Origin of the sequence: Amycolatopsis orientalis DSM 43388 (assembly GCF_000411975.1) — a bacterium.
In the GTDB taxonomy this organism is placed as follows: domain Bacteria; phylum Actinomycetota; class Actinomycetes; order Mycobacteriales; family Pseudonocardiaceae; genus Amycolatopsis; species Amycolatopsis orientalis_D.
In genome coordinates, this window is record NZ_ASXG01000030.1 from 56,745 (window position 1) to 98,336 (window position 41,592).

At 69.6% G+C, this 41,592-nt stretch carries 39 protein-coding genes (1 of these 39 cut by a window edge); 15 read left to right on the forward strand and 24 right to left on the reverse strand.

All coding sequences use genetic code 11. The annotated features are described in order from the left end of the window. On the forward strand, positions 1-536 hold the 3' portion of the coding sequence (locus L942_RS05380) for a TetR family transcriptional regulator (RefSeq protein ID WP_037355606.1). The gene continues 37 nt to the left of window position 1, outside the view; only the last 536 of its 573 coding nucleotides appear in the window; its start codon lies off the left edge, out of view; its stop codon occupies positions 534-536. Here L942_RS05380 and L942_RS05385 read toward each other — a convergent pair. Both L942_RS05385 and L942_RS05390 read right to left on the reverse strand, forming a co-directional pair. Further along, the gene (locus L942_RS05385; protein WP_037355608.1) at positions 533-1,174 is read right to left on the reverse strand and encodes a dTMP kinase; all 642 of its coding nucleotides are present in this window, start codon (positions 1,172-1,174) and stop codon (positions 533-535) included. The genes L942_RS05380 and L942_RS05385 overlap by 4 nt on opposite strands. A gap of 26 nt (positions 1,175-1,200) precedes the next feature. Further along, a complete protein-coding gene (locus tag L942_RS05390; RefSeq protein ID WP_235078905.1) occupies positions 1,201-1,458 on the reverse strand; it encodes a hypothetical protein in 258 nt (85 codons plus the stop codon). 353 nt (positions 1,459-1,811) lie between these two features. Between L942_RS05390 and L942_RS05395 the strand changes: the two genes are divergently transcribed. Further along, positions 1,812-2,774: a hypothetical protein gene (locus L942_RS05395; protein ID WP_440201295.1), complete on the forward strand. Its 963-nt coding sequence runs from the start codon at positions 1,812-1,814 to the stop codon at positions 2,772-2,774. A gap of 1 nt (position 2,775) precedes the next feature. Here L942_RS05395 and L942_RS05400 read toward each other — a convergent pair whose 3' ends face one another. Further along, positions 2,776-3,420 carry a TetR/AcrR family transcriptional regulator gene (locus L942_RS05400; protein ID WP_037355614.1) on the reverse strand — a complete coding sequence of 215 codons (645 nt, stop codon included), beginning with the start codon at positions 3,418-3,420 and terminating at the stop codon, positions 2,776-2,778. Between the two features lie 128 nt (positions 3,421-3,548). Between L942_RS05400 and L942_RS05405 the strand changes: the two genes are divergently transcribed. Together L942_RS05405 and L942_RS05410 are read left to right on the forward strand one after the other, a co-directional pair. Further along, the gene (locus tag L942_RS05405; protein ID WP_235078908.1) at positions 3,549-4,304 is read left to right on the forward strand and encodes an SDR family oxidoreductase; all 756 of its coding nucleotides are present in this window, start codon (positions 3,549-3,551) and stop codon (positions 4,302-4,304) included. After that, positions 4,301-4,750: a nitroreductase/quinone reductase family protein gene (locus L942_RS05410; protein WP_037355617.1), complete on the forward strand. Its 450-nt coding sequence runs from the start codon at positions 4,301-4,303 to the stop codon at positions 4,748-4,750. The genes L942_RS05405 and L942_RS05410 overlap by 4 nt, the downstream gene beginning before the upstream one ends. Positions 4,751-4,789: 39 nt before the next feature. On the opposite strand, the gene L942_RS05415 is transcribed toward L942_RS05410, so the two are convergent. Further along, the gene (locus L942_RS05415) at positions 4,790-5,254 is read right to left on the reverse strand and encodes a YbaK/EbsC family protein (RefSeq protein WP_037355618.1); all 465 of its coding nucleotides are present in this window, start codon (positions 5,252-5,254) and stop codon (positions 4,790-4,792) included. A gap of 47 nt (positions 5,255-5,301) precedes the next feature. Here L942_RS05415 and L942_RS05420 point away from each other — a divergent pair, with 47 nt between their 5' ends. After that, the gene (locus tag L942_RS05420) at positions 5,302-5,844 is read left to right on the forward strand and encodes a helix-turn-helix domain-containing protein (RefSeq protein WP_051165731.1); all 543 of its coding nucleotides are present in this window, start codon (positions 5,302-5,304) and stop codon (positions 5,842-5,844) included. Positions 5,845-6,021: 177 nt separating this feature from the next. Here the strand turns inward: L942_RS05420 and ahcY are convergent, their stop codons facing one another. Then, positions 6,022-7,494: an adenosylhomocysteinase gene (gene ahcY / locus L942_RS05425; RefSeq protein WP_037355619.1), complete on the reverse strand. Its 1,473-nt coding sequence runs from the start codon at positions 7,492-7,494 to the stop codon at positions 6,022-6,024. A 128-nt stretch (positions 7,495-7,622) separates the two neighbouring features. On the opposite strand from ahcY, the gene L942_RS05430 reads away from it, so the two are divergent. After that, entirely contained in the window at positions 7,623-9,860 is a 2,238-nt protein-coding gene (locus tag L942_RS05430) for a hypothetical protein (RefSeq protein WP_051165732.1), read from the forward strand. A 320-nt stretch (positions 9,861-10,180) separates the two neighbouring features. Here the strand turns inward: L942_RS05430 and L942_RS05435 are convergent, their stop codons facing one another. The 8 genes from L942_RS05435 to L942_RS05470 all read right to left on the reverse strand — a co-directional run bounded on the left by L942_RS05435 (position 10,181) and on the right by L942_RS05470 (position 18,329). After that, the gene (locus L942_RS05435) at positions 10,181-10,921 is read right to left on the reverse strand and encodes a hypothetical protein (protein ID WP_037355620.1); all 741 of its coding nucleotides are present in this window, start codon (positions 10,919-10,921) and stop codon (positions 10,181-10,183) included. Positions 10,922-11,213: 292 nt separating this feature from the next. Next, positions 11,214-12,758 (reverse strand): amino acid permease, encoded by a 1,545-nt coding sequence (locus L942_RS05440; protein ID WP_037355622.1) that lies wholly within the window; start codon positions 12,756-12,758, stop codon positions 11,214-11,216. Between the two features lie 78 nt (positions 12,759-12,836). After that, the gene (locus L942_RS05445) at positions 12,837-13,751 is read right to left on the reverse strand and encodes a cation diffusion facilitator family transporter (RefSeq protein ID WP_037355625.1); all 915 of its coding nucleotides are present in this window, start codon (positions 13,749-13,751) and stop codon (positions 12,837-12,839) included. 95 nt (positions 13,752-13,846) lie between these two features. After that, entirely contained in the window at positions 13,847-15,079 is a 1,233-nt protein-coding gene (gene manA, locus L942_RS05450; protein ID WP_037355627.1) for a mannose-6-phosphate isomerase, class I, read from the reverse strand. A gap of 81 nt (positions 15,080-15,160) precedes the next feature. Then, positions 15,161-16,246 (reverse strand): hypothetical protein, encoded by a 1,086-nt coding sequence (locus L942_RS05455; RefSeq protein WP_037355629.1) that lies wholly within the window; start codon positions 16,244-16,246, stop codon positions 15,161-15,163. A gap of 2 nt (positions 16,247-16,248) precedes the next feature. Beyond that, positions 16,249-16,476 carry a Trm112 family protein gene (locus L942_RS05460; RefSeq protein ID WP_037355631.1) on the reverse strand — a complete coding sequence of 76 codons (228 nt, stop codon included), beginning with the start codon at positions 16,474-16,476 and terminating at the stop codon, positions 16,249-16,251. A 68-nt stretch (positions 16,477-16,544) separates the two neighbouring features. Next, on the reverse strand, positions 16,545-17,900 hold the full coding sequence (locus tag L942_RS05465) for a phosphomannomutase/phosphoglucomutase (protein ID WP_037355634.1): 1,356 nt from the start codon (positions 17,898-17,900) through the stop codon (positions 16,545-16,547). Between the two features lie 75 nt (positions 17,901-17,975). Next, on the reverse strand, positions 17,976-18,329 hold the full coding sequence (locus L942_RS05470; RefSeq protein ID WP_037355688.1) for a DUF3499 domain-containing protein: 354 nt from the start codon (positions 18,327-18,329) through the stop codon (positions 17,976-17,978). A gap of 79 nt (positions 18,330-18,408) precedes the next feature. On the opposite strand from L942_RS05470, the gene L942_RS05475 reads away from it, so the two are divergent. Beyond that, on the forward strand, positions 18,409-18,873 hold the full coding sequence (locus L942_RS05475; protein ID WP_009083045.1) for a metallopeptidase family protein: 465 nt from the start codon (positions 18,409-18,411) through the stop codon (positions 18,871-18,873). 268 nt (positions 18,874-19,141) lie between these two features. On the opposite strand, the gene L942_RS05480 is transcribed toward L942_RS05475, so the two are convergent. Both L942_RS05480 and L942_RS05485 read right to left on the reverse strand, forming a co-directional pair. After that, on the reverse strand, positions 19,142-22,447 hold the full coding sequence (locus L942_RS05480) for a glycosyltransferase family 2 protein (RefSeq protein WP_037355689.1): 3,306 nt from the start codon (positions 22,445-22,447) through the stop codon (positions 19,142-19,144). Positions 22,448-22,941: 494 nt separating this feature from the next. After that, a complete protein-coding gene (locus L942_RS05485) occupies positions 22,942-23,265 on the reverse strand; it encodes a WhiB family transcriptional regulator (protein ID WP_037355639.1) in 324 nt (107 codons plus the stop codon). Between the two features lie 223 nt (positions 23,266-23,488). On the opposite strand from L942_RS05485, the gene L942_RS05490 reads away from it, so the two are divergent. Continuing rightward, entirely contained in the window at positions 23,489-24,238 is a 750-nt protein-coding gene (locus tag L942_RS05490; RefSeq protein WP_081654945.1) for a site-2 protease family protein, read from the forward strand. A 4-nt stretch (positions 24,239-24,242) separates the two neighbouring features. Here the strand turns inward: L942_RS05490 and L942_RS05495 are convergent, their stop codons facing one another. The 3 genes from L942_RS05495 to mshB are packed head-to-tail and all read right to left on the reverse strand — an operon-like array spanning position 24,243 to position 26,252. Beyond that, on the reverse strand, positions 24,243-25,034 hold the full coding sequence (locus L942_RS05495; RefSeq protein ID WP_037355643.1) for a hypothetical protein: 792 nt from the start codon (positions 25,032-25,034) through the stop codon (positions 24,243-24,245). Further along, positions 25,027-25,428, reverse strand: coding sequence for a hypothetical protein (locus L942_RS05500; RefSeq protein ID WP_037355690.1), 402 nt, complete (start codon positions 25,426-25,428; stop codon positions 25,027-25,029). The genes L942_RS05495 and L942_RS05500 overlap by 8 nt, the downstream gene beginning before the upstream one ends. Next, positions 25,425-26,252 (reverse strand): N-acetyl-1-D-myo-inositol-2-amino-2-deoxy-alpha-D-glucopyranoside deacetylase, encoded by an 828-nt coding sequence (mshB, locus tag L942_RS05505; RefSeq protein ID WP_037355645.1) that lies wholly within the window; start codon positions 26,250-26,252, stop codon positions 25,425-25,427. Before mshB ends, L942_RS05500 begins: the two co-directional genes overlap by 4 nt. Before the next feature lie 658 nt (positions 26,253-26,910). Here mshB and L942_RS05510 point away from each other — a divergent pair. From L942_RS05510 to L942_RS05530, 5 genes are all read left to right on the forward strand, one after another. Further along, positions 26,911-28,659, forward strand: a complete 1,749-nt coding sequence (locus L942_RS05510; RefSeq protein ID WP_037355647.1) for an ABC transporter family substrate-binding protein — start codon at positions 26,911-26,913, stop codon at positions 28,657-28,659. 189 nt (positions 28,660-28,848) lie between these two features. Further along, positions 28,849-29,829 (forward strand): ABC transporter permease, encoded by a 981-nt coding sequence (locus L942_RS05515; RefSeq protein ID WP_037355649.1) that lies wholly within the window; start codon positions 28,849-28,851, stop codon positions 29,827-29,829. Further along, a complete protein-coding gene (locus tag L942_RS05520; RefSeq protein WP_037355651.1) occupies positions 29,822-30,781 on the forward strand; it encodes an ABC transporter permease in 960 nt (319 codons plus the stop codon). Before L942_RS05515 ends, L942_RS05520 begins: the two co-directional genes overlap by 8 nt. Beyond that, entirely contained in the window at positions 30,778-31,875 is a 1,098-nt protein-coding gene (locus tag L942_RS05525) for an ABC transporter ATP-binding protein (RefSeq protein ID WP_037355653.1), read from the forward strand. The genes L942_RS05520 and L942_RS05525 overlap by 4 nt, the downstream gene beginning before the upstream one ends. Continuing rightward, on the forward strand, positions 31,872-32,903 hold the full coding sequence (locus L942_RS05530) for an ABC transporter ATP-binding protein (protein ID WP_037355655.1): 1,032 nt from the start codon (positions 31,872-31,874) through the stop codon (positions 32,901-32,903). The genes L942_RS05525 and L942_RS05530 overlap by 4 nt, the downstream gene beginning before the upstream one ends. A 61-nt stretch (positions 32,904-32,964) precedes the next feature. Here L942_RS05530 and L942_RS05535 read toward each other — a convergent pair whose 3' ends face one another. Both L942_RS05535 and typA read right to left on the reverse strand, forming a co-directional pair. Then, on the reverse strand, positions 32,965-34,668 hold the full coding sequence (locus L942_RS05535) for an ABC transporter family substrate-binding protein (protein ID WP_440201296.1): 1,704 nt from the start codon (positions 34,666-34,668) through the stop codon (positions 32,965-32,967). Positions 34,669-34,912: 244 nt separating this feature from the next. Further along, positions 34,913-36,841 carry a translational GTPase TypA gene (gene typA / locus L942_RS05540; protein WP_037355658.1) on the reverse strand — a complete coding sequence of 643 codons (1,929 nt, stop codon included), beginning with the start codon at positions 36,839-36,841 and terminating at the stop codon, positions 34,913-34,915. Between the two features lie 221 nt (positions 36,842-37,062). Here typA and L942_RS44845 point away from each other — a divergent pair, with 221 nt between their 5' ends. Continuing rightward, positions 37,063-37,221, forward strand: coding sequence for a hypothetical protein (locus L942_RS44845; protein ID WP_200862699.1), 159 nt, complete (start codon positions 37,063-37,065; stop codon positions 37,219-37,221). A 422-nt stretch (positions 37,222-37,643) separates the two neighbouring features. On the opposite strand, the gene L942_RS05545 is transcribed toward L942_RS44845, so the two are convergent. Then, a complete protein-coding gene (locus tag L942_RS05545) occupies positions 37,644-37,943 on the reverse strand; it encodes a YciI family protein (RefSeq protein ID WP_037355660.1) in 300 nt (99 codons plus the stop codon). 177 nt (positions 37,944-38,120) lie between these two features. Here L942_RS05545 and trpS point away from each other — a divergent pair, with 177 nt between their 5' ends. Beyond that, positions 38,121-39,086 carry a tryptophan--tRNA ligase gene (gene trpS, locus L942_RS05550; protein WP_037355662.1) on the forward strand — a complete coding sequence of 322 codons (966 nt, stop codon included), beginning with the start codon at positions 38,121-38,123 and terminating at the stop codon, positions 39,084-39,086. 22 nt (positions 39,087-39,108) lie between these two features. Here trpS and L942_RS05555 read toward each other — a convergent pair whose 3' ends face one another. Genes L942_RS05555 through L942_RS05565 form a run of 3 tightly spaced genes read right to left on the reverse strand, consistent with a single transcriptional unit; the run spans position 39,109 to position 41,544 of the window. Beyond that, positions 39,109-39,510 (reverse strand): (deoxy)nucleoside triphosphate pyrophosphohydrolase, encoded by a 402-nt coding sequence (locus tag L942_RS05555; protein WP_037355664.1) that lies wholly within the window; start codon positions 39,508-39,510, stop codon positions 39,109-39,111. 4 nt (positions 39,511-39,514) lie between these two features. After that, complete coding sequence (locus L942_RS05560; RefSeq protein ID WP_037355666.1) at positions 39,515-40,855, reverse strand: sensor histidine kinase; 1,341 nt, start codon at positions 40,853-40,855, stop codon at positions 39,515-39,517. After that, positions 40,852-41,544 carry a response regulator transcription factor gene (locus tag L942_RS05565; RefSeq protein ID WP_037355668.1) on the reverse strand — a complete coding sequence of 231 codons (693 nt, stop codon included), beginning with the start codon at positions 41,542-41,544 and terminating at the stop codon, positions 40,852-40,854. Before L942_RS05565 ends, L942_RS05560 begins: the two co-directional genes overlap by 4 nt. Positions 41,545-41,592: the final 48 nt, after the last annotated feature.

Here is a 41,592-nt window from a genome sequence, read left to right on the forward strand (position 1 = left end):
CGCAGGCGGCGCTCGACCTGTTCGCCGAACGCGGCTACGACCAGACGACGGTCGCCGAAATCGCCGAACGCGCCAGGCTCACGAAGCGCACTTTCTTCCGCTATTTCGCCGACAAGCGGGAGGTGCTGTTCGGCGGGCAGGACGAACTGGCCCAGCTCTTCTCCGAGGGCATCTCCGGGACGCCAGCGGACGCGACGCCGTTCGAAGCGGTCGGTGGGGCACTGGCAGCCCTGGGAGCGATTTTCACCAGCGAGCGGCTGGCTCAGGCCCGTGCCCGGCAGGCGGTCGTGGCGGCGAACAGCGAACTGCTCGAACGCGAATTGCTCAAGCGCGCCAAGCTGGTCCAGGCCATGCACGACGCGCTCGCCGAGCACGGGATCAAAGAGCCAGCCGCACGCGTCGCGGCGGAATTGGGCTGCCTCGCCTTCACAACGGCCTTCCACCGCTGGGTCGAAGCAGACAACCGGCGGGAGTTCACCGCGCTGGCCGCCGAAGTGCTAGCCGAGCTGCGCACCGCCACCGCAGCCCTGGGCTAAGCGAGCAGAGACTTCGCCAACATCGGCAAATCGACACCCGCCACGCCGTCCAGCACATGCCACGGCGCGAGCCACGAAAGCGCAGCCAATTCGTCGTACACCGCGGCACAACGCTGCTGCAGCGAATCATCCGACTCGAAAGCGTCCCGAGTGCGAGCCGCGTCCGACTCCGCCCGGCGCACTGCCCGCTCGGCAGCGACCTCCGAGCTTACCCGCAGCAGCAGGTGCGCGTCCGGCCGGGGCAGGCCGAACCGCGTCACCTCGAGGTCCCAAACCCACTGCACCACAGCGCCATCCGCGTGTTCGCGCAGCCGCGCAGCGGCGTACGCGGCGTTCGAAGCCACGTAGCGATCCAGCAGGACCACGTCGTTGGCCGCGAGCAACTCGCGGATCTCGTCGGCCGCACCCGCGCGGTCGAGGGCGTACAGCATCGCCATTCCGTACACCGAATCGGCGAGGTCGCCGTGCCCGCGATGCAGTGCTTCGCGCACCAGATCGGCGTGCACGCTGCGGCCGTAACGCGGGAAGGCGAGACTGCCGACGCTCGCGCCGGCGTCTTCCAGCGCGGCAGTCAGCCCCTCGGACAGCGTGCGCTTGCCCGCGCCGTCCAGACCTTCGATTACGACCAGTCGCCCCACGCCGTCGAAGATACTTGGTGGCGTGCTCAGGCTGCCTCGCGGCGCGCTCGGACGTAGCCGAAGTAACCCACCGGCACCGCGACCAGCAGCCCGGCGAGGCAGAGCAGCGGAATCCAGTCGTCGCCGTGCGGCTCCGCGGGCGTGCTCTGCCCGTCCCTCGGCACCACCTCGCCGCGCGGCAGGGCCGTGAGGTGGGCGTTGCCGGTGTCGGCGGGCTGCGCCGCGCCCGCGCCCGGAGCCGACACCGGCAACGCCAGGCCCGTGAACGCCGCGAGCAGCAGCAAGCGTCCGACGTGCCTTCGGCAAGGGGTCGAGGACCGCCGGACCCGCCCGGCAGTGCTCTCCCCGTGATTCGGTTTCCCCAGACCCACGACGCACCTCCCGCCTAGACGTGCCAGTGGTGGTCACAACGGTGAACTGGTCGATCACTCCGAGCAAGACGCCCGTCCGGCAACGAGGGTGTTCCGGGTCCGCGGTGGAACACGGAACGGTTACCCTTCCGTGGCCAAGCACACCAAACGGGGGCCGGACCCGTGACCGCGCGCTGCTAACGTGAACGTTCCGCGGCATTCACGCCCAGCGCACGGGCGGCGTTGAAGGGACAGCGGTGGCACGAGACGGGGATGGCCCACTGATCATGGAACCTGGCCGGCGCGGCGCGGGTGAACTGCCGCCCGAGCTCGGCGACGCACTGCGATCCGGAGAATTCCACCAGGCGCTGCGGCTCGCGATCGCGCATCGCGGCCTGTCGCTCGCCCGGCTGCGGGCGCACCTCGCGCTCCGCGGGGTCCACATCGGACAGTCGACGCTGAGCTACTGGCAGCGCGGGCTCCGCCAGCCGGAGGTGCCGAAGGCGCTGCCCGCGGTCCGCGCGCTCGAGTCGGTGCTGCAGCTGCCCGCGGACTCGCTCGTGGTGCTGATCGGCCCGCGCACCGCCCGGGCGCGCGGGCACCAGGCCGCGGCGTCGTTCCACGACCTGCGCTCGGGTGAGATGGGCGCGATCGTCGAGCAGCTGATGAGCGACCTCGGCGCACCGCCGACGTCCCGGCAGTCGAACTCCGATCTGGAAATGCTGTCGGTGCACGACCAGATCACCATCGACGAGCACAAGCACCAGGTGAAATTCCGCACCCGGCTGGTGACCCGCGCGCGGCGGCACGGACCGGACCGGTACGTGGCCGTCTACAACGGCGATCCCGGCTGCCGGATCGACGACGTCGAGCTGATCACCGCGGAAGGCTGCCGCGTCGGCCGGATCCGCAGGCATCCGGCGCGCGAGACGATGGCGACCGAGCTGCTTTTCGACCGGAAGCTCGCCGAGGGCGAAATCCACGTTTTCTGCTTCGAAATCCACGACAATTCCGCCGTCACGTTCCCCGGGTACTACCGGATGCTGCGCGACCAGTGCGCGAGTTATCTGCTGCAATTGCAGTTCGCGCCCACCGCGATGCCCGCCCGGATCACCCGGGAAGTCCGCGCCCGCGACGACGCGCTGCCGGTCGAGGCGGAGGAATTGCCGTGCGACACCGGCGGCGTGACGAGCGGGTATTTCCGCGACACCGGCCCGGGACTGGCCGGCATCGCGGTGGAATGGAACTGAGTCAACCGTCGGCGGACGCCCCCGGCCCGGCCACGGCGTACCGGGCGGCGATGGTACGGACGGCCTCGTCCACCACCTGAGCGACGCGTTCGGCGCTCACCTCCCAGCCCGGCACGAGGAGCGTCGGCCAGAAGACGTAGTTGGAGATCATGCCCAGGAACTGGGTGGCCGCCAGGTCCGCGTCCTCGATCCGCACCGTTCCCGCCTCGTGCTCGGCCAGAAGGTAGCTGCGCACGGACTCGAAGTAGGGCATCTTTCCGCGCGAGAACTGCGCATGGGCCAGCTCGGGAAACCGCGGCAGCTCGGCGATGACGATCCGGAACAAGTCGGTCATCTGGGCCCGGCCCAGCAGCTGGGCGTAACGACGGCCGAGGACGGCGAGCCCGGCCACGACGTCGCCCGCCGGCGGCGGGTCTTCCTCGTCGGCGGTCGCCCATGACTCGGTCACGATGGCGTCGAACAAGTCGGCCTTGCTCGGGAACTGCTTGAACAAGGTGGCTCGCGAAACGCCCGAGCACTCCGCGATCCGCGCCAGCGACGTCCGGTCGTAGCCCAGCTCGAGAAACAGCGCGGTCGCGGCCTTCACGATCAGCGCACGCTTCTCCTGGGCGACGCGCTGGTGATAGGTCGGCACAGCCTTGCTCATGGGCCGAGCATACGAGGTGAGTGGCTTGACTCACCACTGTCGCCGATCTAGCGTCAGAGATGGCGAGTCGACCGGCTCACCATCGCGGACCGAAGGACCGTTCGATGCCCCGCTTCGAAAATCAGACCGTGCTCGTGACCGGCGGAGCCGGCGGCCAAGGCGCAAGCCACGTGCGTGCGTTTCACGCGGAAGGAGCGAACGTGGTGATCGGCGGCATCGACGCGCGACGCGGCGCCGCTCTGGCCGACGAACTTGGGCCCCGCGCTCGCTTCGTCCGGCTTGACGTCACTGACGAGAGTTCGTGGTCCGCCGCGGTGCGCGCCACCGAAAGCGTCTTCGGCGCCTTGAACGTGCTCGTCAACAACGCGGGCGTCCAGAATCCGCCAGCCACCATCGAAAACACGGACCAGGCCACGTGGGCGCGCATCCTCGAGACCAACCTCACCGGGACTTTCCTCGACATCAAGGCCGCCGCCCCCGCTCTGCGCCGGGCCCAAGGCGGAGCCATCGTCAACATCGCCTCGACCATGGGGCTGGGCGGCACGGCGCACTACGCGCCGTACGTCGCCAGCAAGTGGGCCGTGCGCGGCCTCACCCAGACGGCGGCGCTCGAACTCGGTCGCGACCGCATCCGCGTGAACACCATCCACCCGGGCGTGATCGCGACCCCTTTCATCCACGAACCCGCAGCCGGCGCTGCCGCGCCCATCGCCGACTTCTACTCACCCGAGCCGTTCGCGATCCCCCGGCTCGGAGAGCCAGCCGACGTCACCCGCCTTCTCCTGTTCCTCACGTCAGCAGAGGCGTCGTTCGTCACGGGGGCGGAGTACGTCATCGACGGCGGGCTTCTCCTCGGCCCCGCCCTTCAGGCCGACGCCGCATGAGCGCTCCAGACCCGACCTCGTCTTTGGCGCACCTGCCCAGCCACGTCCGACGGGCGATAGAGATCACCCCCGCCGCACGCACCAGCGAACGGATCATCGACATCACGACGCTGGGGCGCCGCACCGGCCGGGCACGCCGCATCGAGATTTTCTTCTACCGGGCCGCTGGCGCCACTTACCTGTGCAGCGGCGCCGGTGGTGCCGCGACCGACTGGCATGCGAACCTGCTCGCCAATCCCGCGTTCACCTTCCACCTCAAGAACGGGGTCCGGGCGGATCTGCCCGCGCAGGCCACGCCGGTCACCGACCCAGCCGAACGGCAGGCCGTGCTGGCGGAGATCGTCGCCGATCTCAATCAGCCCCATGACCCGGGCACCATCCGGCCGACTCGGCTCGAAGACTGGGCGGACAGCCGGCTGATGCGCATCAGCTTCCGCCATCGGTGAGGCACCGGTGCGCTCGCCCCCTCAACCGCGCAGAGCCGCTTACCCGTGCACCCGCATCGGCGTTCCCTTGGTGATCCGCACGAGTTCGTCGAACGTCGTCGGGAAGACGGCGTTCGGCGTCCCGGCCGCGGCCCACACCTGCGAATACTGCCGCAATGCCTCGTCGACCACCGTCTCCAGCGGAGCCGGATGCCCGACCGGCGACACCCCGCCGATCACCTGCCCGGTAGCCGCGCGCACCTCGTCCGGCTTGGCCCGGCGGATCCGGTCGCGCCCGAGCCGCGCGGCGAGCGCCTCGACGTCTACGCGGTGCGCGCCACTGGTCAAGACCAGCAACGGGGCGTCGTCGGCCTGGAAGACCAGGCTGTTCGCGATCGCGCCGACCGGACAGCCGAGCGCGTCCGCCGCCTCGGCCGCCGTCCGGGTGGACTGCGGGAGAGTCCGCGCCTGGCCTTCGACGCCCGCCGCGTAGAGCGCGTCCTGCACGTTTTGCACTGCCGACATCTGCACACCTCCAGCTGTTCTGTAAACAGAACACTAGACTAGGCCGCGTGTCGACGTCATCCGCCCCGGACGGCCGCGCGCTCGCCGCGGCGGTCGGTACCCGCATCCGGACGCTGCGCACCCGCGCGGGCGTCGGCCTGACCACGCTCGCCGCCGACAGCGGTCTCGGCAAGGGAACGCTGTCCGAACTGGAAAACGGCCGCCGCAACCCGACGCTGGACACGCTGTTCGCCATCGCCACCGCGTTGTCGATCCCGTTGAGCGACTTGCTTTTCGGCGACGACGGCGTGGCCGAAGCCCACGGCGACAGCGTGGCGGCGACCTTGCTCGGCCGATGGGAGGACCCGGAGGGCGTGACGGAGGTGTACCGGCTGACGATCCACGAGCGAGTTCAGGTGTCGCAGCCGCACAGCCCCGGGGTGCGGGAGGTGCTGACCGTCGTGACCGGAACGGCGGAGGTAGGACCGGCGGATGCGCCGGTGACGGTTTCCGCGGCCGGGACGCATACGTTTATCGCGGAAACGGAGCATGTTTACCGCGGAGTTGGCGGATCGGCTACTGCGGTGCTGACGATGCGGTATCCGCGTTAGCGGACGAGAAGGCCATTGGCTTTTGCGGGTCAACTCGCTGGCGAGCACTCGCGTCCGACCGCTCGCAAGCAAGTCGCGCAACTCGGTGTGATCAGGCTCGTCAGCAAAGAAGACCCGCACGACCGCAGACAAAAGCCGCCCCGAAATGAAATTCCGGGGCGGCTTTTCTGTCCGCGATCAGTAACGGTAATGCTCCGACTTGAACGGGCCCTCGACGTCCACGTCGATGTATTCCGCCTGTTCCTTCGTCAGCTTGGTCAGCTCGCCGCCCAGGGCCTCCAGGTGGATGCGGGCGACCTTTTCGTCCAGCTTCTTCGGAAGCCGGTAGACCTCCTTGTCGTACTCCTCGGTCTTGGTGAAGAGTTCGACCTGCGCGATGACCTGGTTGGCGAAGCTGTTCGACATCACGAAGCTCGGGTGCCCGGTCGCGTTGCCGAGGTTCAGCAGCCGGCCCTCGGACAGCACCAGGATGCTCTTGCCGTCCGGGAAGACCCATTCGTCGACCTGCGGCTTGATGTTCACGCGCCGCACTCCGGGGTAGCGGGCGAGGCCCGCCATGTCCAGCTCGTTGTCGAAGTGGCCGATGTTGCCGACGATGGCCTGGTGCTTCATCCGCGCCATGTGCTCGACCATCACCACGTTCTTGTTGCCGGTGGTGGTCACGTAGATGTCGCCCTCGTCCAGCACCGACTCGAGGCGCTTGACCTCGTAGCCGTCCATCATCGCCTGCAGCGCGCAGATCGGGTCGATCTCGGTGATGATCACCCGGGCGCCCTGGCCGCGCAGCGATTCCGCCGCGCCCTTGCCGACGTCGCCGTAGCCGCAGACCACCGCGACCTTGCCGCCGATCAGCACGTCGGTGCCGCGGTTGATGCCGTCGATCAGCGAGTGCCGGATGCCGTAGCGGTTGTCGAACTTCGACTTCGTCACCGAGTCGTTGACGTTGATCGCCGGGAACAGCAGCTCGCCCGCGGCCGCCAGCTGGTACAGCCGCAGCACGCCGGTGGTGGTTTCCTCGGTGACCCCCTTCACGCCCTGGCCGATGGCGGTCCACTTGCCCGGGTGCTCCGCGACCGACGCGCGCAGCAGTTCCAGGAAGACCTTCCACTCCTCGGGGTCCTCGTCGTCGGCCGGCGGAACCACGCCCGCCTTCTCGTACTCGGTGCCCTTGTGCACCAGCATGGTGGCGTCGCCGCCGTCGTCGAGGATCATGTTCGGGCCTTCGCCCTCCCACGTGAGCATCCTCTCAGTGCACCACCAGTACTCCTCGAGCGTTTCGCCCTTCCACGCGAACACCGGGACGCCCTTGGGCTCCTCGGGCGTGCCGTGCGGTCCGACGACGACCGCGGCCGCGGCGTGGTCCTGGGTGGAGAAAATGTTGCACGAGGCCCAGCGCACCTCCGCGCCGAGCGCCACCAGCGTCTCGATCAGCACCGCGGTCTGCACGGTCATGTGCAGGGAACCGGCGATCCGCGCCCCGCGCAGCGGGTAGACCTCAGCGTATTCGCGACGCAGCGCCATCAGCCCGGGCATCTCGTGCTCGGCGAGCCGGATCTCCTTCCGGCCGAACTCGGCGGCGTCGAGATCGGCGACAGCGAATTCGATGCCGCCCCGGGTGTCGTGCCGCTTGACAACGCTTTCGGGGGTCATAGTGCGGTTCCTCCAAGGTTTGATGGCACCTGAACAGTACCGTTGTCGGCTCGACCCTGACTCGGACGGATGAGGAGAGAATCGCCGTGCCCGCCCCGCTCCCCGGCCCTGACACCCGCATCGTCGAAATGAGGGTGTCCGGACTCGTGGGCACGAGCGGCGAGACGCTCCTCGACACGGTCCAGACCGTCGACGTCGCCGGCGACGGACTCGGCCGCGTGGTGCGCCCGGCCGACCGGCTGCGGCGCCCGGCTCCCGGGCCGGTGGTGCCCGCGCTCGGCCGGTCGATCCCGCGCACTGTCGAAGGCTACCTGTGGAGCGGCATGACGTCCGGCGGCGTCGCGAAGGCCGCTTGGGCGCTGCTGTTCCCGTTCTCGCTGGCGAACGTCGCGTTCTGGATGCTGCCGCCGGTGCACCGCGGCCGCTGGCTCGGCGGCCTGTGCCGCGGCCTGCTCCGGATCGCCGCGGTGCTGCTCACCATGCTGCTGGTCAGCCAGGTCGCGGTGGCCGTGCTGGACCTGGTCGCGACGCAATGCCTTGCCCCCGGACGCGCCTGCCTCACCTGGGTGGCCCCGGATCTGCGCAAGGGCCCGCTGCGGATCGGGGTCGGCGTGGCGGTGCTGCTGGCGCTGGTCTACGCCCTGCACCGGATCTCGTCGACGAACTGGCGAGTCCGCCCGCCCGAGCGCCCCGGACGCAAAGGCGTCCCGATGCGGTTGCGCGCCGACCCGGAAGCGCCCGGAATGTCCGCGACGCACGCCGTTGCCGCGCTCGCCTGCGTCTCGTTGCTTTTGCTGGGCGGCCCCTTCCACGTGCCCACGAAAATCCCGCAACTGATCGCGTGGATCTGCACCCTCGCGCTGGTCCTCGCGGTGCTGGTCGCCGGCGCGATCGGCAGCGACACCGGCACCGTCGCGCGCCGCACTTTGCTCACCTTCGCGACGCTGCTGGTCGTCTTCGCCACTGTGCTGGCCGCCCCAGTCGACAACCGGTTGCCCGGCGTCGACAACACCGTCGAGGGCCTCGGCGGCGCTCTGCTGGTGGTGACCCTGTTGTTCGCGCTCGCGCTGATCCCGTCGGCGCTGCTGGCCCGCCGAGACTGGCGCGACCGCCCACGCCGGCTCCGCCCGTGGCTGGGCGGGTGGGCAGCGGCCCCGGTGCTCGCCCTCGCCGGACTCCTCGGCGGCGGTTTCGGCGCCGGACTGGCCATCGCCATCCGAAAACTGCTCCGCGCCGACAAGCTCGCCCTGCCCACGACGTACGACCTGGTCACCGTGCTGTGGGGCGGCGGATTGGGCCTGATGGCCCTGTGCGCCATCGCGGGCTACGCCATCGCCGTCCCCCTGCGCCGCCGCCGACGCGGCATTCCGCCCATCGTCGAACTGATGGAACACGACGAACACCAGGAACAAGACGCCGCGCGAGCTTGGGCGCGCTCCGCCTGGGAACGCCGTCACCTGCACCACTTGGCCGTGATCGTCACCCTCGGCCTCTGCGTCGGTGCCATCGCACTGCTGGTCGTGCGATTCGGTTTCCACCTGCAGCCAGGCTGGTTCACGACGGTGTCGGCGATCGGCGTGTTCGCGCTGGGCGCGTTGGCTGCCGGTTTGCTGCGGGTGGTCTACTCCGCCGCCCGCTCCCCGCAGCGAAGCCGCCATCTGGGCGCGCTGTCCGACCTCGTCTCGTTCTGGCCACGCGCCGCGCACCCCGGCGTACCGCCTTGCTACGCACTGAAAGTCGTCCCCGAACTGGCCGCGCGGGTCAAGGAACACCTCGCCGAACCCGGTACCCGAGTCGTGCTGTCCGGCCTGAACCTGGGCAGCATCCTCACCGTCCTCACGGCAGCTCAGCTGTGCGCCGAACTCCCGCCGGACGAACGAGACCGAGTCGGTCTCCTCACCGCCGGATCGCCCCTGCAGTGGGGCTATCAACGGGCTTTCCCCGCGGTTCTGCCCCAAGACTCGCTGGCGGAGTTGTTCTCCTCGCTGGACGGCCGCTGGCGGGCCCTGTGCCGAGGCACGGACATCTTCGGCGGCGGCGTAACCACCTGGCGCCACCAGACGAGCAACGGCCACCTGCTGGGCGAGGGCTACCTCCCGGAGGGCAAGTGGGGAGCCCTGGAAACGACCCCAGACGACGCGGGAGTCTTAGTCCTGGGCGGCGACCACTGGGTGCCCGACCCCCTGCGCGCCCCCGACGGCCGCCACCGGTGGGCCCCCGGGGTCCTCAAACACACCGAGTATCTCGCCGACCCCGAGTGGGACAACGCGGTCGCGATGGCCGCAGGCCTAGGCCGCCCCAACGGCCGCGCGAAACCCCTTGGCGAACAAGGCTCCCTCTTCGGCGATCTCCCCCGCCCCCGCTAAGCCCCAGGCCCGTTCCCGTCGGGGACCCTCGCACCCTCTGCCGTCCGCCCACCGCCGCCGATGCCCCCGCGCGCCGCAAACCCCCACGCACCCCGCTCCCGAAACCGCAGCCCCCGGCACCCAATCACCCAGGCACCCACACCACCCCCGCACCCCGATACGAAGCCAAAACTGCGGTCCGGGGGTGCTTGTCAAGGCATCTTTCCCGCCTTGACAAGCACCCCCGGACCGTCAGCACAATCAGCTTCGGGGTGCCCCGCCACGCAGCCAGGGCGCAATGTCGCCGCCAGGCGACGAGCCGCCCAAACCTACGGCAACAATCAGTTAGCCCCACGACGACGCAGCTTCAACAACCCAAGCAACGCGCCACCGCCAACAATCAACGCCCCAGCAACCCAGAACAGCCAAGCGTTGTCGAACCCGGTGTTGGCCAGCCCGCCACCCCCGGTCCCGTTCTGATTCCCCGCGGGAACCGCGGCCGGGGCACTCGTCGTAGCGGGCGCGGAGGTCGCGCCAACCGGGGCCGAGGAGGTCGCGGCGGAAGTCACCGGGGCACCAGGCGTAGTGGTCGGCGCTCCCGAAGCCGGCTGCGACGGAGTCGTGGTCGGCGTCTCCGAAACCGGCGGCTTGGTCGGCGCGGTCTTGGTTCCGCAGGCGAACCACCGGTCAATCGCGGGCTGCGACCCGTCGTAGTTGTGCGGCGGGACCAAATCCTTCCAAGGTGCCACCTTGGGCAGTTTCTTCTTGCCCGGCACATAAACCGAGTGCCCGTCATCGCCGCCCACGACGACGATCGCCTCGACCGTCACGCCCTCGGCGGTCTCGGTGATCGTCAGCGTCTTCTCGCCGACCCCACCGGTGAACTTGACATCAGCCTCGTCCAGCTTGCCGCCGGTGACGCCTTCGACCTTGCTGCAGTCAGTGATCTTCGTGCCCGGAATCGGGTGCCCTCGGTCGTCGCCGGTGGTGCAAGCGGACGCCGACGTCGCCGTGCCTAGAAGGGCCAGCCCGGCGACCGCGGCGATCGCGAATCCGGCACGAAGTCTGGTGGGGATAGGCATGGAGTTACTCCTCGAAGGGAAATCCGAACGGGGGACAGCACATGCGAGAAACTACGACCCTCCGTAGGAACCCCGACCACTGTTCGTGTGAATTACCCGAGAGTGATTAACCCGTCAGAGGGAATACGACGCGGAGGGTATCGCACCGAGCCGAGTCCGTTCCCGGGTGGACCGGGTAGCCGCCCGAACCGAGATCCGCGAGTTGCGCATCCGTGACCACCGGCTCGCCGACCGCGCGAAACGGCCCGCCGTCCAAGGTGGACGGCGGGCCGTGGGCACGACGGCGAACAGGTCAGTCGGCGGGCGGCGGCGCGGATTCGGAAACCGCTCCGCCCTGCGCGACGCCCGACTGCCGCTTCCCGAGCAGCGAATGCCGGCGGCTGTAGGCGAAGTAGATGACCACGCCGACCACCATCCAGACGACGAACCGCAGCCAGGTCAGCACGGTCAGGTTCAGCATCAGCCACAGGCAGGCCAGGATCGCCAGCGGCGCGATGATCCAGACCGCCGGGACGCGGAACGCGCGCGTCAGGTCCGGGCGGGTCTTGCGCAGCACCAGCACGCCCGCGGACACGAGGATGAACGCGAACAGCGTGCCGACGTTGACCATTTCCTCGAGCTTGTCGGCCGGGAAGAACGTCGCACCGGCCGCGACCAGTGCGCCGACCACGAGCGTCGCGCGCTTCGGCGTCCCGCGCTCGCTCGTCTTGGCCAGCGAACGCGGCATGAGGCCGTCGCGGGACATCGCGAAGATGATCCGCACCTGTCCGAGCATCAGCACCATGACGACGGTGGTCAGACCGGCCAGCGCGCCGACGGAAATGACGTTCGCGGCCCAGTCGACGCCGTTCGCGGAGAACGCGGTGGCAAGCGTCTTGTGGCTGCCGTCGCCCGCCGAGGTCGACAGGTCGGTGTAGGGCACCATGCCGACGACCACCAGCGACACCGCGACGTACAGCACGGTCACGATCGCCAGCGAGCCGAAAATGCCGCGCGGCACGGACTTCTGCGGATTGCGGGTCTCCTCCGCGGTGGTCGCGACGATGTCGAACCCGATGAAGGCGAAGAACACGATCGACGCGCCGGCCAGCAGGCCGAAGATGCCGAACGAGCTGCTGCCGCCGCCCGCGATGAGCGAGAACAGCGACTGGTCGACGCCGCTTTCGCCGGCTCCGGCCGGCTTGCCCTCCGGAACGAACGGCGTGTAGTTGCTGGCCTTGATGTAGAAGAAGCCGAGGATGACCACGAACAGCACGACCGCGACCTTGATGCCGGTGATCACCATCGAGAACCGCGACGACAGCTTCGTGCCGAGCACCAGCAGCGTCACGAGCACGACCACGACGATGAACGCGCCCCAGTCGACGCCGAAGCCGCCGCCGAGGTCGATCGACGTCTTGGTGCCCTTGCCGAAGATGTACTCCAGCACCGTCTGCAGATAGGACGACCAGCCCTTGGCCACCGCGGCGGCGCCGACGGCCAGCTCCAGGATCAGGTCCCAGCCGATGATCCACGCCATGAACTCGCCGAAAGTGGCGTAGGAGAACGTGTACGCGCTGCCCGCGACCGGGACGGTGGAAGCGAATTCGGCGTAGCACAACGCGGCGAGCGCACAGGCGATCGCCGCGATCACGAACGCGACGGACACCGACGGCCCGGCGAAATCGCCCGCCGTGCGCGCGGTCAGCGTGAAGATGCCGGCGCCGATGACCACCGCGACGCCGAAGACCGTGAGGTCCCACGCGCTCAGGTTCCTGCGGAGTTTCGTCTCCGGTTCATCGGTGTCCGAAATGGACTGCTCGATTGACTTGGTGCGCCACAACCCAGTGCCGGGCAACGTTGACCTCCTGCGGTGACCTTCGTGGGGACCGGGCGCCACCCTAGCGCGTCAGTTGGGTGCCAGCTGTCCGGACAGTCAGCGCGTCTCGCGGTCGAGGTCGGGCTCCAGGTAAATCAACGTCGCGACGGGGACCTTCGCGCGCACGCGGGCCTCGGCGTCGTCGATCGCGGTGGCGATCGCGGCGGTGTCGAGACCGGGCACGAGCGCGAGCTTCGCGGCGACGAGCAGCTCGTCCGGGCCGAGGTACTGCGTGCGGATGTGGATGACTCGCTCGACCTTGCCCGCGGCCAGCTCGTCCACGATGGTCGCGAGATCGGTGTCGGTCGCGCCCTCGCCGATCAGCAGGCTCTTCATCTCGACGATCAGGATGATCGCGATGACTCCGAGCAGCACGCCGATCAGGACGGTGCCGATGCCGTCGAACACCGGGTCGCCGGTCAGCACCGAAAGCCCGACGCCGAGCAACGCGAACACGAGACCGAGCAACGCGCCGGAGTCCTCCAGCAGCACGACCGGCAGCTCGGGTTCCTTGGCCTGGCGGATGAACCGCCACCAGCTCGCGTTGCCCTTGATCTTGCGCGACTCGCCCATCGCGGTGAAGAAGCTGTAGCCCTCGAGGCAGATCGCGACGAGCAGAATGACCACCGCGACGACCGGCGTCTCCAGCGGCTGCGGCTCGATGATCTTGTGAATGCCCTCGTAGAGCGCGAACGCCGCGCCGAGCGTGAAGAGCATGAGCGCGACGATGAACGAGTAGAAGTACCGGTCCCGGCCGTAGCCGAACGGATGCTCCTTGGTGGCGCGCCGCTTGGAGGTCTTCTGCCCGAGCAGCAGCAGCCCCTGGTTCGACGTGTCGGCCAGCGAGTGCACCGCCTCCGCGAGCATCGACGACGAGCCGGTGACCAGGAAGCCGACGAACTTGGCCACCGCGATCCCGGCGTTGGCGGCGAGCGCCGCGATGATCGCCTTGGTTCCCCCGCCAGCTGACACTGCCCGCTCCCCTGCTCCGCGCCCGAATTGCCCGGTGGGAGCCTAGAGGAGCCTTTGCGGCGGGAAGCGCCGGGTCTGACAATCAGCTGGTCAGCTCACAACTCGCACGACCCAGCGGTAGCCCGGAACAGCTGCGACTTCTCCCCGCCCAGCGGCCGCACCCGCACCGCCGGATCCGAGGCCGGCAGCCACACCGACTGGCCCCTCCGCAATTCCACCTGCTCGCCGTCCGAAGCGAGCACCAGAAGGTCACCCTCGGTGCACAGCAGGATCTGCGGCCCAGCCGAGTCCACCTCGATCTCGGCGTTGTCCCCGGCCGCCCATTCCATTCGCGACAGTTCGAATTCCGGGGCGTCCGTGTGGTACACCGCCATCCGCTGGCCGGAGCATTCTCCGTGCTGCACCGGCATTTCTCCGCACGCGAAGTCGACCACGCGCAGCAGCTCGGGCACGTCCACGTGCTTCGGGGTGAGACCGCAGCGCAGGATGTTGTCCGAGTTCGCCAGGATCTCCACCGCGGTGCCGTGCAGGTAGAGGTGCAGGTTGCCGGCAGGCAGGTAGATCGCCTCGCCAGCGCGCAGGGTCAGGCGGTTGAGCAGGAGCGCGGCCAGCACGCCGGCGTCGCGCGGGTGGGTTTCGCCCAGTTCCAGGATCGTGCGGCATTCGGCGGCGAACTCGCCGTGGTCCTGGACGTGCCGGACGCACGCGTCGAGCACCTCGGGCAGCAGTTCGTCCAGCGCGGACTGCGGCAGCGTGATCCACGTGGTGAACAGAGCACGCAGGCCGGCCGGGTCCGGTTGGGCTTCCAGCAGGCCGGTGTACTTGCCCAGGCCGGGCGTCTCGATCGCCTTCAGCAGCTTGACCGTGCGGTTCGGGTCGCGGAACCCGGCCAGCGCGTGAAACTCCGTCAGCGCGCAGACCAGCTCCGGCTTCGCCGTCGGGTCCGGGTAGTTGCGGTTCGCGGCGTCGCGCGGGATGCCGAGCTTCTCCTCGCGGGCGTGTCCCTCCGCGGCCTGCGCCGCCGACGGATGCGCCTGCATCGACAGCGGCTCTTCCGCGGCGAGGATCTTCAGCAGGAACGGCAGCCGGTTGCCCCAGCGCCGCGCGCAGTCCTCGCCGAGCTGGCCGATCGGATCGGCGTCGACGAGTTCGAGCAGGCTCAGTTCGGTGCCGTCCGGGCCGAGCACGTGCGACGGGTCCCCCGGGTGCGCTCCCATCCACAGCTCGGCTTCGGGGTGCGGCGCCGGCACCGGACGTCCCTGCAGCTGCGGGATAGCCGTTCGCGATCCCCAGGCGTAGGGCCGTACGGCGTTGCGCAACAGCTCCACTGTCAACTCCCAATCCTTCCCGTCGGCGCTGGGCCGACGCACGCGGCGGCGGAACCGCCTGCCGCGTTCCCCCCTGCTCCCTCAGGCGGAGGCCGGTTCGTATCTCCCGGCCCCGCCGATGCTGCCCGCCGCCAGCCCCAGGTACACCGCGGCCAGCTCGAACCGCAGCGCCAGCACCGCGGCGCGGACGACCTCGTCGGCCTCGATCTCCTCGGCAGGCGCGATCAGGTCCGCCCCGGGCAGGAACTCCTCGGCTTGGTACCGGGCCGCCTCGGTGGCCGGACCGGTCCGCACCGACAGCAGCAGCACCCGTGTTGCGACTCCATGGGGAGAGTCGTCTGGATCAGCGAAAATGTCTCGCTCCGCGCCGCCGGATTGCGCGGCCCGGCGCAAGGCCGGGCGGGCCAGCGCCTGCCGGTAGTCCTCCACGTCGCACACCAGCGCGGCGTGCGCGGCGAACGCGTGCGCCGCGTGCTCGCCGACCGCCACCGCGACCGGATCGAGACCCCACAGCAGCGGCACCCGGTCCGCGACCCGCAGCGCGAGCGCCTTCGCCGGGTTGGCGAACGACTCGCGTGCCAGGTAGTCCTTCTCCGCTTCGAGGTCGAGCTGGTCGGCGAGCGCCTGTACGTCCGCGACCAGCAGGCCGAGCGCGTTCGCGGTGAGCAGCCCGGCGGCCAGCCCGCGCGGGAACGCCAGCTCCGGCGGCACCGGCACGCGCGGCGCGAGCAGCACGCCCTTGCCCGCCACCGACGCCGCGACCGGTCCCTCCGCCGGCGCGGACAACACCACCGACGCGCCGAACCGGGCGGCGCGTTCCAGCGAAGCGGCCAGCTCGCGGTCTCCCGCGTCGTCGGTGTGCGCGAACACCACGTCCAGCGCGCCGATCCAGGCCGGCACCGATTCGGCCACCACGACCGGCACCGGGCACGACGGCGCGAGCAGCGCGGCCAGCAGCCGGGTGAGCGTGCGGCTCACCCCGGGCCGGTCGATGAGCACCAGCGAACGCGGACGGCCGACGTCCAGCCGTTCGCTCAGCTCCAGTTCAGCCGCCGCTTCGGCGGTGGCCCGCACCTGCGCGCCGGCCATCGCGGCGGCGCGCAGCAACCCCGCGCGGTCGGCGTCGGCCAGCCGCGCGGAGTCGTCGAGCAGGGAATCGTCAAGCATGGTCAAGCACTGTCGCCGTGATCAGCGTCGGGCCCGGGCGAACCGGGCAGCGTCGCCTCGTCGAGCAGCAGCACCGGGATCCCGTCGCGGACCGGGTACACCCGGCCGCATTCGGTGCAGGTCAGCGCGTCGGCCTCGGCATCGTCCGGCGTGCCGGGACGCAGCGGCGCGTGATCCGGCGACGGGCACGCGAGGATCTCCAGCAGCTGTGCGTCAAGCGTGATGGCCATAGTTCCTCCATACCACGCGTCGTTGGGGTGTTGAGGGCGCCTTCCGGACACAATCCGGCGCCAGCCGGTCAGGCCCGGACAATGGCCAGCACCTCGGCGGTGAGCGCCTCGACCGCGGCCCGGTCGGCGGCCTCCACGTTGAGCCGCAGCAGCGGTTCGGTGTTGGAGGGGCGGAGGTTGAACCACGCGCCGCCCGGCAGCTGCACGGTGAGGCCGTCCAGTTCGTCGATCTGGACGCCGGACTTGCCCGCGTACGCGTCCTTCACCGCGAGCATCCGCGCGACCTGGTCGCTGACCGTCGAGTTGATCTCGCCGGACGCGGCGTAGCGCGAGAAGTCCTGGGTGAGCGCGGACAGCGGGCCGCTCTGCTCGCCGAGCGCGGCGAGCACGTGCAGCGCGGCCAGCATGCCGGTGTCGGCGCGCCAGAAGTCGCGGAAGTAGTAGTGCGCGGAGTGCTCGCCGCCGAAAATCGCCCCGGTACGGGCCATCTCGGCCTTGATGAACGAGTGTCCGACCCGCGTGCGCACCGGCTTGCCGCCGTGCTCGGAGACGATCTCCGGCACGCCCTTCGACGTGATCAGGTTGTGGATGATCGTGCCGCCCGGCTCCTTGGCCAGCTCGCGCACCGCGACCAGCGCGGTGATCGCGCTCGGGGACACCGGCTCGCCGCGCTCGTCCACGACGAAGCAGCGGTCCGCGTCGCCGTCGAACGCCAGCCCGGCGTCCGCGCCGACCTCGCGCACCTTGGCCTGCAGGTCGACGATGTTGGCCGGGTCGAGCGGGTTGGCCTCGTGGTTCGGGAAGGTGCCGTCGAGCTCGAAGTACATCGGCACGATCTCGATCGGCAGGCCCTCGAAGACGGTCGGAACGGTGTGCCCGCCCATGCCGTTGCCCGCGTCGACCACGATCTTGAGCGGGCGCGAGCCGGAGAGGTCGACGAGGTTGCGCAGGTAGGCCGCGTAGTCGCCGAGGACGTCGCGCTCGGAGACGGTGCCGCGCTGCCCGTCGAAGGCGGGAACACCCTGCTCGACGGTGTCGCGGATCTCGGCGAGGCCGGTGTCCTGCCCGACCGGCGAGGCTCCGGCGCGGCACATCTTGATGCCGTTGTACTTCGCGGGGTTGTGGCTCGCGGTGAACATCGCGCCCGGCAGGTTGAGCGAACCGGAGGCGAAGTAGAGCTGGTCGGTGCTGGCCAGGCCGATCGACACCACGTCGAGGCCCTGCGAGGTCACCCCGTCGGCGAACGCCTCAGCCAGACCCGGCGACGAGTCGCGCATGTCGTGGCCGATCACCACAGCCGGTGCCTCGGGTTTGATGAGCAGCGCGAACGCGGCCCCGAAGTCCCGGACGAGGGCGGCGTCGAGCTGGTCGCCGACCACGCCGCGAATGTCGTAGGCCTTCACGATGCCCGAAAGGTCTGGCACGCCTTCTCCCCGCCGTTAGTTCCGTGGCGACGCCACTCGCGCCGCGGGCGAAAGCCTACCGGTCGGGAGGACAGCTCAGGCGCGCCCCGGGAGGACGCGCAGATGGCCGCGCCTGCCGGAGGGCCCTTCGGGCTCGGGCGGCGCGGCCGGGACGTCGGAGCGACCGGCCTCGCGGACCGCCTCGGCCAGCGCGGTCAGCTCGTCGGCGGACTGCTCCGGAGCGGCGAAGGCCCCCTCGTGCCGGACGACTTCCCAGCCCTTCGGGACGGTCAGCCGCAGCGCGTGGGCCTCGCAGAGATCGTAGGAGTGCGGTTCGGAAGCGGTGGCCAGCGGTCCGACGACCGCGGTCGAGTCCTGGTAGGCATACGTGAGCGTGGCGACAGCGGGTTCGAGGCAACCCGTTCGCGAACATTTCCGTACGCTCCGCACGATCCGAAACGATAGCGCGTCGCCGCAAGCGAGTACCGGCGACACGCGCGTTCCCCTGGCGACCGCATAGACTTGGCCGGTGGCGACGGCTCGTGACTACCGACAACGGCAGCGGCTGCGACGGGACCGGCACGGCCGGGGCCTGCGCGGAACGCTCTATCCGGCGTCCCTGCCCGCGGCCGCGAGCCGGGCGGAACGCTTCGACGCACTGGTCCTGGACGCTCTGGAACCGATCGAAGCCCGCTGGCGGCACGAGCTGACAAAACTCGACGTAGCGGTAGACGACGTCCCGGAAGTCCGCATGGACGGCCGAGCCCCCGCAGACGGCGTGCTGCACGACGGCGCAGTGCCGCTGTCCAGGCTGGTCCCAGCAGGAGTAGACCGCACCGGCCTGCCCACCCGCGCACGCATCGTCCTCTACCGACGCCCACTGGAAGCACGCGCGAAAGACCCGTCAGAACTAGCAGACCTGGTCCACGACGTACTGGTAGAGCAAGTCGCAGGCTACCTAGGCGTAGAACCAGACGTCATCGAGGGCGACTGACCCAGACCGTCCGTGACGGGAACGCTCACAGACCCAGATTCCCCCCCAGGGGTCCCCACCCCCACGAGCCGCAGCCGCCGCACCCAACCATCGAGGCACCCAGCCCTGGCCCTGCACCCCGATACGAAGCCTCCCTGCGGTTCGGGGGTGCTTGTCAAGGCATCTTTCCCGCCTTGACAAGCACCCCCGAACCGTCAGCACAATCAAGCTTCGGGGTGCCCCACGCCACTCACCACCTGCAATGTCGCCGCCAGGCGACGAGCAGCTCTCACCCCACCCTCCCCCGCGAAGGAATCGCCGTCAGCGCCGTAAACAACACCGCCGCCAACTGCACCAACAGCAACAACCCCCGCTCAGTCCCGGGAAAGGTCACCGAAACCTCCGAAGGCCGCGGCGGCACCGACACGGCGACCTGATGCCCCCAAGCAGGCACGATCGGCACGGCCTTCCCGTTGACGCTGGCCTGCCACCCGGCCTCCTGCTCAGCCGCCAGCACCAGCAACCGCCCGGTCGGCCCCTCCGACGCCCGCACCCGCACGTCCGGCAACCGCGCCGCCACCGGCGAGATCCCCGGATTGGTCCCCGGCGTACCCCCGCCGGTCACGGCCTGCTTGGCCAGCTCCGGCGAGATCAACGCCACCTCGCCGGACTTGGGCAGCAACCGCAACGTCGGCCGCCCGTCCGAAGTCGGCGCCGCCACCGCGACAAGATCGCTGGCCGCCGCGGCGAACGCCCGAGCGTCCGTCCCCACCGGCAACACCACGTACTGCACCCCAGAAGCCGCTGCCGCCGCGAACACCCGCTTCAGCGCCGCGACATCCCCTTGGCCCAGCCCGCTCCGCCAGTCAGCCAACCGCTCCGGCGTCCCCTTGACCGGCGCGAGCTCATCGTCGCCGAAAAGCGCCAGCCGGCCGCCGGTCTGCCGCACCTGCGCGGCACTCACATCGAGCACCGACCGCCCCGTCGCAGCGACATCCGCCGCCACCTCGGGCGCGAGCTGCGGACGCGCCGCCGCCGTCAACGGCCCTTCGGACCCGGTCGCGACCGCCCCGGCCGCCAACGCGGCCACCACCACAACGCCAGCCACCGCCAGCACCTTCGGCAACCACGCCGCGGGCATCGCCGGGCCGCCCCGCTGCCAGGTGGCCAGCACCGCCCACAACAGTCCGGCACCGATCACCAGCAACGGCACCCCGGCATATCCCGGCGCGGGCGCCCCGCCCTGCATCGGCGTCAGCTGCACCTGCCGGACCAGCACCACGCCGATCAGCCCCAGCACCGCCAGCGCCAGCCCGCCGACGACCTGTTTCCGCGGCCGGACGACCAGCGCGACGAGCGTCGCCGCGAGCACCACCACTCCGGTCGGCCACGCTCCCGGACCGCCCGGCGTCAGGCCGGCAAGATCCGTGGCCGACGCGGGAGCGGCTGGACCGCCGAGCCCCTGCAGCAACAATTCGGGATGCCGCAACAGGACAGTCGGCCACGGCAGCAACAGCACGAGCGGCAACAGCACCACGATCCCGACCGACGCCACCCGCCGAGCCAGCCCGGACGGCGCGGGCAGCACCACGAACCCGACCAGCAGTCCGACTAGCGCGAGCCCGTGCGCGAGCGGCGAGAACGCGCCAAGCAACGCAACGCCGAACGCGGACAACGCCGAGACGTGCAACCACCGCGTACCCGGCCGGGTCAGCAACCGAACGATGCCCGCGACCACCAGCGGCAGCACGAGATGGACCACGACCACATCGAGCCGCCCCTGCGCCACCGACGCCGTCGCGGCGGGCAGCAAGGCGTACGTGGCGGCGACAGCGGCGCGCACCCAGCGGCGCACGGCGAGCTTGCGAGTCGCGACGTACGCGCTGAGCGCGGCGAGCGGGATATCGCCGATGAGCAGGATCGCCACCAGAGCAGCCGGTCCGCCGATCGGAGCGAAGATCGCGCCGAGCGTGCCGAGCACCGGCAGCGTCGCGGGAGCGGGCGCACCGGTGCCGCCGGCGATCGGGTGCCACGGCGACAGATACGTCGACCAGATCTCGCCCAGTCCGCCGACCGGCAGCAACTGGCCGCCCCACAGATCGAGACCGAGCCGCCCGCGGTTGAGCACCAACGCCAGCGCGGTGAGCAGAACGACCAGCACGACCGGCGGCGCGAAAACCGTCGCGGCGAGCACCCGGCGCCGGTTGACCTCCACGAACACCAGATCCGGTTCCGGCGCGGCCGGTTCCGGGCGGGGCGCGGGCGACGGATGGGCGGCGGTCTCCTCGGCCGGTTCAGTGTCCTCTTCGGACACCGGCGTTTCCGGCAGCGTGACCGCGACGACCGTGCCGGGCCGGCGCAGCCCCCGGCCGCGAGTGCTCAAGCCGCGCAGCGCACCGGCGGGCAAGGCGTCCGGACCGACCGGACGCGCGCCGGACGCGGCGAGCGCCTCCGGCGGAATCCACGCCGACTCCTGCTCGACGCTCTCCGGCACCGTCCCGAGTGCTACCTCGCTCTGTACCCCGCGCCGGACAAGTCCAACCACTCCGGCGCTGATCGCGTTGCGCAGCCTCGTCATCCGGCTCGTGAAAAGCCCTCGGACCGTGCCCGGCCGCGGCTGCTCCTTCCGCCACGCCCGGGCCGCGCGAAGATTTCCCTTGCCCCCGCACAGGTATCCGAGCGCGGCCAGTTCCGCGCCGGCTTCGGTGGTGCGCCGCAGCACGAAGAACACGAACGCGCGCAGGACGAGCAGGACCGGCAGCCGGACGAGCCCGAACCAGAACGACGGGGTCGAGCAGTTCACGAGAAAGACGCGTACGCCGTGCGACCGGTTGAGCGCGGCGAGCGGACGTCCGCCGGCGTCCGGCGTGCGCTGGCCGGTGGACAGTGCGCGGGCGTGCCGGACGCGCGCGGCGGGCACCGACAGCACGAGCGAGCCGGCCGCGTTGGCGCGCCAGCCGAAGTCGAGATCCTCGCGCAGCAACGAGAAGTCCTCGTCGTAGCCGCCGAGGGCGTCCCAGAGTTCCCGCCGCACCAACGATCCGGCACTCGGCACGGCGAGGACCTCGCTGGGTTCGCCGTCCGGCGCGGCCATCTGCTGGCGGTGCCCGGAGGCGTCGGTGGACAGCCCGGCCTCGACGATCAGCCGCGGATCAGTCCAGTCGGTGCCGAGCGGGCCGAGCACTTTCGCGGACGGGTTTTCTTCCGCGGCGCGCACGAGCTGATCGAGGCAGTCCGGTTCGGGAGCGCAGTCGTCGTGCAAAAGCCACAGCCACGTTCCCGGGTCGCCCCACCGTTCCACCGCGTGCGCGACAGCCGCGGCGACCGCCTCCGCGAACCCAGTTTCACTCGGCAGAGTGACAACGGAAGAGAGCACCGGTTCCTCGGCGGCCGCGCCCGGCTGCGCTGCGTCGGCGAGCAGTTTCGGGGTACGGTCGGTTGATCCGGTGTCCACGGCGACCACGTGCCGCGGGCGGACTGTGCTGCGCCGCAACGCGGAAAGCGCTAACGGCAGCCATTCTTCGCCGTCGTGACAGACCACAATGGCCAGAACGGGCAACGTCCGCACGGCGGGCGGAACGACGGTGCGAGGCAAGAACGGCTCCTGCTCGGACGGGACGACGGGTGCGGTCACCCTACGGCCTGCGCCGACGCGCGGGCACCGGCCCACGCCGTGCGTCCGGCGGATCCCACCGCGTGGACGAACCGCGGCGGGGAACAAGAAGAATTCCGCGGCCTCGGTTGCCAGCGGTCTCCGGGGCGCGCACGGGAACGGGCAGTGGCCCGTCCCCGGCGGCGTTCTCCGGTACGCCAAGGTTTCCGAGGCAGAAGACGAAGATCACATCGAGAACCACGGCACACCAACCGGTTTCACCGCGTTTTGTGCACCGCGTTCTCGCGAACGCCTGTGCCGGTTCTCACCACAACAGACGGTCGCCAAACCCGCCGCGAGTGGACGACCCGACCCGCGCACAGCGGGGGTCCGGGGGCGAGCCCCCGGGCGGGGTCTGGGGGCCGCACCCCCAGAAGACACCTGACCGGCCCGTGGTCCGCGCTTTCCGCGGACCCACGTCTCGCCTGAAACGCCGGTCAGACAGCCCGTTTCTTCAGCTTGCGACGTTCCCGTTCGGACAGTCCGCCCCAGATGCCGAAGCGCTCGTCGTGCGCCAGCGCATACTCGAGACAGTCGTCCTTGACCTCGCAGCCAAGGCAAATCCGCTTGGCTTCCCGGGTCGAGCCGCCCTTCTCGGGGAAGAACGCCTCCGGGTCGGTCTGCGCGCACAGGGCGCGCTCCTGCCAGTCCTGCTCCTCGGGGACGTCGAAAAGGTCGGTCAGATCCCCGAGCTGCTGCTCCGGGTTCTCTCCCCAACCCACGACGTGCCCCCATTCCCTGTTGTCCGCTTCCAACCGCACGTCCGCCTCCTCGCTCCTACGCACTCCCCAGGCTGGCGGTGGTGAAACGACACCCGCTGCCCCCTCCGACAGCGAATGACATCACTGTGATTACACCTGTGTAGGTCGGCCAGGTCAAGCCGAGTAGCGAGTTCGGGGGATCCCTGTGCCCGGGTGCGCAAGGGGACACGCCGAAGACTTCACACCGGGCATACGGAAGACTGGTGGGGTGCAGAGATCAGCAGTGCGCCCGAGCCCGATCTTCCTCGGCATCGTCGCCGTCGCCGTCGCCGGTGGTTTCCTGGCCGCATACGGTGACTTCACAAATCTCCACGACCCGATGTTGATCGCCGGCGTCGTGCTGCTCGTCCTGGGCGGCTGGATGGCTTCGCTGGCGCTCCACGAGTTCGGCCACGCCTTCGTCGCCTTCCGCGGCGGCGATCACGAGATCGCTCACAAGGGGTACCTCTCGCTGGACGTCCGGCGCTACGCCGACCCCGTCCTGTCCTTCGTGCTGCCGCTGATCTTCTTGCTGATCGGCGGCATCCCGCTGCCCGGCGGCGCGGTGTGGATCAACCGCGGCGCGCTGCGCAACCGCGCGACCGCGTCGTGGACCTCGCTGGCCGGCCCGCTCAGCAACCTCGCCGTCGGCGCGGCGCTGTGCCTCGCGACGATGCTGATCCCGATGGCGGCCGGCCTCTTCTACGCGATGTCGTACCTCGCGCTGCTGCAGGTGATGACGTTCCTGATCAACATCCTGCCGGTGCCGGGGCTGGACGGCTGGGGCGCGCTGGAGCCGTACCTCTCGCCGCAGGCCCGTGCGTTCGGCGCGCGCGTCCGGCCGTGGGCGCCGCTGGTGCTGTTCGCGCTGTTCTTTCTTTTCCGGCCGCTGTCGGATCTGCTCTGGACGATCGCCGGGCACATCTACGAGCCGCTCGGCGGCAACGCGGGCGCCTCCTACCTCGGGCAGGTCGCGTTCCTCTTCTGGCGGTGAGGGCTCAGGCCCACTGCCGGTGGGCCATGAGCCACGCGTGCCCGCGCTTGTACACCTTTTTGAGCCCGGAGCGCTCGCCGAGATAGTCGCCCGCCGCGCCGACCACCGGCAGCATCCCGAGCACCCGGTGGATCCAGCGGCCGCGCGGGCGCTTCTCGAGTTCGCCGGTGATCCCCCACAGCGACTTGCCGAGGTGCCAGAGCGTGCTGGCGACGGCTTTCGCCGTGACCTTGCCGTGTTTGCGGTGGGATTCGTCGAGTTCCTCGGTGAGCCGCGCGGTCTCACTGTCCTCTGCGGACTTCGCGGACTTGTCGTGGCCCGCGCCCGCCGCGAGGTCCGGGTCGATGTCGCGCTGGAACAGCACCGAGGCGATCAGCCGGACGCGGCTGCCGACGTCGGTCACTCCGTACTCCCCCGCGATCGCGCAGAGCACCAATCCCTGCGACGCGGCGCCGAGGGTGTCCTGCACCGGCAGCCGGTCGGCGAGCGCCCCGCCGAGACCGGGGATCGACGTCAGCAGCGAGGTGAGCCTGCCGACGCGGTTGACCCACCAGCTCGCCCGCTGGTCGATGTCCATCGCCGCCCACCCCGCGGTGCCCGGCAGCTTCACCGTCGTCAGCGCGCGGAGCAGTTTCTTCTTGAGCCCGGCGTCGGCGAACTCGTCCTCCCCGCGGCGGGCGCGCGCCTGCAGGCCGAACGGGTCCGCCTCGCGCAGCGCGTCGATCACCGGTCCGCAGGCGCGGACGAACGGCCGCAGAATCGCGACGACCTGACGGTCCGAAATGGCCTCAGACACGGACGCCTCCCTTCGCCGCGGCCCGGCCGAGCCCGCCGCCGAGGACCAGTGCGGCGGGCAGTGCGCTCGCGCCGAGCAGCAGCAGCGCGCGCCAGTCCTGGACGAGCACGACGTCGCCGCCCGGACCGAACAGGCCGACCCCGAACACGACGAGTACCCACACCAGCAGCGGCACGAACGACAACCCGGGCCGGACGAGCTTCGCCGCGGTCAGCACCAGCCACGGCGTCGTGATCGCCCCGACCACCGCGGTGATCGGGAACGGCACCTCGCCGAGCGGACCGAGCCGCAGCGGAAGGAAGAACAGTTCGAGCAGCGCCAGCACGACCGCGTCGGCCGCCAGCAGCACCAGCATCAGCCGCTGGTCGCGAGTGAGCGGGGCGGACACCGTCACCACCCGCCGAACAGATCGGTCTCGGCGCCGCTGCCGTCGCCGTGGGCGAGCACGAAGTACTCGGCGGACGGGATCGGCTGGGCGATGCTGTTGGTCAGCGCGAAGTGCGGGACCGCGCCGTCGACCACGGTCAGCTGGGTTTCGTGCGCGCGCAGCGCGGCCAGTTTCGCCTGCCGGTGCGCGGAGATGTCGACCACAGTGGTGATCTTGCCGTCCGGAGTGGACGGAAGCTCGCCGTCGGCGGCCACCCGGAACGGTGAAGTTCCGTCGGCACGCAGTTCGGCGAGCCCGACGGCGAGCGCGGCCTCGGACTGGACCACGTGGAAGACCCGCTGGACCGACGGCGCGTCCGGGGCCGCCGCCATGGTGATCTCGTGCGCGCGGATGTGGTCGGGGTGGCCGTAGCCGCCGAAGGAGTCGTAGGTGACGACGACCTGCGGGGCGAAATCGTCGATGAGCTCGCGCAGCTGAGCGGTCTGCTCCTCGGCCGAGCCGCCGGTGAACGCCCGCGGATGCTCGGCGGACGGCGTGCCGGCCATGCCCGAATCGCGCCACCGGCCGATGCCGCCGAGGTACTCGTGCCGGGCGAGGCCGAGCGCGGCGGCCGCGGCGGCCATTTCCCCGGACCGGTACCCGCCGAGCTGGTCGGCCTCCGCTGCGACGAGCTGGGCGAGCCGAGGCGGGACGATCTCGCCCTCTTCGCCGAGAGTGCAGGTCACGACGCAGACCTCGGCGCCTTCGGCCGCGTACCGGGCGATGACTCCGCCGGTGGCGATGCTTTCGTCGTCCGGGTGCGCGTGGACCAGCAGCAGCTTCCGCTTCACGCCCTCAGGTTAATGACCGTCGCCGCGGCGCCCGGGACGCCGACCCCCGGCGCGGCGTTCCGGAACCGGAAAACCGCAGCGTGCACGGGAAAATGCATTCGCATCCCACAAAGCCGGACCAGCGTCCCGCAGCGTGGGCGTTCCCTTCCGCGGAACGTTCCGCGGTTCGGAATGCGCGGACGAAGACGCAAGATGCTCGGAACACCCACCGAGTACCTGTCGTCGTGCGGGCAGCCGTGCCCGCGTCCGGCGGTGGGCGCATTGTTTCGCTTCACGAGATCGGACCAATTTCTTGTCACTCCGGGTTCGTCGCGGCCGCGCGACTGCTCCATTAGCTGGGGTACCGCATACGGAACGGGATGGTTATTGTCCGCCGGGCCGGCCGGCCCACCGGGCTGGGCAGCCACCCAAACCGGGCGAAAATTGCGGTGATCAACTACTTAACGTAGTCGATCAAGTGCGGAAACCGCGGTGCAACCAGGGGGCACGAGATATCTGTTCCGCAACGATCTCACTGAGAGTGTCCGGATCGATAGGTTTGGCGTCTGTCCAATGCCTAAGTTTCACGGCTACGGTGAGCAACGCGATACAGATCGGTGCTTGCGCGTCAGGAAGAGCCGCCTCGCAAACCCGCGAAGGCGTCGAGCAAGGAGAATGAATGTTAGTGACGACTAGGTCGCGTGCCGCGAAACTCGGCGCGTTCGTCGCGGGCGCGGCCCTTCTGCTCTCCGCATGCGGTGGTGGCGGAGGCGGCAACAGCGCGGTGCAGACCGGGCAGGCATTCGCCGACTGCGACAAGAACCCGAACACCTGCAACTCGGCGCAGCCCGATCAGCTCCAGCAGGGCGGCGACGTCACCTACGCCATCGAGAAGAACGTCCCGAACTGGAACGTCATCTCGGCCGAGGGCAACGTCTTCGAAACCGGCGAGGTCACCAAGGGCCTGCTGCCCTACACCTTCTACGCGACGCCGGACCTCAAGCCGGTCCTGAACAAGGACTTCGTCGAGTCGGCCGACGTCACCAGCACCAGCCCGCAGACGGTGGTCTACAAGCTCAACCCGAAGGCGCAGTGGTCGGACGGCACGCCGTTCTCCGCCGACGACTTCATCTACAACTACAAGGTCCAGAACGGCAAGGACTGCCCTGACTGCGCCGCGGCCAGCACCGCGGGCTACGACCAGGTCAAGTCCGTCACCGGCTCCGACGGCGGCAAGACCGTCACCGTCGTGTTCGACAAGCCGTTCACCGACTGGAAGCTGCTCTGGAGCTCCGGCGGCGCGATGTACCCGGCGCACCTGGCCAAGCAGCACGGCGACATCAACACCCCGGCCGGCCTCGCGCAGTCGTTCAAGTGGTTCGGCACGACCGTCCCGACCTGGTCGGGCGGCCCGTGGAAGATCTCGAAGTTCGTCAACAACCAGTCGGTCACCGAGGTCCCGAACGAGAAGTACTGGGGCACGAAGCCGCGGCTGAACAGCGTCATCTTCCGCGTCATCACCGACGCGACGCAGGAGCCGACCGCGCTGCAGAACAACGAGGTGCAGGTCATCTACCCGCAGCCGCAGGTCGACCTGATCAACCAGGTCAAGCAGATGCCGAACATCTCCTCGTTCATCGGCCTCGGCCTCACCTGGGAGCACTTCGACTTCAACCTGAAGAACCCGGCGCTGTCCCAGAAGCCGCTGCGCCAGGCGCTGTTCACCGCGATCAACCGCAAGGACATGATCGCCAAGACCGTCGGCCAGTTCACCAACAAGGTCGAGCCGCTCAACAACCACAACTTCGTGCCGCAGCAGACCGGCTACAAGGACACGGTGAGCTCGACCGGCCAGGGTTCCGGTGACATCGAGAAGGCCAAGAAGATCCTGACCGACGCCGGGTACAAGCTGAACAACAACCAGCTGTCCGACCCGAGCGGCAAGCCGATCCCCGAGCTGCGCATCCGCTACACCGTCGGCAACCAGATCCGGCAGAACGAGTGCGAGCTGTTCGCGCAGACCGCGGCCCAGCTGGGCGTCAAGGTGAAGGTCCAGTCCACCGACGACCTCGGCCAGACCACCACCAGCGGCGACTACGACGTCATCGTGTTCGCCTGGGTCGCCTCGCCGTTCCCGTTCGGCGGCGCCATCCAGAACTGGGGCACCGGGCAGGGCAACAACTACGGCAAGTACAGCAACCCGCAGGTCGACAGCCTGATGGCGCAGGCCAACGCCGAGACCGACCAGACCAAGGCGGCGGACCTGCTCAACCAGGCCGACCAGCTGATGTCCGAGGACGCGTACGTGCTTCCGCTGTACCAGAAGCCGACCTTCATCGCCTCGTCGGACAAGATCGCGAACATCCGCAACAACTCGACCCTCGACGGGCCGGTGTACAACATGGCGGAGTGGGGCATCCGGAAGTGATCAACGACCGGTAGATTCCCGCGGGACACCCGGTGAAGGGCCGGCCGAAGCTGCCGGCCCTTCACCGTATCCGCCCTCTAGTGCCGTTTTAGTTCCCGAACACCACGATTGCCCCGTTACGTCGCCTAAGGCCCTGCCACCACGAGCGGCGGGCGATGGCAGAACACCGTCCAGAGCAGGAAGACCTCCATGCTTGCCTTCGCACTGCGCCGGCTATTCGTCTCGGTGCCGATCCTCATCTTGTCGACGTTCGTCGTCTTCGTGATGGTGTCGCTCTCGGCCAACCCGTTGACCCCGCTGATCGCGAGAAACCCGCCGCCGCCCCCTCGCACCATCGAGCTCGAACGCATCCGGCTGCACCTCGACCAGCCGATTCTCGAGCGTTACTGGCACTGGATCACCGGCGTGCTGCACGGTGATTTCGGTCCCTCGGTCCAGTCCACCATGAACATCGGCAGCGAGGTGTTCGGCCGCTTCGGCGTGACGCTGCGGCTGATCGTGCTCGCCATGGTGGTGGCGTTGATCCTCGCCATCCTGATCGGCGTGATCAGCGCGTCGCGGCAGTACTCCAAGTTCGACTACACCGCGACCTTCTTCGGCTTCCTGTTCCTGTCGATGCCCTCGTTCTGGTTCGCGCTGGTGCTCAAGCAGGTCGGCATCGGGATCAACGAATCCGTGGGCGACCAGGTCTTCTACACCATCGGTTCCTCGTCGGTGGTCGCCTCGGGCGGGTTCTGGGCCCAGTTCGGCGACGTGCTCGGCCACCTGATCCTGCCGACGATCTCGCTCGCGCTGACCAGTTACGCGGCCTGGAGCCGCTACCAGCGCGCGTCGATGCTCGAGGTGCTCAACAGCGATTACGTCCGGCTCGCGAGGGCCAAGGGCCTGCCGCGCTGGACGGTGACGCGCAAGCACGCGCTGCGCAACGCGCTGATCCCGCTGACCACGGTGACCGCACTCGACATCGGCTCGATCCTCGGCGGTGCCGTGGTGACCGAAACCGTGTTCCAATGGCAGGGTGCGGGCGCTTTCCTGCTGGAAGCGATCAAGCGCAGCGACGTGTACGCGGTGGAGGCGTGGCTGCTCATCGCGGCGACGTTCATCATCCTGCTCAACCTGATCGCCGACCTGCTCTACGGCCTGCTCGACCCGAGGATCCGCTATGCCTAACGACGTATTCGACACCCCGCCCACGACCCTGGGCGGCGCTCGGTTCGCTCCGGACGACCCGCAGACCCCGCAGGGCGCGCCGGAACGCGAGTTCACCGTCAAGGAGCGCAGCCAGGCCCAGCTGGTGTTCCGGCGGTTCCTGCAGCACCGGCTCGCGATGATCAGCCTCGTCGTGTTCGTGCTGATCATCCTGTTCGCCTACCTGGGCGCGGCGATCTGGAAGTACAACGCGGCCGACATCACCGACCAGAACTCGGCCCCGCCGTCGGGCGACCACCCGTTCGGCACCGACGCCGTCGGCCACGACACCCTCGCGCAGGTGATGCGCGGGACGCAGATCTCGCTGCAGATCTCGATCCTGGTCGCGATCTTCGCGACCGTCGTGGGCACCGTGTGGGGCGCGGTCGCCGGTTATTACCGCGGCTGGCTCGACACGGTCCTGATGCGCATCGCCGACCTCGTGCTCACGCTGCCGCTGCTCGCGGTGGCCGCGGTGCTCGGCCACCAGTCCGGCGGCACGTGGTGGCTGATCGCGGTCGTCATCGGCGGGCTCTACTGGGCGTACGTGTCCCGGGTGGCCCGCGGCGTGGTGCTTTCCTTGCGCGAGAAGGAGTTCGTCGAGGCGTCGAAGGCGCTCGGCGCGAGCGACAGCCGGATCATCTTCCGGCACCTGGTGCCCAACGCGCTCGGCGCGATCATCGTCAACCTGACGATCCTCGTGTCGATCGCCATCCTGCTCGAGACGGCGCTGTCGTTCCTCGGCTTCGGCGTGCAGCCGCCGGACACCTCGCTCGGGCTGCTCGTGAGCAGCGCGCAGACCGCGATCGACACGCGGCCGTGGCTGTTCTACTTCCCGGGTATTTTCATCATCCTGATCGCGCTGACGATCAACTTCATCGGGGACGGCCTGCGGGACGCGTTCGACCCCCAGCAGACGAAGGTGCGCGCATGACCCAGAACGTCTCCGACGGACGCGGCGGCGATCCCGTCCTCGTCGTTGAGGACCTGACCGTGCAGTTCCCGACCAGCGAGGGCGTGGTCAGCGCCGTGCGCGGGGTGAACTACCAGCTTCGCCGCGGCGAGGTGCTCGGCATCGTCGGCGAATCGGGCTCCGGCAAATCGGTGACCTCGCTCGCGGTGATGGGCCTGCTGCCGAAGACCGCGAAGGTGTCCGGCTCGATCCGGTTCGGCGGGCAGGACCTGCTGAAGGCGAGCGAGAAGGGCCTGAACAAGGTCCGCGGCAAGGGCATCGCGATGGTCTTCCAGGACCCGATGACCTCGCTGAACCCGGTGTACACCGTGGGCGACCAGATCGCCGAGGCGATCACCGCGCACCACGACGTGCGCAAGGACGTCGCGAAGAAGCAGGCCGTCGAACTGCTCGACCTGGTCCGCATCCCGAACCCGAAGCAGCGCGCGGACGAATACCCGCACCAGCTGTCCGGCGGCATGCGCCAGCGCGTGGTGATCGCGATCGCGATGGCCAACAACCCGGACGTGATCATCGCGGACGAGCCGACCACCGCGCTCGACGTGACGGTGCAGGCGCAGATCCTCGAAGCGCTGCAGGCCGCGCAGAAGGAAACCGGCGCGGCGATGGTGCTGATCACCCACGACCTCGGCGTGATCGCCGGGCAGGCCGACCGGGTGCACGTGATGTACGCGGGCAAGGTCGTCGAATCCGGCACGGTCGACGACATCTTCTACAACCCGCGGATGCCGTACACGCTGGGCCTGCTCGGCAGCCTGCCGCGGCTGGACGTGAAGACCGACCGGCTCACGCCGATCACCGGTTCGCCGCCTGCCACGCAGAACATGCCGCCGGGCTGTCCGTTCAGCCCGCGCTGCCCGCTGTCGCAGCCGATTTGCGACGAGGAGGAGCCCGAGCTCGTCGCCGGGCCGAACGGCCAGCACGCGGCGTGCCACTTCACCGAGCAGGTCGTCGGGAAGGACCCGGCCGAGCTGTTCAGCGCCACCTCGGCCGACGCGGCAGCCGTCCCGGTCGCCGTGGACGCCATCGCGACCGACACGGAGACGAACCAATGAGCGAGGCCACGGCGGGACAGGCCCCCGTCCTCTCCGCGCAGAACCTGGTCAAGCACTTCCCGATCCGCGGCGGCGGCATCCTGCGCCGCGTTTCCGGGGCGGTGCAGGCAGTGTCGGACGTGTCGTTCGACATCTACCCGCACGAGACGCTCGCGCTGGTCGGCGAATCCGGGTGCGGCAAGTCGACCACCGCCCGGGTGGCGCTGGCGCTGCAGCCGCTCACCGGCGGCAAGGTGACCTACGAGGGCAAAGACCTCGCGACGATGGGCAAACGCGAACTGCAGCGGCTGCGGCGCAGCATGCAGATCGTGTTCCAGGACCCGTACGCCTCGGTCGACCCGCGGCTGCCGGTGAACGAGATCATCGCCGAACCGCTGCGCATCCACGGGCTGTACGAGAAGGGCGGCAAGCAGCAGGTCCGCGACCTGATGAAGACCGTCGGGCTGCGCCCGGAGCACGGCAACCGGTTCCCGCACGAGTTCTCCGGCGGGCAGCGGCAGCGCATCGGCATCGCCCGGGCGCTCGCGTTGAAGCCGAAGGTGCTGGTGCTGGACGAACCGGTGTCCGCGCTGGACGTCTCGATCCAGGCCGGCGTGCTGAACCTGCTGAAGGACCTGCAGGCGGAACTCGGGCTGTCGTACCTGTTCGTGTCGCACGACCTTTCCGTGGTGCGGCACGTGGCGGACCGGATCGCGGTGATGTACCTCGGCAAGATCGTGGAGACCGCGCCGTCGGAGGAGCTGTTCGAGAATCCGGCGCATCCGTACACGCAGGCGCTGATCTCGGCGATTCCGGTGCCGGACCCGCGCAAGGAGCGGACGCGGCAGCGGATCGTGATCACCGGTGACGTGCCCAGCCCGGCCAACCCGCCGTCGGGCTGCCGGTTCCGCACGCGGTGCCCGAAGTTCGCCAACCAACTGGACGACGCCGGGCGCGAGAAGTGCAAGACGGAAGAGCCCGCGTTGGTGGACCGCGGACAGGCGCACCCGGTGGCGTGCCACTTCGCGGAAAGCCTGCAGCTGATCTGACGCGGCAGTCGAAAAAGGGCCTCGCACTTGATCGTGCGGGGCCCCTTTTTCGCGTGCGGGATCAGGTCGCGCCGCGGGTCCAGTTCACCGCGGAGCCGAACGGGCCCTGCATCGGCGGACCGGGCGTCAAGCCGGAGATTCCCTTGCCCACCGCCAACGTATCGGCTTCCTGGAACAGCGGGATCACGACGTTTTGGGACCACAGCTGCGGTTCCAGCGTCTTGAGCGAATCGGCGACCGTCGCGGATCCGGTGAGGGCCGAGTCGATCGTCGCTTGCAGGCCCTGGTCGCACAGTCCGGCGGGATTGGCCGGGATCACCGGTTTCGTCTTGTCCACGGGCGTGGGCTCGGGGGCACAGCCGTAGCTGGACGCCAGAACCGTCGCCGGGTCGCCGCCGACGGGCTGGCCCACGACGGCGATGTCGGCGCCGACGGTGCTGTTCGAATCCGGGCTCGCCTGCTGTTTCCCGTTCACCACCGGCATCGCCAGCAGGGACGAATACAGATCACGCGGCTGCGGTTTGATCTGGTTGACCTCGATGCCGCCCGCGACCAGCTCCGACGCCAGTTCCTTCGCGATCGACGCGTACGGTTCCTGTTCCCCGGGCGACGCCAGCACTATCGACAGCGTCTTGTTTCCCTTGCGCCAGACGCCAGCTTCCTTTTTGTACCCGGCGGCGGTGAAGTACTGCTCGGCCTTGGTCGCGTCCGGCGCGGCGGGCGGGCCGGCCGGAATGGTCGGCGTGTACCCCTTCGCCGACGGCGGCAAGACCTGTGCGTCCGCCTTCAGCGCGGCGGACGGGCCGCCCTTCGCTCCGGCGGAGATCAGTTTGCCGCGGTCCAGCAACGCGGCGACGCCCGCGCGGACCTGGGGATCGGAAAGCGTCGCGCTCACCGGACGCAGCAGCACCGACGCGGTCAGCGGACGCGGCAGCGTGTGCAGTTTGACCGCCGAGCCCAGGTCGTTCAGCAACTGCAGGCCGGTGGAATCGGTGCGGGTCAAGGAAAACTGGTCGTTGCCGCTGCGCAGGGCGGTCGCGATGCCGGACGCGTCCGAGCGGCGCAGGATCAGGGTGTCGACCGCGGCCGGCTTTTCCCAGTACCGGTCGTTGCGCTGGAGCGTCGCTTCGCCGCGGGCGGTGTCGATGGTTTTGATCGCGAACGGACCGGCGACCGCGGGGAAGCTCGTCGCGAGGGCGTTCGCCCAGCCGCCGGGCGAATCCTTGAGCAGGTGCTGCGGCAGCAGGTTGTCGAACAGCGTCTGCCAGGCCGGATACGGTTTGCTGAAGGTGACCTCGACGCCTTTGCCCCCGTCGCGGGATTCGATGTCCGAGATCAGCCGGTAGCCCGCCGGTTCGATCACGCCGGGGTTCGTCTTCATCGCGTTGGCGAGGTAGATGAAGTCCTCGGTGGCGATCGGGGCCCCGTCGGACCAGGAGGCGTCCGGGCGGATCACGTACTTCACGGTGAACGGCACCTGGGAGATGACGTCCGCCGAGACCATCAGCGTCTTGTCGAGCGTGCGCGTGCCGTCGTCGGACTGCCGGAACACCGAGGGCAGCAGCAGCTGGGACAGGGCCGTGGTGATCGTCGACGCGTCGGCGATGCTGTGCGGGTTGTACCCGCCGACCACGTCGTCCACGCCGACCACGATCTGCGACTGCGCCGCCGCGCTGGTCGTGCTCGACGGCGGGGCCGACGTGACCACCGGGGGCGGCGGGGTGTTCGAACACGCGGCGAGAAGCACTCCCGCCAGCGCCAGCACCGGCCCCAGCCGGCGTCCGAATCGCACGCTCGTCCTCCTGAAAGTTCCCGCCGCGCTCCGTGGTCCGAGCGGACATGCTGCCATGCCAGGGCGGGGGCCGGCATCGAGATTCCCACATCGGCCGCCACCCCGTGACATCGGAGTGGATACCGCCATCAGAGTGGACGCGCGAGCCACCGTCGCGGTTCACGCGAAAGGGCGCCTCCCGGGAACGGGAGGCGCCCTTTTTTCACCTGCGCGAGGTTCAGCTGTTTTCGCGGCTCTTGGCGCGCGAGCGCTCCTTGGCGCGGGTCGCGATGTCGAGCGTGACCTTGCGGACCCGCACGACCTCCGGCGCGACCTCGACGCATTCGTCGCTGGCGCAGAACTCCAGCGCCTCCTCGAGGCTCAGCTTGCGCGGCCGGGCGAGGCGCTCCAGCTCGTCCCCGGTGGACGAGCGCATGTTGGTGAGCTTCTTCTCCTTGGTGATGTTGATGTCGAGGTCCTCGAGCCGCGGGTTCTCGCCCACGACCATGCCCTCGTACACCTCGGCTCCCGGCTCGACGAAGAAGCTGCCGCGGTCCTGGAGCTGGATCATCGCGTACGCGGTGATCGGGCCGGACCGGTCGGCCACCAGGGAACCGGTGTGCCGGGTGCGGATCTCGCCCGCCCACGGGAAGTAGCCCTCGAACACGTGGTTCGCGATGCCGGTGCCGCGGGTTTCGGTGAGGAAGTCGGTGCGGAAGCCGATCAGGCCGCGCGAGGGCAGCACGTAGATCAGCTTGATCCGGCCGGTGCCGTTGCCGCTCATGTCCTCCATGCGGCCCTTGCGGGCGGCGAGCAGCTGCGTGATCGCGCCGAGGTGCTCCTCCGGCGAGTCGATGTACAGCCGCTCGAACGGCTCGTGCAGCTTGCCGTCGATCGTGCGGAGCACCACCTGCGGCTTGCCGACGGTCAGCTCGAAGCCCTCGCGGCGCATCTGCTCGACCAGGATGGCCAGCGCCAGCTCGCCGCGGCCCTGCACCTCCCAGGTGTCCGGACGCTCGGTGGGCAGCACGCGGATCGAGACGTTGCCGATCAGCTCCTGGTCGAGGCGGGCCTTCACCAGCCGCGCGGTGACCTTGTCGCCGCCGTTGCGCCCGGCCAGCGGCGAGGTGTTGACGCCGATGGTCATCGAGATGGCGGGCTCGTCGACGGTGATCCGCGGCAACGCGACCGGCTCCTCGGGGTCGGCCAGGGTGTCGCCGATCGTGATGTCCGGGATGCCGGCGATCGCGACGAGGTCGCCCGCGCTGGCCTCGGTGGCCGGCACGCGGGTGAGCGCCTCGGTGACGAGCAGTTCGGAGATGCGGACGTTCTGGACCGAACCGTCCTCGCGCATCCAGGCCACGGTCTGGCCCTTGCGGAGCTTGCCCGCGTGAATGCGGATCAGCGCGATGCGGCCGAGGAAGTTCGACGCGTCGAGGTTGGTGACCAGCGCCTGCAGCGGCGCGTCCGGGTCCGCGACGGGCGGCGGGACGTGCGTGAGCAGCGTCTCGAACAGCGGGTCGAGGGACTCGCTGTCCGGAAGGCCGCCGTCGGCCGGCTGCTCCAGCGACGCTTTGCCCGCGCGCGCGGACGCGTAGACGACCGGCAGGTCGAGGATCGCGTCGTGGTCGGCGTCCTCGATGTCGCTCGCCAGGTCGAGCAGCAGGTCGTGGGTTTCCTCGACGACCTCGGAGATCCGGGCGTCCGGACGGTCGACCTTGTTGACCACGAGGATCACCGGCAGCTTCGCCTCGAGCGTCTTGCGCAGCACGAAGCGGGTCTGCGGCAGCGGTCCCTCGCTCGCGTCGACCAGCAGCACGACGCCGTCGACCATGGACAGGCCGCGCTCGACCTCGCCGCCGAAGTCGGCGTGGCCCGGGGTGTCGATCACGTTGATGGTGACCGTGCCCTCGGGGGTCTGGCGGTGGATGGAGGTGTTCTTGGCGAGAATGGTGATGCCCTTTTCCCGCTCGAGCTCACCGGAGTCCATCACGCGGTCGACCACCTCGGCGCGTTCGGCGAAGGCGCCGGACTGCCGGAGCATGGCGTCGACCAGGGTCGTCTTGCCGTGGTCGACGTGGGCGACGATCGCGACGTTGCGCAGGTCGGGCCGGGTCTTGCCGGACGCGCGGCCGGTTTCGACCGCGGTGGCGCTGGCTGCGGGCACGCGAAGACTCCTGAACTCGAAAGAAAGGCGGGTGGCACCGCGCGGCGAACGAAGATCACGGGCACCGGGAAATGCGACCGGCTCTCGCTGACCGGCTTTGGCCACACGCGGACTCCCATCAGGATACCTGCTGGGTTGGTGTGAGGAGCGCCACGCCCTATGATCGGTTAGGCTCACCTAACCTTAGGGTGTCCTGGCTGCCGGATTGAGGAGAGTGCGCGGTGGGGAAGAAGCACGCGGATGATCCTCGGGCTGTGGTGCGGAAGCTGATGAAGGCCGGGAAGGTCAAGAAGAAGTGCTGCCGGTCGAAGGATCGGTGCAAAAAGTGTCCGGTGCTGGCGTTGAAGAAGGCGCAGAAGCAGGTGGCTCGGGCTGCTTGAGGTCTTTCCGGGGCGGCTCGTCGCCTGGCGGCGACATTGCGCCTCGTCCGGCGTGGGGCACCCCGAAGCTTGATTGTGCTGACGGTCTGAGGGTGGTTGTCAAGGCGGGAAAGCGTGCCTTGACAACCACCCTCAGACCGCAGGGACGCTTCGTATCGGGGTGCAGGGCCAGGGCCGGGTGCCTCGATGAGTTGGGTGCGGCGGTTCCGGATCGTCGGGGGGCGGGGCTATCGCCCCACTGTGGCATTGGGTGCGCGGGGGACGCACCCAATGCCGCGCTGGGGGGCGCATCTCGGTGGGCGGCGGGCGTGAAGGGCCCCTTGAGGGAATCCAAGTCCGTGAAGGAGCCCCTCACGGACAGCAGCGGGTCGTGAGGGAACCCCGAGGGAATCAGCGTCCGTGAAGGTCGCCTCACGCGCCGGCTAGTTGTCCAGCAGTTCGTTCACCAGGGTCAGTTCCGGGGCCGTTCTGGTGGGCTGGAACTGGATGATTTCGTAGGTGGCCAGCTGGTCGACCGCGAAGGGGTCGGTGGCCAGGATCGCGTCCAGCTGCGCGCGGTCCATGGGGCGGGTGATGATGACGCCGCCGGTGCGGGGTTTTTGGCCTCCCGAGGCCAGGAAGTGGCCGTCTTCGTACTGCTTCGTGAGCCACTCTTGGTGGGCCGGGAGGGCGCGGTCGATTTCCTCTAGCGGCACGGTGTACGTGAGCACGACGACGAACATGGTTCGAACCGTAGTCCGGTGCTAGGCTCGCCGCATGCGTTTCCAGAGCACCCAGTGGTGGCCGCCCGTTGGCGGCCCCGATGCTCTGCGCTGAAAAAGAACCAGCGAAGGCCGCCCCGGTGGGCGGCTTTTTCGTGCCCGCTCCCGGGGCCTGGCAACCCAGGGAGAGGAAAACCCATGGTCCAGCTGTCCGGCATCACCCCGTCCGGTCACGTTCAGCTCGGCAACCACCTCGGCGCGTTGCGTCGGTGGGCGGCCGACGGCGGGCCGGACGATCTGTACTTCGTTTCCGACCTGCATGCGATGACCACCGCGCACAATCCGGCGAAGTTGCGGTCGCTGGCGACCGAGCAGCTGGCCGTGCTGGTGGCGGCCGGGATCGCGCCGGAGCGGGTGTTCGTGCAATCTGATCTTGCCCGGGAGCTGGGGGCGCTCACGTGGGTGCTGGAGTGCACCTGCTCCTACGGCGAGGCGGCGCGGATGATCCAGTTCAAGGAGAAATCCAAGGGCCAGGCCGGAGTGCGGCTCAGTTTGCTTACCTATCCGGTGCTGATGGCGGCCGACATCCTGTTGCAGGGGGCGGACGAGGTGCCGGTCGGCGAGGATCAACGGCAGCATGTCGAGTTGGCTCGCACGCTTGCCCGGCGGTTCAACTCCACCTACGGCGAGGTGTTCGTCATTCCGGAGGCGACGTTGCCGCCCGCCGGAGCGCGGGTGAAGGACCTGGCCGAGCCGACGCGGAAGATGTCCAAGTCCGCGCAGGATTCCGCGGGTGTGGTGTTCGTGCTGGACGAGCCGGATCAGATTCGGCGCAAGATCCGCAAGGCGCGTACCGACGGGGATTCGGTGCCGGGGTACGACCCGGAGAATCGGCCGGGGATCTCGAATCTGCTGGAAATACTGGCGGCCTGTGTGGGCGGCGACCCAGCGGAGCTGGCCGACAAGTACTCCTCGTACGGTGTGCTCAAGGATGCCGTCGCGGAGGCGGTGATCGAGGAGTTGCGTCCGGTTCGCGAGGGCACGCGTGCGTTGCTGGACGACGTCGCTGAGCTGGAGCGGGTGCGCAAGGCGGGTGCGGAGCGGGCGATCGATCGCAGCGCGCACCGGGTGTCGGCGGCGCTGCGGATGGTCGGCGCTGCTTGAAAGGCCTCGTGAGTGCTGGTTCTTACGCGGAATCAGCACTCACGAGAGCGTGCAGTGCGGGCAGCAGGTCCCGGTCCGCGGGCAGCCAGTCCAGCTCGTCCAGTTCGTCTTCGCCGACCCAGCGCAGTGCGGTGTGCTCGACCGCGCGCGGCTCGTCGCCGGGAGACACGAGCGCGGCGGAATACACGCGCAGCACTTTTCCGCCCGGCAGCGGGATTTCCGGGCCGACCCGCTCGCCGACGGTGACCGCCACGTCCAGTTCCTCGTGGCATTCCCGGGCCAGCGCGAAGGCCTCGGTCTCGCCCTCCTCGACGCGCCCTCCGGGCAGTTCCCACTGGCCCGCGTGATGCGGCGGCCAAGCCCGTTGCTGGGCAAGTAGCTTGCCGTCGCGCACCAGTGCCGCCCCGACGATGACCGCGTCCATGCGCTCAGTCTCCCCCACCGGATTCACCGGTCCGCGCCCGCCAGGTGACCTCGAACCGCGCGCCGCCGTCCGGCGATTCCCCGACGCGTACCCTGCCGCCTCTCCGGCGCACCGTTTCGGCGACCATCGCCAGGCCCAGGCCCGTTCCGCCGGACGAGCGCGCCCGGTCGTCGGACACGCGATAAAACCGGTCGAACACCTTGCTCCAGTGCTCAGGCGCGATGCCCGGACCGTCGTCGTCCACCACGACCCGCACCTTCGAACGCGAGGCCAGCACGGACACCACGATCTGGCCGGACGCGTACCGGCAGGCATTGCGCAGCAGGTTGTCCAGCACCAGCTCGACCTCCTGGTGCGCGGCCAACGCCCACGCCTGCGCGACCGCACTGCTCACCCGCGTGTCCGGTGCCCCGGACGGCAGCCTCCGCACCGCGGCACGGACCTCGGACACCACCTCGACCGGTTCCGCGGGCGGCACTTCGCCCGCGTCGGAGCGAGCAAGCGCGAGGAGGCCGTCGAGCAGGCCGGACAGCCGTTCGGACTCTTCGAGGATGTCGGAGAGCGTCTCCTGCGCCAGTTCCGGATCAGGGTTCGTGACAGCCACCTCGGCCTGCACTCGGATCGACGCGACCGGGGAACGCAACTCGTGCGCCGCGTCGCCGGTGAACCGGCGCAACCGCTGGCTGACTTCTTCCTGGCGTTCGAGCAGCGCGTTGAATTCCTCGGCCAGCGCGCGCATTTCGTCGTGCGACGTCGGCAACGGCAGGCGCGAACCCGGCGGCAACGTGCGCACCAGCCCGCGCATCCGCGCCACCGGCCGCAGCGCGAGCCGCACGACCAGCCAGGTCGCCAGCCCCGCGACCAGCGCTCCCACCAGCGCGACCACGACCAGCCACAGCCCGCCGTAGTGCACCGCGGCGGCGAACCCGACCAGCCCGGCCCCGGCGACGACCAGCCGCTGGCTGCCGTCCGGCGCACTGACCACCTGACCGCGCCAGCGCGATCCGTCCGACTGCACCGGCAAGCCCGCCTTGAGCTGCGAAACCTCGGGCTCGGTCAGTTTCGGCCGAGCCTGGCCGTCCGCCGGATTCCCGGCGATGTCGAGCACGCGCACCGTGACCGGGTCCGCCGAGGCGAGCGGCTTCCCGGCGGAAACCGCGCCGGTCGCCGGGCCGAGCGCGGCGGTCAGCTCCTTGTCGACCGAATCGGTGAGCAGCGGGTCGAGCTTGTTCGCCGCCAGCGCGGCGAGCCCGAGCAGGCAGCCGAGCGTGATCGCCGCGGCCAGCACGGTGATCCGGACTTGCAGCGAACGGCGGCTCCACCACGACGACGGCGAGCCGGTCACATGACCTCGTCGAGCTGGTCGTCCGAGGCGAGATAACCGTGCCCGCGCACCGTCCGCAGGATCGAGCCCGCGCCGACCGCGTCGAGCTTGCGCCGCACGTAGCCCACGTACACCTCAACGAGATTCCGCGTGACGGCCTGCTCCTCGCCCCACACCGCGCGCAGCAGCTCGTCCTTCGTCACGACCGTCCCCGCCCGGCTGACGAGCACCTCCAGCAGTCCGAATTCGCGTGGGCTCAACGGCACTTCCCGGCCGTCCCAGCGCACCTGCCGCAGCGCCCGGTCGACCTCTAGCGCGCCGAGTCTCAGCGCACCGCGCGACGCGTCCGGCCCGGCCCGGCGCAACACCGCCCGCACCTGCGCGACCAGCACGACGAACGAGAACGGCTTCACGAGATAACCGTCCGCGCCGAGGTCGAGACCGTCGGCCTGGTCGATCTCGCCGTCTTTCGCGGACACCAGCAGCACCGGGGTGGTCACGTTCTCCGCGCGCAGCCGTTCCAGCACGCGGTAGCCGGACAAACCGGGCAGCATGATGTCGAGCAGCACGACGTCGAACGAACCGGTGCGCGCGAGCTGCAGCCCGGTCGGCCCGTCCGCGGCGGTGACCACGTCCATGTCCTCCGCGCGCAGGCCGCGTTGCAGCGCCTTGCGCACACCAGGTTCGTCGTCGACGGGCCTGTCCGTGATCTTGTGGGTGGTGGGTGATCTTGACCATGCTGGGGCGGGTGCTCCGGT

Coding starts and splice junctions, on each gene's coding strand:
- L942_RS05395 (WP_440201295.1), top strand. CDS start 1,812: ATGGAACCTGGCCGGCGCGGCGCGGGTGAACTGCCGCCCGAGCTCGGC.
- L942_RS05400 (WP_037355614.1), bottom strand. CDS start 3,420: ATGAGCAAGGCTGTGCCGACCTATCACCAGCGCGTCGCCCAGGAGAAG.
- L942_RS05410 (WP_037355617.1), top strand. CDS start 4,301: ATGAGCGCTCCAGACCCGACCTCGTCTTTGGCGCACCTGCCCAGCCAC.
- L942_RS05415 (WP_037355618.1), bottom strand. CDS start 5,254: ATGTCGGCAGTGCAAAACGTGCAGGACGCGCTCTACGCGGCGGGCGTC.
- ahcY (WP_037355619.1), bottom strand. CDS start 7,494: ATGACCCCCGAAAGCGTTGTCAAGCGGCACGACACCCGGGGCGGCATC.
- L942_RS05430 (WP_051165732.1), top strand. CDS start 7,623: ATGAGGGTGTCCGGACTCGTGGGCACGAGCGGCGAGACGCTCCTCGAC.
- L942_RS05435 (WP_037355620.1), bottom strand. CDS start 10,921: ATGCCTATCCCCACCAGACTTCGTGCCGGATTCGCGATCGCCGCGGTC.
- L942_RS05455 (WP_037355629.1), bottom strand. CDS start 16,246: ATGCTTGACGATTCCCTGCTCGACGACTCCGCGCGGCTGGCCGACGCC.
- L942_RS05460 (WP_037355631.1), bottom strand. CDS start 16,476: ATGGCCATCACGCTTGACGCACAGCTGCTGGAGATCCTCGCGTGCCCG.
- L942_RS05510 (WP_037355647.1), top strand. CDS start 26,911: ATGTTAGTGACGACTAGGTCGCGTGCCGCGAAACTCGGCGCGTTCGTC.
- L942_RS05515 (WP_037355649.1), top strand. CDS start 28,849: ATGCTTGCCTTCGCACTGCGCCGGCTATTCGTCTCGGTGCCGATCCTC.
- L942_RS05520 (WP_037355651.1), top strand. CDS start 29,822: ATGCCTAACGACGTATTCGACACCCCGCCCACGACCCTGGGCGGCGCT.
- L942_RS05525 (WP_037355653.1), top strand. CDS start 30,778: ATGACCCAGAACGTCTCCGACGGACGCGGCGGCGATCCCGTCCTCGTC.
- L942_RS05530 (WP_037355655.1), top strand. CDS start 31,872: ATGAGCGAGGCCACGGCGGGACAGGCCCCCGTCCTCTCCGCGCAGAAC.
- L942_RS05545 (WP_037355660.1), bottom strand. CDS start 37,943: ATGTTCGTCGTCGTGCTCACGTACACCGTGCCGCTAGAGGAAATCGAC.
- trpS (WP_037355662.1), top strand. CDS start 38,121: ATGGTCCAGCTGTCCGGCATCACCCCGTCCGGTCACGTTCAGCTCGGC.
- L942_RS05555 (WP_037355664.1), bottom strand. CDS start 39,510: ATGGACGCGGTCATCGTCGGGGCGGCACTGGTGCGCGACGGCAAGCTA.